This window comes from Virgibacillus natechei (genome assembly GCF_026013645.1).
In the GTDB taxonomy this organism is placed as follows: domain Bacteria; phylum Bacillota; class Bacilli; order Bacillales; family Amphibacillaceae; genus Virgibacillus_L; species Virgibacillus_L natechei.
The window spans coordinates 3806318-3863988 of record NZ_CP110224.1; the positions used below are offsets into that span (position 1 = coordinate 3806318).

General features: G+C 38.6%; 59 protein-coding genes and 1 pseudogene (2 of these 60 running past the window's edge). 18 read left to right on the top strand and 42 right to left on the bottom strand.

From position 1 onward, the window contains the following. From OLD84_RS18985 to OLD84_RS19010, 6 genes are all read left to right on the top strand, one after another. Positions 1-67 carry the end of a TRAP transporter permease gene (locus tag OLD84_RS18985; RefSeq protein WP_209464388.1) on the top strand. Its footprint begins 1901 nt before the window's first position, so only the last 67 of its 1968 coding nucleotides appear in the window; the start codon falls outside the window, past its left edge; its stop codon occupies positions 65-67. A 348-nt stretch (positions 68-415) separates the two neighbouring features. Beyond that, entirely contained in the window at positions 416-625 is a 210-nt protein-coding gene (locus tag OLD84_RS18990) for a helix-turn-helix transcriptional regulator (protein ID WP_209464387.1), read from the top strand. Continuing rightward, positions 625-1104 (top strand): hypothetical protein, encoded by a 480-nt coding sequence (locus OLD84_RS18995; RefSeq protein ID WP_209464386.1) that lies wholly within the window; start codon positions 625-627, stop codon positions 1102-1104. The genes OLD84_RS18990 and OLD84_RS18995 overlap by 1 nt, the downstream gene beginning before the upstream one ends. A 156-nt stretch (positions 1105-1260) precedes the next feature. Then, positions 1261-2082 carry an AraC family transcriptional regulator gene (locus OLD84_RS19000; RefSeq protein WP_209464385.1) on the top strand — a complete coding sequence of 274 codons (822 nt, stop codon included), beginning with the start codon at positions 1261-1263 and terminating at the stop codon, positions 2080-2082. A 266-nt stretch (positions 2083-2348) separates the two neighbouring features. Then, a complete protein-coding gene (locus OLD84_RS19005; protein ID WP_209464384.1) occupies positions 2349-2906 on the top strand; it encodes a PadR family transcriptional regulator in 558 nt (185 codons plus the stop codon). A gap of 2 nt (positions 2907-2908) precedes the next feature. Then, positions 2909-3421, top strand: a complete 513-nt coding sequence (locus OLD84_RS19010) for a DUF4188 domain-containing protein (protein ID WP_209464383.1) — start codon at positions 2909-2911, stop codon at positions 3419-3421. A 25-nt stretch (positions 3422-3446) separates the two neighbouring features. Here the strand turns inward: OLD84_RS19010 and dacB are convergent, their stop codons facing one another. Further along, positions 3447-4976 (bottom strand): D-alanyl-D-alanine carboxypeptidase/D-alanyl-D-alanine endopeptidase, encoded by a 1530-nt coding sequence (dacB, locus tag OLD84_RS19015; RefSeq protein WP_390337019.1) that lies wholly within the window; start codon positions 4974-4976, stop codon positions 3447-3449. A 187-nt stretch (positions 4977-5163) separates the two neighbouring features. On the opposite strand from dacB, the gene OLD84_RS19020 reads away from it, so the two are divergent. Continuing rightward, positions 5164-5523 carry a Lin0512 family protein gene (locus OLD84_RS19020; RefSeq protein ID WP_209464381.1) on the top strand — a complete coding sequence of 120 codons (360 nt, stop codon included), beginning with the start codon at positions 5164-5166 and terminating at the stop codon, positions 5521-5523. 99 nt (positions 5524-5622) lie between these two features. Here the strand turns inward: OLD84_RS19020 and OLD84_RS19025 are convergent, their stop codons facing one another. Then, complete coding sequence (locus OLD84_RS19025; protein WP_209464380.1) at positions 5623-6792, bottom strand: TraB/GumN family protein; 1170 nt, start codon at positions 6790-6792, stop codon at positions 5623-5625. A gap of 181 nt (positions 6793-6973) precedes the next feature. Here OLD84_RS19025 and OLD84_RS19030 point away from each other — a divergent pair, with 181 nt between their 5' ends. Beyond that, positions 6974-7513: a GNAT family N-acetyltransferase gene (locus OLD84_RS19030; protein WP_209464379.1), complete on the top strand. Its 540-nt coding sequence runs from the start codon at positions 6974-6976 to the stop codon at positions 7511-7513. A gap of 79 nt (positions 7514-7592) precedes the next feature. Further along, a complete protein-coding gene (locus tag OLD84_RS19035; RefSeq protein ID WP_209464378.1) occupies positions 7593-8180 on the top strand; it encodes a histidine phosphatase family protein in 588 nt (195 codons plus the stop codon). On the opposite strand, the gene OLD84_RS19040 is transcribed toward OLD84_RS19035, so the two are convergent. Then, complete coding sequence (locus OLD84_RS19040) at positions 8173-8511, bottom strand: YqzG/YhdC family protein (RefSeq protein ID WP_209464377.1); 339 nt, start codon at positions 8509-8511, stop codon at positions 8173-8175. The two genes, OLD84_RS19035 and OLD84_RS19040, sit on opposite strands and share 8 nt — an antisense overlap. Positions 8512-9095: 584 nt before the next feature. Here OLD84_RS19040 and OLD84_RS19045 point away from each other — a divergent pair. Then, positions 9096-9530: a VOC family protein gene (locus tag OLD84_RS19045; RefSeq protein ID WP_245301671.1), complete on the top strand. Its 435-nt coding sequence runs from the start codon at positions 9096-9098 to the stop codon at positions 9528-9530. A gap of 227 nt (positions 9531-9757) precedes the next feature. On the opposite strand, the gene OLD84_RS19050 is transcribed toward OLD84_RS19045, so the two are convergent. After that, positions 9758-10519, bottom strand: a complete 762-nt coding sequence (locus OLD84_RS19050; protein ID WP_209464376.1) for an SDR family oxidoreductase — start codon at positions 10517-10519, stop codon at positions 9758-9760. A gap of 208 nt (positions 10520-10727) precedes the next feature. Here OLD84_RS19050 and OLD84_RS19055 point away from each other — a divergent pair, with 208 nt between their 5' ends. Then, positions 10728-11330: a TetR-like C-terminal domain-containing protein gene (locus tag OLD84_RS19055; protein WP_209464375.1), complete on the top strand. Its 603-nt coding sequence runs from the start codon at positions 10728-10730 to the stop codon at positions 11328-11330. 240 nt (positions 11331-11570) lie between these two features. Here the strand turns inward: OLD84_RS19055 and OLD84_RS19060 are convergent, their stop codons facing one another. Genes OLD84_RS19060 through OLD84_RS19090 form a run of 7 tightly spaced genes read right to left on the bottom strand, consistent with a single transcriptional unit; the run spans position 11571 to position 17320 of the window. After that, the gene (locus OLD84_RS19060; RefSeq protein ID WP_209464374.1) at positions 11571-11927 is read right to left on the bottom strand and encodes a Na+/H+ antiporter subunit G; all 357 of its coding nucleotides are present in this window, start codon (positions 11925-11927) and stop codon (positions 11571-11573) included. Beyond that, positions 11905-12189 carry a Na(+)/H(+) antiporter subunit F1 gene (locus tag OLD84_RS19065; protein ID WP_209464373.1) on the bottom strand — a complete coding sequence of 95 codons (285 nt, stop codon included), beginning with the start codon at positions 12187-12189 and terminating at the stop codon, positions 11905-11907. The genes OLD84_RS19060 and OLD84_RS19065 overlap by 23 nt, the downstream gene beginning before the upstream one ends. Further along, positions 12189-12665: a Na+/H+ antiporter subunit E gene (locus OLD84_RS19070; RefSeq protein ID WP_209464372.1), complete on the bottom strand. Its 477-nt coding sequence runs from the start codon at positions 12663-12665 to the stop codon at positions 12189-12191. The genes OLD84_RS19065 and OLD84_RS19070 overlap by 1 nt, the downstream gene beginning before the upstream one ends. Before the next feature lie 18 nt (positions 12666-12683). Then, positions 12684-14165 carry a Na+/H+ antiporter subunit D gene (locus OLD84_RS19075; RefSeq protein ID WP_209464371.1) on the bottom strand — a complete coding sequence of 494 codons (1482 nt, stop codon included), beginning with the start codon at positions 14163-14165 and terminating at the stop codon, positions 12684-12686. Continuing rightward, a complete protein-coding gene (locus OLD84_RS19080; RefSeq protein ID WP_209464370.1) occupies positions 14158-14496 on the bottom strand; it encodes a Na(+)/H(+) antiporter subunit C in 339 nt (112 codons plus the stop codon). The genes OLD84_RS19075 and OLD84_RS19080 overlap by 8 nt, the downstream gene beginning before the upstream one ends. Positions 14497-14499: 3 nt before the next feature. Next, positions 14500-14922 carry a Na(+)/H(+) antiporter subunit B gene (locus OLD84_RS19085; RefSeq protein ID WP_209464369.1) on the bottom strand — a complete coding sequence of 141 codons (423 nt, stop codon included), beginning with the start codon at positions 14920-14922 and terminating at the stop codon, positions 14500-14502. Continuing rightward, entirely contained in the window at positions 14912-17320 is a 2409-nt protein-coding gene (locus tag OLD84_RS19090; protein WP_209464418.1) for a Na+/H+ antiporter subunit A, read from the bottom strand. Before OLD84_RS19090 ends, OLD84_RS19085 begins: the two co-directional genes overlap by 11 nt. Positions 17321-18059: 739 nt before the next feature. On the opposite strand from OLD84_RS19090, the gene OLD84_RS19095 reads away from it, so the two are divergent. Next, positions 18060-18734: an adenine nucleotide alpha hydrolase family protein gene (locus tag OLD84_RS19095; RefSeq protein WP_209464368.1), complete on the top strand. Its 675-nt coding sequence runs from the start codon at positions 18060-18062 to the stop codon at positions 18732-18734. Between the two features lie 608 nt (positions 18735-19342). Here OLD84_RS19095 and tnpB read toward each other — a convergent pair. Continuing rightward, positions 19343-20518: an IS200/IS605 family element RNA-guided endonuclease TnpB gene (gene tnpB / locus OLD84_RS19100; RefSeq protein WP_264917247.1), complete on the bottom strand. Its 1176-nt coding sequence runs from the start codon at positions 20516-20518 to the stop codon at positions 19343-19345. Between the two features lie 628 nt (positions 20519-21146). On the opposite strand from tnpB, the gene OLD84_RS19105 reads away from it, so the two are divergent. Then, complete coding sequence (locus OLD84_RS19105) at positions 21147-21521, top strand: DoxX family protein (protein ID WP_209464366.1); 375 nt, start codon at positions 21147-21149, stop codon at positions 21519-21521. Between the two features lie 271 nt (positions 21522-21792). On the opposite strand, the gene OLD84_RS19110 is transcribed toward OLD84_RS19105, so the two are convergent. The 6 genes from OLD84_RS19110 to yycF all read right to left on the bottom strand — a co-directional run bounded on the left by OLD84_RS19110 (position 21793) and on the right by yycF (position 28680). Then, the gene (locus OLD84_RS19110) at positions 21793-23022 is read right to left on the bottom strand and encodes a S1C family serine protease (protein ID WP_209464365.1); all 1230 of its coding nucleotides are present in this window, start codon (positions 23020-23022) and stop codon (positions 21793-21795) included. Between the two features lie 85 nt (positions 23023-23107). Continuing rightward, positions 23108-23893 carry an MBL fold metallo-hydrolase gene (locus tag OLD84_RS19115; RefSeq protein WP_209464364.1) on the bottom strand — a complete coding sequence of 262 codons (786 nt, stop codon included), beginning with the start codon at positions 23891-23893 and terminating at the stop codon, positions 23108-23110. Between the two features lie 3 nt (positions 23894-23896). Next, complete coding sequence (locus tag OLD84_RS19120; RefSeq protein ID WP_209464363.1) at positions 23897-24826, bottom strand: two-component system regulatory protein YycI; 930 nt, start codon at positions 24824-24826, stop codon at positions 23897-23899. A 2-nt stretch (positions 24827-24828) separates the two neighbouring features. Continuing rightward, the gene (locus OLD84_RS19125) at positions 24829-26166 is read right to left on the bottom strand and encodes a YycH family regulatory protein (RefSeq protein WP_264917248.1); all 1338 of its coding nucleotides are present in this window, start codon (positions 26164-26166) and stop codon (positions 24829-24831) included. Beyond that, the gene (gene walK, locus OLD84_RS19130) at positions 26141-27973 is read right to left on the bottom strand and encodes a cell wall metabolism sensor histidine kinase WalK (protein ID WP_209464361.1); all 1833 of its coding nucleotides are present in this window, start codon (positions 27971-27973) and stop codon (positions 26141-26143) included. The genes OLD84_RS19125 and walK overlap by 26 nt, the downstream gene beginning before the upstream one ends. 5 nt (positions 27974-27978) lie before the next feature. Then, positions 27979-28680 carry a response regulator YycF gene (gene yycF, locus OLD84_RS19135; RefSeq protein ID WP_209464360.1) on the bottom strand — a complete coding sequence of 234 codons (702 nt, stop codon included), beginning with the start codon at positions 28678-28680 and terminating at the stop codon, positions 27979-27981. 314 nt (positions 28681-28994) lie between these two features. On the opposite strand from yycF, the gene tnpA reads away from it, so the two are divergent. Next, on the top strand, positions 28995-29426 hold the full coding sequence (gene tnpA / locus OLD84_RS19140; RefSeq protein ID WP_209464359.1) for an IS200/IS605 family transposase: 432 nt from the start codon (positions 28995-28997) through the stop codon (positions 29424-29426). A 1439-nt stretch (positions 29427-30865) separates the two neighbouring features. Here tnpA and OLD84_RS19145 read toward each other — a convergent pair. Together OLD84_RS19145 and OLD84_RS19150 are read right to left on the bottom strand one after the other, a co-directional pair. Beyond that, positions 30866-32155 (bottom strand): adenylosuccinate synthase, encoded by a 1290-nt coding sequence (locus OLD84_RS19145; RefSeq protein ID WP_209464098.1) that lies wholly within the window; start codon positions 32153-32155, stop codon positions 30866-30868. Positions 32156-32458: 303 nt separating this feature from the next. After that, complete coding sequence (locus OLD84_RS19150; RefSeq protein ID WP_209464099.1) at positions 32459-32608, bottom strand: hypothetical protein; 150 nt, start codon at positions 32606-32608, stop codon at positions 32459-32461. Between the two features lie 224 nt (positions 32609-32832). On the opposite strand from OLD84_RS19150, the gene cdaS reads away from it, so the two are divergent. Together cdaS and OLD84_RS19160 are read left to right on the top strand one after the other, a co-directional pair. Continuing rightward, on the top strand, positions 32833-33450 hold the full coding sequence (gene cdaS / locus OLD84_RS19155; RefSeq protein ID WP_209464100.1) for a sporulation-specific diadenylate cyclase CdaS: 618 nt from the start codon (positions 32833-32835) through the stop codon (positions 33448-33450). A gap of 92 nt (positions 33451-33542) precedes the next feature. After that, on the top strand, positions 33543-34211 hold the full coding sequence (locus OLD84_RS19160; protein WP_209464101.1) for a hypothetical protein: 669 nt from the start codon (positions 33543-33545) through the stop codon (positions 34209-34211). Between the two features lie 266 nt (positions 34212-34477). On the opposite strand, the gene OLD84_RS19165 is transcribed toward OLD84_RS19160, so the two are convergent. From OLD84_RS19165 to OLD84_RS19190, 6 genes and pseudogenes are all read right to left on the bottom strand, one after another. Beyond that, a complete protein-coding gene (locus OLD84_RS19165) occupies positions 34478-34648 on the bottom strand; it encodes a hypothetical protein (RefSeq protein WP_209464102.1) in 171 nt (56 codons plus the stop codon). Positions 34649-34652: 4 nt separating this feature from the next. Continuing rightward, positions 34653-34970: pseudogene (locus tag OLD84_RS19170) on the bottom strand (MFS transporter); the annotation flags it as partial. 142 nt (positions 34971-35112) lie between these two features. Continuing rightward, positions 35113-36480, bottom strand: a complete 1368-nt coding sequence (gene dnaB, locus OLD84_RS19175; RefSeq protein ID WP_209464103.1) for a replicative DNA helicase — start codon at positions 36478-36480, stop codon at positions 35113-35115. 807 nt (positions 36481-37287) lie between these two features. After that, a complete protein-coding gene (gene rplI, locus OLD84_RS19180; RefSeq protein WP_209464104.1) occupies positions 37288-37734 on the bottom strand; it encodes a 50S ribosomal protein L9 in 447 nt (148 codons plus the stop codon). Then, positions 37731-39707 (bottom strand): DHH family phosphoesterase, encoded by a 1977-nt coding sequence (locus OLD84_RS19185; RefSeq protein ID WP_209464105.1) that lies wholly within the window; start codon positions 39705-39707, stop codon positions 37731-37733. Before OLD84_RS19185 ends, rplI begins: the two co-directional genes overlap by 4 nt. Positions 39708-39738: 31 nt before the next feature. Continuing rightward, positions 39739-40701 carry a YybS family protein gene (locus OLD84_RS19190; RefSeq protein ID WP_209464106.1) on the bottom strand — a complete coding sequence of 321 codons (963 nt, stop codon included), beginning with the start codon at positions 40699-40701 and terminating at the stop codon, positions 39739-39741. A 327-nt stretch (positions 40702-41028) separates the two neighbouring features. Between OLD84_RS19190 and OLD84_RS19195 the strand changes: the two genes are divergently transcribed. Continuing rightward, positions 41029-41526, top strand: a complete 498-nt coding sequence (locus OLD84_RS19195) for a DUF1189 family protein (protein ID WP_245301648.1) — start codon at positions 41029-41031, stop codon at positions 41524-41526. 181 nt (positions 41527-41707) lie between these two features. Here OLD84_RS19195 and rpsR read toward each other — a convergent pair whose 3' ends face one another. The 7 genes from rpsR to OLD84_RS19230 form a co-directional block, all read right to left on the bottom strand. After that, a complete protein-coding gene (gene rpsR, locus OLD84_RS19200) occupies positions 41708-41941 on the bottom strand; it encodes a 30S ribosomal protein S18 (RefSeq protein WP_209464107.1) in 234 nt (77 codons plus the stop codon). A gap of 25 nt (positions 41942-41966) precedes the next feature. After that, on the bottom strand, positions 41967-42443 hold the full coding sequence (gene ssb / locus OLD84_RS19205) for a single-stranded DNA-binding protein (protein ID WP_209464108.1): 477 nt from the start codon (positions 42441-42443) through the stop codon (positions 41967-41969). 15 nt (positions 42444-42458) lie between these two features. After that, complete coding sequence (gene rpsF, locus OLD84_RS19210) at positions 42459-42749, bottom strand: 30S ribosomal protein S6 (protein ID WP_209464109.1); 291 nt, start codon at positions 42747-42749, stop codon at positions 42459-42461. A 220-nt stretch (positions 42750-42969) separates the two neighbouring features. Continuing rightward, positions 42970-44070, bottom strand: a complete 1101-nt coding sequence (ychF, locus tag OLD84_RS19215; RefSeq protein WP_209464110.1) for a redox-regulated ATPase YchF — start codon at positions 44068-44070, stop codon at positions 42970-42972. Positions 44071-44281: 211 nt separating this feature from the next. Further along, positions 44282-44479, bottom strand: a complete 198-nt coding sequence (locus OLD84_RS19220) for a DUF951 domain-containing protein (protein ID WP_209464111.1) — start codon at positions 44477-44479, stop codon at positions 44282-44284. Between the two features lie 34 nt (positions 44480-44513). Next, the gene (locus OLD84_RS19225) at positions 44514-45416 is read right to left on the bottom strand and encodes a mechanosensitive ion channel family protein (protein ID WP_209464112.1); all 903 of its coding nucleotides are present in this window, start codon (positions 45414-45416) and stop codon (positions 44514-44516) included. Between the two features lie 27 nt (positions 45417-45443). Next, positions 45444-46460, bottom strand: a complete 1017-nt coding sequence (locus OLD84_RS19230; protein ID WP_209464113.1) for a YkvI family membrane protein — start codon at positions 46458-46460, stop codon at positions 45444-45446. Between the two features lie 87 nt (positions 46461-46547). Between OLD84_RS19230 and yyaC the strand changes: the two genes are divergently transcribed. After that, the gene (gene yyaC, locus OLD84_RS19235) at positions 46548-47165 is read left to right on the top strand and encodes a spore protease YyaC (RefSeq protein ID WP_209464114.1); all 618 of its coding nucleotides are present in this window, start codon (positions 46548-46550) and stop codon (positions 47163-47165) included. A gap of 59 nt (positions 47166-47224) precedes the next feature. On the opposite strand, the gene OLD84_RS19240 is transcribed toward yyaC, so the two are convergent. From OLD84_RS19240 to OLD84_RS19280, 9 genes are all read right to left on the bottom strand, one after another. Further along, on the bottom strand, positions 47225-47863 hold the full coding sequence (locus tag OLD84_RS19240; RefSeq protein ID WP_209464115.1) for a transporter: 639 nt from the start codon (positions 47861-47863) through the stop codon (positions 47225-47227). Between the two features lie 35 nt (positions 47864-47898). Next, a complete protein-coding gene (locus OLD84_RS19245; RefSeq protein WP_209464116.1) occupies positions 47899-48603 on the bottom strand; it encodes a DUF554 domain-containing protein in 705 nt (234 codons plus the stop codon). A 723-nt stretch (positions 48604-49326) separates the two neighbouring features. After that, entirely contained in the window at positions 49327-50166 is an 840-nt protein-coding gene (locus tag OLD84_RS19250; protein WP_209464117.1) for a ParB/RepB/Spo0J family partition protein, read from the bottom strand. Continuing rightward, positions 50147-50920 (bottom strand): ParA family protein, encoded by a 774-nt coding sequence (locus OLD84_RS19255; protein ID WP_209464118.1) that lies wholly within the window; start codon positions 50918-50920, stop codon positions 50147-50149. The genes OLD84_RS19250 and OLD84_RS19255 overlap by 20 nt, the downstream gene beginning before the upstream one ends. Before the next feature lie 716 nt (positions 50921-51636). Further along, the gene (gene noc, locus OLD84_RS19260) at positions 51637-52500 is read right to left on the bottom strand and encodes a nucleoid occlusion protein (RefSeq protein ID WP_209464161.1); all 864 of its coding nucleotides are present in this window, start codon (positions 52498-52500) and stop codon (positions 51637-51639) included. A gap of 676 nt (positions 52501-53176) precedes the next feature. Then, the gene (gene rsmG / locus OLD84_RS19265; RefSeq protein WP_209464119.1) at positions 53177-53893 is read right to left on the bottom strand and encodes a 16S rRNA (guanine(527)-N(7))-methyltransferase RsmG; all 717 of its coding nucleotides are present in this window, start codon (positions 53891-53893) and stop codon (positions 53177-53179) included. 21 nt (positions 53894-53914) lie between these two features. Beyond that, on the bottom strand, positions 53915-55801 hold the full coding sequence (gene mnmG, locus OLD84_RS19270) for a tRNA uridine-5-carboxymethylaminomethyl(34) synthesis enzyme MnmG (RefSeq protein ID WP_209464120.1): 1887 nt from the start codon (positions 55799-55801) through the stop codon (positions 53915-53917). Between the two features lie 49 nt (positions 55802-55850). Further along, a complete protein-coding gene (mnmE, locus tag OLD84_RS19275; RefSeq protein ID WP_209464121.1) occupies positions 55851-57227 on the bottom strand; it encodes a tRNA uridine-5-carboxymethylaminomethyl(34) synthesis GTPase MnmE in 1377 nt (458 codons plus the stop codon). A 258-nt stretch (positions 57228-57485) separates the two neighbouring features. Beyond that, positions 57486-57671: the 3' portion of a YozQ family protein gene (locus tag OLD84_RS19280; protein ID WP_264917249.1), read on the bottom strand. The gene runs 51 nt beyond the window's last position; 186 of the gene's 237 nt are visible here — the last part of the coding sequence; its start codon lies off the right edge, out of view; it ends in the stop codon at positions 57486-57488.

Genomic DNA, 57671 nt, shown 5'->3' on the forward strand with positions numbered 1-57671 from the left:
CATCTTTACCGTGCAGTTCATCAAGAAAAAACGACATAGCACGGCTGAAATAACAACCGCGTCTTAGTATGAAAGTTGCATTTCATGTCTGTTTGACTTTCCATGTCGAAGGGTCCCAGTCATGATGGGGGTCCTTTGAGACCGTTCATGGTGGAAATACCTGAATTTCAAATGATGCGCGTCAGCTATATCATATAGAACATGTTGAAATTATCAAGTGTGGTAGAAAAATAATAGCGGAATAAGAGAAATGGAGCTCTTCTCACTTTTGTGTGGAAGAGCTTTGTTTTATTTAGTAGTTAAGAAATCAAATGAAAGCAATAATAACCTAACATAATGTTAACTTGACTTAACATTATGTTAGATTTATCATATACATAAATTAACTTAAAATAAAGAAAAGAAGGAGATTAATGTGCAACTATCCAACCGAATAAGAGAATTACGTGCTCGTTTTCAATGGACACAGCAAGATCTTGCGTCAAGAGTGGGGGTAACTAGACAAACGATTGCTGCATTAGAAAAGGGGGACTACATTCCTTCTCTGCTCTTAGCAATGAATATTTGTATTGAATTTCAACTGACTGTTGAAGAGGTATTTCATTTGAAAAGGGAGGAACAATAATGAAATTAAAAGGAATTTATTTATTCAATATAACGGTTTTAGCCTTGTTTGGATGGGCAATGGTAGCATTTTATGATACAGCAGCGCAAATTAAATCCACGATTGATAATCCCAATATAGATGGTTTTGCATTATCGTTGAATGTACTACCTCTTATCCTTTTGTTAATAGTTGGCATACCAGCTGGGGTTGTATTAACCCGAAAACAACGAAAGGAAAAAAAGGGATGGAAGGCAGCCATACTTTTGCCAGCAGAATTGAAAGAGAATGATGAACGAGAAAAAGCGCTGACTTCAAAGGCGTGTCGAGATACTTATATTTCAACGATGATTGCATTTCCATTTCTTGCTGCACTTATGCTATTTCAGCCGTTTGTTTCTAGTTATTTTGCTGCCTATCCTATCGTTATTTTAATGCTTTTCCCAATTATTCAAGTAACAGTGTTTTACTTGTCACTAAGAAAGAATTACGCCGATTGATGAGCTTTTACATGAAACGAACAATTTAACCGTGAATGATGTTGATACTTCACGGGAGTTCTTAGAAAACATACACACCCTACAAACCTGAACAGATTTTATCGGATCATTGAATGGTTATCTTGTTATTCTTAAAAGGGAAGGGAGGTTATTCAAATGGATGTGCTTGAAAATATGAACACAGCAGTAAGCTATATCGAAAACCATTTGGATGAAGAGATCAATTACAAAGAGGTTGCAAAGATCGCATGTTTTTCTGAACATCATTTTAAACGAATGTTCTCGTTCATAGCAGGTATATCTTTAACAGGATATGTTCGTAGAAGGCGTTTGACCTTAGCGGCTTTTGATTTAAAAGAAAGCAACATGAGAGTAATTGATGTAGCTGTTAAATATGGTTACAATTCAGCTGATTCATTTTCAAGAGCATTTCAAGCGCTACACGAAGTAACTCCTAGTTCAGCCAAAAATGCTGACGTTCCATTAAAAGCTTATCCAAGGATGACCTTCCACATTGCAATTAAGGGAGATGTTGAAATGAATTACAAATTTGTCGAAAAAGAAGCCTTTACCGTGGTCGGGAAAAAAGAAACGGTCCCTGGTGGATCCGAATTCAATCCGAAAATGTGGGAGCGCCTCGAAGCGATCGAGGAAATAGTTAAGGCATACGATAATACCTACTTTCCGGGCACATTACATGTTTCATTGACAAAAGAGAATGGAGACGTCGATTACTATATTGCTACAGCGACTACCAAGGAATGTCCTGAAGAACTGGAGAAATTGGAGATCCCATCCCTTACGTGGGCGGTATTTAAAGCAACGGGAGAAATGCCAGATGCATTATTAACGACATGGGAGCGCGTGTATACCGAGTGGTTCCCTACCTCTGGTTATGAATTAGCTGAAGCTCCTGAATTTGTTAGAGGCGACGATACAAAAACAGAAATTTGGGTTCCTGTTAAGAAAAAGAAGTAGGTAGAGCGGGGCTCTTTGTGATTTTGTGATCCCTCTTTTGCTTATTTAGCAATCTGGACTCATTTGTGCAAAATCATAAGCCTAATTCCTCGCTAAATGACGGAGGGATTAGGCTTTTTTGATCTTTTGAAATGCTTTCGTTACCCACTGGTAAATGCATTGAACAGACTAGCCGTTATTTTAATCACATCACCACTTTACATTTCTCGTTTTTCCTGTATCATATATCATAAAGATACATATCATATTGATAGGGTGTGTTCATTATGAAACAAACCAACAACACGAAATTCGCCATATTAGGATTACTCACGACAGGCTGCCATACAGGCTATGCGATAAAACAAATGATTGACCAAAGCCTGAATCACTTTTGGAAAATCAGCTATGGGCAAATTTATCCCACGTTAAAACAGCTTGTTGCTGATGGATTGGCTACTGTCCAAGATACATCTCAAGAAGGTAAGCCAGATAAGAAAGAATATTTTCTTACCGAAAAGGGGGAGATGGAGCTGCGGACATGGCTTCAGGCTCCAATAAACGCAATAGCTACGGAGAAGAATGAAGTGTTATTAAAGCTTTTTTTCAGTCGGCACCAAAGCAATCAATCAACCATCATTCAACTCGAACAATATAGACAGAAACTGCATGAGCATTATCATACGTACGATGCAATCGAGAAGATGATAACTACTGAGTTGTTCAATAAGGAAGATGCAGCGTTTTGGCTTTTCACCCTGGATTATGGAAAACGAACCACAGCAGCCGCTATGGAGTGGTGTGCGGATACGGTTCAACAAATACAAAATTGGGAGGAGGAATAGGAATGGGAAAAACCGTATATGAAGGCCGGTATACGACGGAGAATGATCAGGACATCGTTGTATTTCTCATTGGAATGCGGGTGAACAAACGGCGTGCGATAGGCAAATGGCTACCCGTTTTTACCGCGATGCCCGGAATGATCAGAGAGCTTTACGAGAATAAGGATGAACTTGGTTTTCTATCCATGGAAAGTTTTTTTGGACTCCGTACAACCGTCATGATCCAATATTGGCGTTCAGATGAGGATCTGCTTGCTTACGCGAAAGGCCAAAAGCATTTAAAGGCATGGAAAAATTTCAATCAAAAAGTGGGAAACACGGACGCAGTCGGTATCTACCATGAAACCTACATCGTGCCTCAGGGAAATTATGAATCCATCTACGGGAATATGCCGCTTCACGGACTTGGCAAAGCAGCAAAACGTATACCAGTTACAGCGGAAAACCTTTCTGCTAAAAAAAGATTAACGTCTGTTCAATATGAAGCCGCACAAACAAAGCCTAAGTCACTATAAAAGTAACTTAGGCCTTGTTTTTGTTTTACTCATCAAATTCATGCCCAATCAGCACAGTCGCAATCGCGTCTTCAATCTCCTTTACTGAAGGTCCGATGTAATTATTAATCATAATAGAGAATATCAACTCTTCACCGTCTGCGGCTGTAACATAGCCCGATAATGCCGATACCCCGTTCAGATCGCCTGTCTTAGCTGCAACTTTTCCTTTCGTCGGATCTTCTGTCATCCGGTAGCGCAACGTCCCGCCAACAAGGCGTTCTGATTCTCCTGCTACTGGCAAGGAGTCTTTAAATTTTGGGAACCAGCTTTTGTCCTGGATCGTATAAAGCAGTTGTGAAAGTTCATTTGCAGGGATCAAGTTCTTATGGGACATCCCTGATCCGTCACGCACCATGATCGTATTATCATCCATACCCAATTCCGCTACCGCTTCTTCAATCACATCAAGCCCTTTATCCCAGCTTCCTTCATCATGTACAACTTTCCCCATTTCTTTCGTTAACGTTTCACCATGGCCGTTATTGCTTAATTTCATAAAAGGAATGAGCAGTTCTTCTAACGTCATGGAGTTTTTAGCTGTTAAAAGGGTTGCATCCTCTGGTGTACGAGCCATTTTAAATTCGGAATCTGCCGTAATGTCTATACTGTTTTCTTCTAACCTATTTTTAAAAACATCCAATACATACCCTGTAGGCTCCCATACCGATGACCATGCCTTCGTCTCTACGCCATTCAAAGGAATTTCTCCTTCAACAATGATGTTATTCGATCCATGCTCCCGTTCAATGGTAATATCCTTTTCTTGTGTCTCAGCAACCATTTCGGTGTTATTTACAATCGTGACGTAATCTGTTTTCGGCGTAATACTTACTTCCGCCTGTTCGCCCATTTGCGCGGTAGGGACTACTTCCACAATGACCGTTCCCGCGTCATAATCTTCATCTGGAGAAAGGGTAAGTGCCGACACTTGGGCACCCGTGTGGAAAGGTTGGTCGGACCAATTTAAATCTTGAGAAAGTCGAATGTCGTCGTACCAGCTATCATCCGCAATCACGTTTCCATCTATTTCATGGATACCTTGATCCTTTAAATCCTTAGCAAATTGATCGAGATCCGTTTTTAATAGAGTAGGATCACCTTTTCCTCTCACATACAGGTTACCTGCCAGGACATCTCCTTTTTGTTCTCCATCCGTTAATACGTCCGTAGAAAATTGATAATCCGCTCCAAGTGTTTCCAGCGCTGCAACTCCTGTTAGCAACTTCATATTGGAAGCGGGACGCAGTCGTATGTCACCATCAGCTGAATAGAGCACGTCACCAGTGTTCGCGTCACGAATACTCACGCCAGTTACCGCTCCGTCCAGCTTTTCGTCATCCAGAATCGTATCTATCTTTTCATGTAATGTTGCATCTTCACGAAAGACCTCTTCTACTTCTTCCTGTTCGTCTGTTGCCACGATAAATAAATCATCCTCCTGGTCAATAAATAATAGCAACGCAACCACTGCAATAAGGAAAAATAATAGCCATTTCTTCATGTTCCTTCTCATGGTCATAAGCTCCCCCAAACTTTTAATATTGCTGTTCTCTAATAAAAAAGTTATGATTTCCCAATAAATAGCTCGTTCAATCTATTCGTGTTTCATTATGTGTTTTGTATATTTCACTCCAGGGTACCACTATCTATAGATGGTTATGTTAGAAAACTAGATACCATACTTAAAAGGAGTGTTCACGATGAAGCAGGTTTTATTTATTCAAACTGGTACAGGCATTGACGTACATGGACAGGATATTACAAAAGCATCGATACGTGCGGTGGAGAATGCTATTTGGTATAACTCCATGCCTGGAATTGAGAAAAGCCTTCCTGATCAGAACCTTAAGAATATGAAAGTTACGATTAAACTTGCTATACCCCTTGACCGCGACAAGCTGGACACAGAAAAAATAAAAGAATCTGTCCCATATGGAACGGTTGGGGTCGAATTAACAGAAGGCGGAATGGCGACATCAAGCGGAATTATTTTGGAAGATAAACAGGATGACAATGACTTGATGTATATCGTAAATGCTGCCGTTGAAGTCGGGTATTAGGAAATAAGTATTATAAAGCCTCTCTATTAAAGAGAGGCTTTATTCATTATATTACGTAAAAACACGGATCATTCATTTTAAATGGCTGTTCAAAAAAAATCAGCCTATATTTTCGATAAATAGGCGAATAACATCAGCGCCACCTATCAAGGTTCCTAATGAACTTCCAAGATTAGTTAAGACAACCAACAGAAGGATGCGCGTAACCTTGTTACTCCAAAACCCTTTAACACTAAAAACATCCTCAGAAAGGCTCTCAAAATCTGCTACATTTGGTCGTCGAATCATGGTTTGAACAATACCTGCAAAAAAACCAGCAGCAAGTAGCGGATTTAAGGAGGTTATGGGAGCCGCAACAAATGCTGTGATAACGGCCAATGGATGTCCCAGCGCAATAATTGCCCCAATTGCTGAGAAGGATCCATTCCATAGTGCCCAACTAATTGTCTGTTGAACACCAGCAGACGGGTTTGCATAAAAGGTGTATGCAATAATCGATAGTATCAGGATTGGAATGGCCCAGCCAATAATTTTTGGTACTTTCGATTTAGCTGGAATTTCGGATAACCGTTTTAAATCATGGTCTTTGTTGATTTCCTCTTTTATGCCGGGAACATGTGCAGCACCCAAGATAGCAACTACCTTTTCTCCTGGAGCTTCTTTGATTTTTTGCGATAAATATTGATCCCTTTCATCGATGAGAGGAGTCTTTAACTTTGGAAAACTTGCCGTAAACTCCTTAAGCATTGCGTTTAATGTATCTTGTGACTTCATATTTTCCATTTCTTCTTCGGATATGGTTTCTTTGCTGAAAATACCTGCAATCACTTGCATAAGAAGCATAGCTTTTCCTTTTAGGCCAATATTACGCCACACACGAGAAAAGGTTGTTTGAATATTTCTGTCAGCTAGTACAAGTTCTGCATTTGCTTCTTCCGCTGATTCAATACCCTGAATCATTTCCTGGCCCGGTTTAATATTAAATTGTTTCGCTATTCGATTTTGAAAAGAAGATATGGCAAGATTCATTAAAAGTAAAGTCGCTTTCTTTTCTTTAACAACCTTAAATATATCCATATCCCTCCATTTATTCCCGTCCTTTATCGAATTATACCTTCCTTCATCTAACTCTACACAAACAGAGTCCGGATTTTCCGCTTCAATAACTTCCTTTACCTGTTCTGCACTGTTTCTGGAAACATGCGCCGTACCAATTAAAATAAATTCTTTATCATCTATATGTATACGCGTAATATTTTCTTCAGACATAAACTACCTTCCTTTTCAGAGCATCTCATTCTATAATAAACTAGATAAGCGTGCCTGTCACTTCCCGCTTTTTGTCGAATGGGAGAATTTTATAGTCAACGACCGTTTCCGTAAATGTTATATTTTCGTCTTTTCAGATTGTTTTTGTGTTAATATATTAGAAAAAGGTGGGTGGGAGTTTATGTGGTTTATTGAAGTAGATGACGATATATACTTGAGGTTATTTGAGGTTGGGGATGCAGAAGCATTATTCCAGCAGACGAATAATTCAAGAGACTATTTACGTGAGTGGCTTTCTTGGGTGGATGGAACGAAAACGGTGGATGACTCCCGAGCTTTTATTGAACATACATTACGTTTGCACGAAGCGGAAAACGGACGAACTGGTGGTATATTTTATCAAGGTAAGCTTGTGGGTGCAGCTGGCTTTAATAGTTTTGATTGGCCGAATAGAATAGGGTATATCGGTTATTGGCTCACACAAGATGCACAAGGACACGGCATTATGACGCGCACCTGCCGCGAGCTGACGAATTATGCCTTCCATGTACTGAAGCTGAACAAAGTTGAGATTCGAGCTGGCTATGAAAATAAGCGTAGCTGGGCGGTCCCTGAAAGACTTGGCTTTACAAAGGAAGGACAGATCAGGCAGGCCGAGTGGATATATGATCATTACGTAGATCATTTGGTTTATGGGAAGTTGGCACATGAGTGGGATTAGCATCCTACTAAAGAGATCTTAATGCGAATGCCGCTTGGGTAAGACTATTATAAGGCACCATCAATGGGGGGGTATTACAATGACAACGATCTGCTTAATCAGACACGGCGAAACAGATTGGAATGCTATAGGAAAGCTACAGGGAAGTACGAATATCCCTTTAAATAATAAGGGTATCCAGCAAGCGGAGGAATGTGGGGCTTTTTTGATCCCCTCCGATTATGACGTGCTTATCGCAAGTCCATTAAAACGAGCAAAACGTACTGCTGAAATTATTAATTCTTATTTAAATCTTCCGCTTGTTGAGATGGAAGACTTTGTTGAACGATCGTTCGGTGATGCGGAAGGAATGACTGTGGAAGAGAGACAAACTTTATATCCAAACAGGGAATTCCCAAATAAAGAAGAAAGACAGCTATTTAATAATAGGGTCATGGCAGGAATTGATAAATTAGCACAAACCTATTCAGATCAGCGAATATTACTTGTTGCACATGGTGCTGTAATCAATGCTATTTTATCTACTATATCTAAAGGTGAAATAGGCTCTAGAAAAACAACATTAAAGAATGCCTGCATTAGCAATATCAATTTTCACAAGGAACAGTGGAGTGTGAAAAATTATAATAAGATCGACCATCTAACGAATTACCAACATATTAAGTAGGGGTTTCTTCAAATGTAATGGAAAGTACTTCTTCCGTTTCTGAATTAAATTCTATCGTTATATAAACACCAAATTCTCTACTTTCTTCTTGTAACCACAACTTGAATTCTTGAATCGTCGTATTATCACCTGACTGGCTCCCTACGTGCAAATAATCAACGATTTGAGCGTTTGGATAGTTCTCTTTCGTTTCCTGCATCGCAAGTTGTCCCCATTTTGCATATGGCGGATCTCCATCTTCCGCATTAGCGGTTTCTTGCATATGTAGTGATAATGATTGTAAGGAAATAACGAATAAGGCAATGACGAGAGCTTTGTAAAATCGTTTCATATACTGATTATTCTCCTTTATAAATAGGATCTATTCGTAAATGAGTAAAGACATGGATTATGAAACAGGTATCTGTGTCTTTTTTCTATACACTACCTAACCGTGTAACGTCCTATTTAGGCCAATTTAAATGTTCATGGCCTGATAAAATTCCTTGTTCCATTAATATACTGCCTCACTTCAGACGAAACATAACTATTTTGCCACGAAAGTACCCATCTATGCATCAAAACCTCTTAGAAAACTTGGCATTCGTCAGTCCTTAAAATTAGCTATATAATAGAAAAGGAGAACAATTTATGTACCCTTGCTATTATGCATTCCAATATGTGTGATAATTGCTCTGCGATATAGTGTGACATTTCTACTTATAATTACTAAAATCGATGAATTCCACAAAAACCAGGAATCACTATGTTAAAATAGATGGATATTGTGAAGGAGTATGCTTAAACTATAACAGCAGAATACTTGAATAAGAAAACAATATTTACCGTGTTGAGTTTTGGTATACTTTAATTGATAATCTGAGAAAATGGTGAGGAAAAAAATATTTATTAATTTGAAAAAGGTGTGTGTTCATAATGACTGGAGTAGAAATTGATATGATTGTTACAGACAGCAGGAAAGCATTAGAATTATACGAAAAAATATTTGATGTTGAGCGTGTGGAGGTTACAGATTTCTCCAAAGGTGAAAATGAAGTCATTTTTAGCCTATACGGGGTGCGTTTTCACATGCTGGATGAAAATCCGGAATTTGATTTGATGGCACCAAAACCTGATAACCCTCAAACAATTTGGTTTAACATTATGGTCCCTGACATCAACGGAACTTTTTCCAAGGCAATGAATGCAGGCTGTACTGAGCTTCAACCGGTGACTGAACTGACTGATTTCGGCGTGTCAAATGCCATGTTCAACGATCCTTTCGGCTATCAATGGATGCTGCATCAAATACATAAAGAAGTGAGTTTTGAAGAACGCATGCGACTGTTTGAGGAAAAAAAGGAGAATTAATAATTGGTGTATTATTAGACTAAATAACATCTTCCGAGAACCGTTTACCTAGGTAAAGGCTTTAATTTCATCTTCAATTATCACGCGATTGCTTAATAAAATAGTAACTTTTCATATTTTAAAAGCTCAGATTAAATCTGAGCTTTTTTGCTTGCTAATTACCCTAAACTGAACCCGTTAAATTTATGTTCTTTTTATTCATAAACCGATTGAACACGAAAGTTTATTTAAAACGCAGCAGTCCAACCTGCATCTGCCGTAATAACGGTACCATTCACAAAGCTGGATTCATCCGACGCTAAGAATAGCGCAACATTCGCAATTTCTTCTGCCTTTCCTGCTCTCGGCATTACAGATTGTGCTACCTGCGCACGGCTAGCACCAAATTCGTTAATATTTTTCATTGATGCACCAATATTTGTTTCCACTCCACCTGGCGCAATTGCATTACAACGGATACCTTTGTTTGCATACATAAAGCCTGTATTCTTCGTAAACCCTACAACAGCATGTTTTGATGCACCATAAGTAGCACCTGCATGTGCACCGTTTAATCCTCCAGTAGAGGCAGTGTTAATAATTACACCCTTTTCTTTCTCCAAGAATATAGGCAATGCTTTACGTGTCGCCCGCATTACTGACGTTGTATTGATAGCGAAGATTCTTTCCCACTTTTCATCCTCAATATCGCCAGCAGGTTCCATGCCATCCATGATGCCTGCATTATTAACCAAGATGTCTAGTGTTCCGTATTCCTTAACAGCTGTATCAACCATATCTTCTATATCTTTTAATTCTGCAACATTTGTTTTTACAGCTTTAGCTGTCTCTCCGCTGGAATTAATTTCAGAAGCTACTGCATCAGCACCTTCGAAGTTAATATCAGAAACAACTACCTTTGCACCTTCTTTTGCATACAATTCTGCAATTGATTTACCCATTCCTGAAGCTCCACCTGTCACAATTGCAACTTTTCCTTCAAGTCTCATAAGAATTTCTCCTTTTATTGGGAATTTATAAACCTAGTTCTTAGAAGAATCAACTGATAGAAGCGAATTATCAATTGTTCATAATAAGCATAATGTACTATAATTGTGATAGCAATAATCAAAAATCTCATATAATGTTTACTAATAGACATTACTAGATTAAATCATTGAATAACTGACGTAGTAAACAAATAGGTGGTAATATGTTATGAAAGTAGACCGACGAATTAATAGATCAAAAAAAGCATTAAAAGATGCATTGATTTTACTTTTGGGAAAAAAAGATCTTGCCAATATTAGAATTAAAGAACTTGTTACGATTGCAGATTTAAACAGAGGAACTTATTATAAACACTATTATTACAAAGAGGAAATACTAGATGAGATTATTAATGAGGTTATCGACAACTTGATAACATCCTATCGAGACCCTTATTTAAATACGAATGAATTCAAAATAAATGACCTAACTGCTTCATCTGTCAAAATTTTTGAACACGTTGATGCGTATGCCAATTTTTACACAGCCATCATTAACTCACATGCATTACCAGGATTTCAGACTAAAATATGTGACGTATTCAAAACTCTTATTACGCATGATCTTTCAGATGAAAATTCTGGTGTGGATGTAAATACTGACTTACGTGCAAGTTATTATGCCTATGCACTATTCGGAATCATAATAGAATGGGTAAATGGTGATTATCAATATACACCCAAATATATGGCCGAACAATTGATTAAAATAATAGATGATAGGCCAAGTAACGTAATCTACAAAACAACCCATAAAGATGCTACAGATTAAAGATTTCACAATACAAGCTTGCCCTGCTTGGCTACTAACTCTCCCTCTCACGCTCCTAATACGCATGTTCGTTTCATTATTTCCAGGGAAATATCGACAAACTAATTTGCGTTTCGAGTAATTTCAGCTTGCTCCTATCCTTCATCAATATGCCTAACCATTTTGATATCCATCTCCGATAAAGTAAAACTTCATTCAACAGGGTCTCTTTCCCGGTTGAATGAAGTTTTACTTTACTAGCTATTCATTTTGACGTAATATACCTTCCAGTTCATCCTCTGTTGCTGTATCTGCCATCTTTACATTAGATCGATAAGCAGCTCTACAAATAAGATGTCCTGATACAGGAGCTGTGATAAAGACAAACAATATTCCAAGTAAAAGTCTCACACTTACAAGGGATTGAGTTATCCATAAGTAAAAAAATGCTCCAACAAGTGTTAACAACACGGCCAGCGCTGCACTTTTAGTAGCTGCATGTGAACGAGTGTATACATCAGGAAATCGAATGAGACCTATCGCACTAATCACACTTATAATGGCACCAAGTAATATTAAAAGTGCTGACAGAAACTCAAGAATCTCGCTTACGTTCAATAATAACACCTCTCTCCATGTATTTCCCAAAAGCGATCGTGCTTATAAATGCCAGAATACCAAAGATCAGTATAACATCAAGAAACACGTTCGTATTAAGTAATATGGACACGATAGCTATAACGGAAATAAGGGTGATACCTATCATATCCAAACCGAAGATTCGATCAGCTAATGAGGGGCCAAGAATGATTCGTATAAGTGTAATCGCTATTGTCAAACCAAACAGAACGAGAGAAGTAACAAGCATTAATTCAATCATTATCGAGTCACCTCCATTATGGCTTTTTCAAATTTAGTTAAAGATTGTATTAATTTTTCACGTAATTCCTCAATATCCATTGCATGAATGTAGAAAGCGTTCCCTTCAGGAGTTACTTCCATTACACAAGAGCCCGGTGTCAGTGTCAGCAATAATGCTAGCGCTGGAACTTCCCAATCGCCCTCAAGCTCTGTTTCATAATAAAATATCCCAGGCTTAAGTGTGATTTTTGGTTTTAAAGTATGTTTGATAACATAGAAACTGGATGATAATAACTCCGTAATAAAAATCAAGGTTAACCTTAGTATGGAATAGAATCGACGTAAGTAAAATTGTCTTCCAAAGAACCGGTGCAATATAAAAACAACAACAATCCCAACCAGATATCCCGACATAAACGAAGAGAAACTCAGCTCATCCGTAACTACCATCCAAAAAAAGGAAATAAATAAATTTAACAGAAATTGACCAGCCATTCACAACCTCCTCTTTTCTTATTCATTATTCATAACAGCATCAATATAAATTTCAGGATTTAATAAGGTTTCAACTGCATCATTTACATATAGAGCAATTGATTCTGCACCCAAACCAAGTCCAATTGTTGCAACGGTAAATAGAACGCACGGTATGATTAACCCTTTTGTCAGTGGGACCTCATCCTCTTTACTTATAATGGTTTCACCCCAAAACGCATTTATGAAAATACGAAGTAGAGAATAGATGACAAAAATACTTGATAGAAATGCCAAAGTCAGTAAGATATATGAACCAGCTTCAACGGTACCTTGCCCTACCAAAAGCTTACCTATAAAACCACTTAATGGTGGAATACCAGCTAAAGATAACAGAGCAATGAAGAACATCCATCCTAATAATGGATAATTTCGGATAAGCCCACTCATATTTCCTATTTTACTCGTTCCAGTTAATGCAATCATTGTTCCACCAAGCAAGAAGAGTAATCCTTTTGCAATCATATCGTGGATTAAATAATAAATGGACCCTTCGATCGCTGCCGGGGTAGCAACAGCTAGTCCTACCAAGATAAAACCTACGGCTATTACAACATTGTACGAAATAATTTTTCGAATATCATTATATGCTATGGCACCAATACTTCCCCCAATAAGCGTTAACCCTGCCATAATCCCGATCAATGTATGTGTAATGGACGGTTCATGGTAAAACAAGAGTGTAAACATTCGAAATAATGCATAAATTCCTACTTTCGTCAGCAAAGCTCCGAACAACGCAGCAATTGCGGTGGGCGGCGCACTATAGGATCCAGGAAGCCAGAAATACAAGAGTAACCCTGCTTTTAAACTGAAAACAACGAGGAATAAAACACTAATAACGGTTAAAGTAGGTGTTTGTCCAGACTCCGCAATACGAGCTGACATATGCGCCAGATTTAATGTACCGAGCATTCCATATAGATAGCCAATCGCTATAAGGAAGAACCATGAGGACAATACATTAATCGCTACGTATTTGAGGGACTCTCTTAACTGTACCTTTGTTCCACCAATTGAAATAAGTGCATAAGAAGCCAAAAGCATTATTTCAAAACATACAAATAGATTAAACAAATCGCCCGTTAAAAAGGAGCCATTAACGCCAGCTACCAGAAGGTTAACAAACGGATAAAAAAACATGTTTTCACGTGCTCTATCAATCGAATTAAAGGCATAGAGCAAACAAATTGCAGTCACAATACTTGTAGTTAGTACTAGAAGTACTGAAAAAGAATCCCCAACAAAAAGAATTCCATAAGGTGGCAACCAACCTCCGAAATCAAGTCGCATGACTCCCTCAGACTGAATTGTATTTAGAATATATAAACTAATCCCTGTATTTACAACCATTACAGCAAAACTCATCCATCGCTGCGTTCGTATGAATGGACGTAAGAACATAAGAATAATTCCAATAATAACAGGGATAATCATAGGTAAAACAAGAATATTATTCATCTTCAAAACCTCTCATGTCGCTCAGATTATCCGTACCAACTTCCTGGTATGCACGATATGCTATAACTAGGAAAATGGCAGTTACAGCAAAACTAATTACAATAGCTGTTAATATCAGCGCCTGTGGAAGGGCATCTGTGTACGTTGCCGCCTCTTCTCCAAGCAGCGGTGCACTACCTATTTTTAACCCACCCATCGTCATTAACAGCAAGTGAGCTGCATGGGAAAGAATAGCCGTTCCCAAAATGACTCGTATCAAATTCCTTGAAAGGATTAAATAAGTAGCCACCGTTACCAGAACACCTGCTAGGACGATTATTAACGTTTCCATAAATTACACATCCTCACTAATACTTAAAATTATCGTACCAACGACTCCCACAACAGCTAAAGCAACACCAGCTTCAAAGATCATCATTGTAGCAAGCTCTGTTTCGCCCAAAATAGGAAGATCAAAATAAGAGAATGCTTGTGTTAAAAATGGGGCATCAAAAAACAAAGCACCCAGACCTGATCCAACAGCAAGTAAAGTACCTAAGGCAGCAACCTTTTTAAAATCAACGGGAATTCCTTTTTTCACACTTTCAATATCAAATGAAAGAAAAAGCAAAACCAAGGCGGAAGCAAGGACTAGCCCACCGATAAAGCCACCACCAGGTTCGTTATGACCCGAAAAGAATAAATAGATCCCAAGTGTTAATATAATAAACACGACAACTTTCGCAACGGCTTGCAAGATAACATCATTAATTTTCACTGTTAGGCCCTCCTTTTTTAGCTTTAAGTTTGATTAAACTGTATACACCAATACCAGCTATTAGGAGCACAACAACTTCTAACATTGTATCAAGAGCCCGGAAATCACCAAGAATCGCATTAACAATATTTCTTCCGCCAGCTAGCTCATAAGCATCTTCGAAAAATCCTGATATGGTCTCAAATAATTTGTTATGTTGAACAGATAGAGCCACCAGCACAAATGTTAGCCCAACAGAAATCGAGATAAGTAAATTCACAGTTTTTGTCTTTACCCCATTGGATTCCTTTTTCCATTCTGGCAAGAAATAAAAACATAGTAAAAACAATACGGTTGTTATCGTTTCTACAACAATCTGGGTAAGCGCAAGATCCGGTGCCCGAAACAAGACAAATAATACAGAAATCGAATAGCCAAGAACTCCATTTAATACAATCGCAGTTAAACGTGATTTAGCAAACAAAATTGCAATCCCTGCAACCATCATAACAACGACCATAATCCATTCATATATACTGATTGGGACATCATTAGACATATCAAACGAAAAGGCTCCTGTATAGAATAATGTGATTCCAATTATCCCAACAAAGAAAATGTATATATATAAAAAGTAATCACGAAGAACTCCTGTCATATACGTTTTCGTAATAGCAGTAGAACTGCTCTCTATTTGTGTAAGCGAATAATCGTACAACGTGTTAAATGTCCATTTATCAGGGAACAATTTAAAGATGCCCTTCCAATATCGAAGAAGCAGATAAAGGATAACACCTGTTATGACAACTCCAATTGTCATCCATAACTCTGTATTAAAGCCATGCCATGCTGTGATATTCTGTCCTAAATCAACGGTTGTTCCAAACCCTGGGTACACACTTCCCATAGCTGGGTTCAATAAGTAATACCCTATTACATTTGGGAAGAAGAAAATAAGCACAACAAGAACAGCAAGAATACCAGGTGAAATCATCATACCGATTGGTGGTTCAGCAGCTTCATGTTCCAATTTCTCCTCCTGATAGGGGCCGAAAAACGTCTTAAATACAATGATCAAGCTATATATAAATGTAAAAACACTTGCTATCCATGCAACTACAGGGAAAAGGACTCCCAGACTATTTAGTGAAAAAATATCAAGCTGGCTTATGTTTATAACAGCAGTAAAGAACATTTCTTTACTTAAGAAGCCGTTAAAAAGTGGTAACCCAGCCATCGAAAAGCTACCAATTAAAGCGATCGTAAATGTCACTGGCATAAAGGCCATTAATCCACCAAGTTTCCGTATATCCCTTGTCCCAACTTCATGGTCAATAATACCGATGACCATAAACAGCGCACCTTTAAATGTTGAATGATTTACAAGATGGAACAAGGCTGCAAAGGTTGCTTGCGTATAGAAGACGGAATCCGCGCTATAGCCGTAGTATAGTGCAGCTGACCCCATACCAAACAGACTCATAATCAACCCAAGCTGACTAATCGTTGAATACGCAAGCAGTGCCTTAAGGTCTGTTTGCCGAATTGCATTAAAAGAGCCCCAAATCATTGTTACCATACCTACTCCTGTAACAAGCCAGAACCAGATTTCTCCACCACCAAAGATCGGTGTGAAGCGAGCTACTAAGTAAATACCAGCCTTAACCATTGTTGCGGAATGGAGATAAGCACTAACCGGAGTCGGCGCTTCCATCGCATCCGGGAGCCAAATATGGAAAGGAAATTGTGCAGATTTCGTAAACGCGCCAAGCAGGATAAGGATCATCGCTGGAATAAACAGCTCGTGAGCAGGCAGTTCGCTAACCAACGGAAGGATCTCCTGTATACTAAACGTTCCTGTCATTACGTAAAGCATAATAAAGCCTACGAGCATAGCTATTCCGCCACCAACCGTAATTAGAAACGATTTTTGCGCACCATATCTAGACTGCTTTCGATGAAACCAAAAAGCGATTAAAAGAAAGGACGAAATACTCGTCAATTCCCAGAATAAATATAAAACCATTAGATTATCAGAAAATACGACACCTAACATACCGCCCATAAATATTAGTAAATACATATAAAAAGAATGTAAATCTTCATCTAAATCAAAATAATAGATAGAGTAAAGTATGACCAATGCACCAATACCAGTAATTAATAATCCAAATATCATACTTAATCCATCAAGATATGTGGTAAAATTGATTCCAATAGAAGGAATCCATTCAACTATGTTTATATATGTCTCCCCGTTTGCTATAGAAGGAACATAACGAATAAGATAAATAAACAATAATAAGGAAACTGCAAATACAAACCAACCGATGTGGATTCGGGTTAATTTTTTATATATAAATGGGATTATTGCAGCAACTAAAAAGGGGATCATAATTGCTAAGTTTAAAGTCAAAATTTAAACCTCCTGTTTATTCTTCTCTTACAGTTCTAAGTATAGGAAACGATGACAGATGAAAATACTCCCATTTGGGTACAACTTTGTTCAGTGAGGATGTTCGGGCGCACATAACCATACTACGACGCGCGGGAATTGCTAGTGCAGACGTTTTCACAAGGTTTTTCGGTGGGGTGAGCCATTTACGCACAGTCCCACGACATTACAACATGCCGTATTTAAGTCAGACCCGCCCATTAAACGGTGATAAACCAAATCCATCTCTAAATCATATAGTTTAGTATGGGGGATTGTTAACATACTACAGGGTGATTTTTTTATTCTTAGGTTTACTCGACGATAAACAATAGTAGAAAGTTTATCTTAATTAAAGTACAACTAACTCAATCGAGGTGTTCCACCTTGCATGTTTTTGAGGAAAAACACAGCAGTACAATCGGAATTAAGGGTAAGGAGGGTAATTTTCATCCTGTCATTTTATTACTATGAAAATTGGGATATACTACGAAAGAGAATATTATTTAGCACATTTTATCCTAATTTTTAATTATACACGAAACAAAATATGTCTGCACTTCAGACGTTTAGGGATTTTTAAAATTTTTTCCAAATAAGACTGGAAATATTTCATTTATTAGATTATGCTATATTGAAATAATACTCCTTATGGGGTAGAATAGATACGTTTTGAAAGAAACATTAACTAAATTATAATTATGAAAAAGAGGTGGACGCTGCCATGAAAAAAATAAAAGGTCGGATGGATGAAAGCATACTCGTTTGTGTATATTATGGTCCCAATGGTGAACGCTTAATCCGCCGCGGTTATAAATTGGCGAATATGCTTGATTGCCCATTATATATATTGACTGTCGATCGGTTACCATATGATGAATTTAATGAGGAAAAATCTGCCTATGTGGACCATTGGAAAGAACTTGCGGAAGAACTGGACGCGGAAGAGTTTCTTCTTCGTGACAATGAAAAACGATCATCAATCAGAGCCATTAAAGAAGTTGCCCATAAGCATAATATTACACAAGTAATTATTGGAGAGCCTCCACAGAATAGATGGGAAGAAATAACGAAGGGGTCATTCGTTAATGCCCTTCTCCGTGAATTAACGTTTATTGATGTTCACATTGTATCTGTTGACCGTACTATTAAAAGTAGTAGTGAAGATGCCATCTATGAAAAAGGCGTTCGTGGATTTTTACAAGAAAGTGGTGATTCCTACCGAATAGTTTTCACACGGTCCATGCACAACCAGTATGAAGGTATTTTCTATAAAGATATAGGGACTGATTTTAATAACGGCATTTTCAAATTTATTCATGAGGGGAAAACATGTCAAGTTCATATAACAGAGGACAAAGTAACCCAAAAAATAAAACAGCCACCAAACTTAAAATAAGATCACTGAACGACTTCGGAATAATTCGACTATCAATATATTAATCCTACCCGACCTTATAATATTTGTATAAGATCGGGTAGTTTTTAATTTTTTCATAAATATTGGGACTGCGCTTACTCGTCCCATCGAAAAACAATCGTTGCTTTTAGATCTTCGTAGTTGATATAAAGACGACGAAGTGATAATTCTTTTGCAAACGTCGATGAGAGCAGGGGATTCGCTACGGAAACACATTTCGCTTTCCGCGGGCGGCTGGTGAGCCCTCTCATGCTACCGCATTTCGGGGTCTCACCGAGGCCTTTCCTCCCGCTGGAGTCTTCATGTGTTTCCTCCGCTAGGTGTTGTGGTTACTGCCGCTAAATTGCATTAGTAATCAATATTGGAAACATCGAGTCCACCTCACCAGCTCGGGTGAGCGAAGGGCGGTGACTCCTGCGGGGAACAAAGGTTTTCGGTGGGACGAGTAATCGCTGCAGTACCAATCTTTTAGAAAACAGCCTAGTAGCTTTACTGATTAAACTGTATTGAACTACCCTCCACTTAATTTCTCCTGAAATTTGAAGTGGGGGATTCCTAAGAACACCGGCGTAACCGCCAGTTTTTTATTAGGCTATCCCTGTCGTTCCGACAGTTAAGAGACGAATGGCTTCGTTTCTAAGATTTAATCCTGCGTTACTATCTCTTTGGTGATGACTTCCGCAAGAAGCGCAAGTCCATTCACGCAAAGCGAGATGTTTAACGTCTTTATTTTTATGGCCACATCCAGAACAGAGCTGGCTGCTTGCAAAGTTTTTGCCAACAACAACGACCTTTTTGCCGTACCACGCTGCTTTGTATTCACACATCGTTCTGAATTGGCCCCAGGAGGCTTCACTTATAGCTTTGGAAAGGTTTCCATTTTTAAGCATATTGCTTACAGACAAGTCTTCCAAACCAATCACATCGTGGTTTTTGACGAGGGAGGTTGAAATCTTATCCAGATAATCCTTTCGACTATTGGCTATCGCTTCATGAATACGTGCAACTTTGATTCGTTGTTTGTTCCAATTAGAACTGCCCACGGTACGCCTTGATAGAATGCGCTGTGCCTTCACTAATTTTCCTTCCAATGTACGGAGCCATTTCGGGTTACGGAATACGCTCCCATCTGAAAGTGTTGCAAAATCTTTTAACCCCAAATCAACGCCGACAACCGAATCGGTTTTAGCAAATGCTTGAACTTCCGTTTCTGTTAGGATGGATACAAAATATTTCCCACTTGGATTACGTCGGATGGTGGCATTTATGATACGCCCCTCCACTTCACGGCTCTTTGCAAAACGGATAAGACCCAATTTTGGTAATTTGATGTGTTTACCTAACACATCAATATTGCCATTTGTTTGCTTTGTACTATAGGACTGGACCTTGTTCTTTTTGCTTTTAAAAAGCGGTTTTTGGTTTTGTTTCCTGTAGTAGCGCTGGTAGGAATCAGCTAAGTTTTCAACGGACTTTTGAAGCGAAATACTATCTACCTCTTTAAGGAAAGGATAGTATTCTTTGAGCTGGCGAACCGTCTTCACCGATTCGTATTTATTGAAATATTGACCTTTCCAGTTGTTGATTGGTAGCTGCCCGTTTAGTCTCATTTCTTCCGTTATGTACCAATAGGCATCCTTCTCTTTCTGTTTACCAAGAAAGAAGTTGAAAACAAATCGGGAACAACCGATTGTTTTATTAATAAGCTCTACTTGTTTTTTATTTGGAAAGATACGAAACTTAAAAGCTTTTTGAACCAGCATCCTATCCACCTCATCCGTATATATGTTCCTATTATATCATAGGGAGGCTCCTTTTGCTATCGCCAACCGAAATTCATCTCCCCCTTACCGCTGGCCTATAGTCCTTCATGCGCTTGAAGAGGGAGTCTTCTTTCGGGAAAAGATAAAAACTATAATTTTCAGACATATCAACAGTCTATCCACAGATTGTGGATGGATTTATCATTCATTTTGGATTTCAATACAAAAGATAAAGTAAAACTTCATTCAATAGGGGTTTTACTGCCCATTAATCTGCGATAATTTCCATTCAATCAGGGTGGGAAACATCTCTTTCACGCATCTGCACCTGCACCCTGTGTATATGAACCAACATTTCAGCAACTTATCATAACTTCATTCTTCCCAATCCCGTCCTTATAACTATAATTTGACCGCAATTTTAAAGTCAACAGTCTGTACATCATCACAAATACTGGACCATCTTTTGCAAGCTCATTCAGAACTTTTGAATCGGCTTTTTAAACATACGCGGTTATTCACTTTAAACTCATTGCCACCAAAATTTAGTTTTTATAAAAGGTTGTCAAGGTTGTCCTTGTCTCTGCATATATATGTAACTAACCATTACACTGGAGGTGATATCCTCATGGAATTAAATATGAATAAATGGATTTGTTATGCGGTTGGTTATGTTTTTATAACATCAGGTATTTTAAAATTGCTTGTCAGTGATTTTGCAAACCTATTTATCAACCTAGGTCTCCCATTTCCCGAAATAACCTTATATGTCGTCGCAATAACGGAAGTGGCTTGCGGTATGCTCATTGCCGGGAGAATGTATTTAAAATACGCACTCGCTCCGCTTATCCTAGTCATGCTTGGTGCTCTTTATTTAACGAAGATTCCAGTCTTATTAAATGATGGGTTTTTATCATTTGCCTTTGATGCGAGACTTGATATAGTCATGCTCATTTTATTATTACTTATATGGCAGCACACTCGTGGAAAAGTTGTGGCTTAAATAAGGATTACGGATAACTTTGTTAATAACAAGTGGATAACTGAGTTTACCTGTTAAAAACTCTTAGTTATCCACATTTTTATGCACATATGCACAAATGTTCGGAGTTATTTTGTGTTAAATTTTATATTTAATACTATATCTTGATTTTATCTACAGGGTTATGCACAGCCTGTGCATAACCTTCACGTTCCTCCTACCCGAAAGATAACTTCCCTATCTGCAAAAAAAGGCTATCTTCTCTTGAGCTTGAGAAGATAGCCTCCTACATTTATTGGGAACCTAGTTCTATTGTCGTTTCAGACCGTTGACCATCACGATAATACGTAACAACTACCTCGTCACCTATTTCTTTCTCATGATATAAAATCTTGCGCAGATCAATCATATCCATAACTGGCTCGCCATCAAGTTCTGTAATAACATCCAGTCGTTCCATGCCTGCTTGATCGGCTGGTGATGCTGATTCAAGACTCCAAACATAGACACCACCTTCTACCTCTTCTGGAAGGGTTAACGTTGCATCCCATTCAGACCTTGGTACTTCCTCAAGTGAATATATTTCAACACCTAAATAGGGGCGGACGACTTCACCTGTTTCTTCTAGCTCTTGAATAGTCGGCATAGCTGTTTCCACAGGAATTGCAAATCCAATTCCTTCTACCGCCGCTTCATTTATCTTCATCGAATTAATACCAATAAGCTGTCCATAGATATTAATCAGCGCTCCACCACTGTTACCCGGATTAATCGCTGCGTCCGTCTGAATAACTTCTGCTTGCCAATCAGCACGTCCATCTTGATTAAAATCCTGTGGAATCGTTCGTTGTGTTCCGCTGATTACCCCTGTGGTAACAGAACTAGAAAACATCATACCTAATGGGTTACCAATTGCTATCGCTGGTTCGCCGACTTTGACATTATCCGACGAACCAACTTCAATCACAGCTTGAACCTCCGAACCATCCATCCTTAAGACGGCTAAGTCGGAAAATAAATCCCCGCCAATTATTTCTGCCTCAATATGTGTTTCATCTGATAAAACGACTTCTACGGTATCAGCACCTGCAACAACGTGTTGATTGGTAACAACAAAGGCTGTTCCACCTTCATTTTTATAAATCACACCAGATCCTGTGCCCGCCTCATTTTCCGCTTCTTGCTGCCAATAATCCGTTCCACCTTGAAGATTGATGACTCCTACAACTGCTGGCGTTACTTCTTCAACAACATCCGTTATTTGGGTGGAGACATCCACATTTACACTTCTGTTTTCAATATTGTAATCTGCATCTGCGTTATCATATGTTTGGATAGTTGCTTCATCGCTTTCATCTTGTGTTGCCCTTTGATCAGGTAGTATAGATGAACCCGTAAAAGCCGGCATTCCTATAACCACTAATAAAATACCGATAATAACACCTAACATAGCTGGCACTAACCAACCACGTCTTTTCTTTCGATGTGGATTTGGCGGATAATTCTTATTGTAATATCCCATATATCTATCCCCCTATTATCTAATTGTATTTATTTGTTTTGTTATAGTATTACCTGAATTTCCAAAAAGATAAACAAAAATTTAATTATACGACATCATATAAAGCTGTTGGAGCGTTCGGATCTGTATCACATAAATCAATTTTAATACCACGCTCTTGCAGTAGACTATCTACGGACATCCTCGCAAGGTCTTTCATGTTATTATCTTGGCTTAAATGTGCTAAATAAATTCGTTTTGTTTCATTTCCTATAATATCTGCTAGTGCATATCCAGCATCTTCATTCGATACATGACCCGAATCACCTAGAATACGGCGTTTTACATTCCACGGATACCGCCCCATACGGAGCATACCTACATCATGATTGGCTTCAAATATATATGCATTTGCACCTTCTACTGTTTTTTTAATGTGCTCTGACACATAGCCTACATCTGTTACCAATGCTACTTTTTTCCCGTCATGACGAAATGTGAAAAACATCGGTTCTGCTGCATCATGCGAAACACCGAAGGATTCGATATCCATATCGCTAAATGTTTTCGTTTCTCCCATACCAAAATGAAACTTCTGATCCAATGAAAGCTTGCCAATCGAACCTTCCATCGCTTTCCATGTTTTTTCGTTAGCATAAATTGGCAGGTTATACTTTCGGGCAATAATACCTAATCCTTTAATATGATCCGTATGCTCGTGGGTTACTAAAATACCGGTTAGATTCGATGGGTCTACTTGAATTCCATTGAACAACTGATCGATTTTCTTTCCACTTAACCCAGCATCAACGAGTATTCTTTCTTTTTTTGATTCAATATAAAAAGCATTTCCAGTGCTCCCGGACGCTAATACACTAAAGCGAATTGTCATTTTTTAGTTCACTCCGTTATCTTCATCAAGCATTGGTTCCATTCTTTCTAATACATCATTCTTTAGCTCACTGTCGTCATCCATTGTCTCGATATTTGCAACAATGGATTCGATCGGTTCATCTAAAAAGTCCGTATATCGATTATTTAACACCGTTCCTTCAATCGCATTAACGAAATATTCCTGTTCATCATTACTAGTATCCAATGTAATTTTATACGTGGGTGCGAATACTTGTTCATTATTTTCTAAAGGTACTCTTGTATAAAATCCAATATCCATGGACATTACGGCTTCATTTGGATATAGTTCATTGTTTACATACAGTGCTTCAACTGCTCTAATCGGCTGGATTAATGTTCTACTATCCCCTTGAGACTCAGCATCTTCAAGAATTGTTTGTGTGTAGAATTCCATATTATTTTCTTCATCTAAGAAAACAAGGACAATACCACTGCGATTATAATAGACGGAACGTTCATTTTTTTCCTGGAAAAAAACGAGTACATTCATTTCATTATTCCATTCACCAAACACATATTCCTCTAAGTAGAGAATATTATCCTCTAAAATTGTGAGTATATCGTCGCCTGATGCGTCATCTGGAATAGAAATAGACTCTTCAAACTGTGAAACAATGATACTGTCATTAATCACTTCCGTGTTTTGATCGTCAAAATCAGCTATTTGCTCACGTTCCTGCTGACTAAACTCTTTTTGTTCAGCTGAAATATAGGATTCTTCTGTAACATCTATATGAATATCATCGATTGTAATATTTTCAGATTCAAGCTGGTCTTCAATTGAGGATTCCTGCTCCTCCAATACACCTAAGTCTGCTTGTTCCTGCTTATTAAGGAATTCTATTAACAAATAGATATTGAGAATAAAGAAGCAGAGGATAAACAAGGTTTTTATTTTACTCCATTGCATCCTCAACCGCCCCCTTCATCTGGTCCAATATCTGTTACATTAATTTCTCTCCAGTTATCGTTATACTTCAGATACCATCCAGGTTCAAGCGCAACATAATCACCGTTATAGACCAAACGATAACCAGGTTTTACATCCTGAATATTTTCCACATCATAATCTGTTCTGAATTTATTATTTATATAATAAAGAACATCATTACCTGAGGGTAGTTCATGTGATTGACTGCTTAGCGTATTATTTAAATTAAAAATAGGACGATGATATTGCGCCAATTCCTGATCATTCCATTCCTGCTCTATTTTCGACAAACCTAAAAAATTAAACACCGGATATCCATTATGATACTTACGGTATAAAACTCTATTGGTAGCAGCGGTTTCTAAATCCATAAGTTTGTATTCTTCTGTCCAGCCATTATGATCATTAATTTGTGAGATACTTCTCTCCAGCAAATCTATTGGCACTTCATCGTTAGGAGTCGACGATTGTGGGTTAATGTATTCCATAGTTCCTCGCTCTTCATAAATGCTCATCCCTCGCTGTGCATCGGAATAATAGACTTCTTCTGTACTTGCAACGGATTCATTTGATTGACTAACTAATGAAGGGTCTGGAAATAAAGCATTTACCATGTCATTTGGATTAATAACATCAGCAGCTAAGGAATACTGCTGCATACTAACACCCTCTTGCGGAATATAAATAGGTGACTCTCCTTCGTCAAAGTGTACATATTCCGTTAATCCCTCACGCACCGTAACGGTATCCCATAATTGCTCATATCGATCTGAATCATTGATAACGGCAGTAGCTTGTTCGTTTTCATCAATCGACGGAATTTCGACATTTATAGATGATGTTAGATCATCAAACGTTAAATACATACGATCAAACGACCAAGTTGGGAGTATCTCTGCATCATCATCACTCAAGGTAAAAAGATCATTCAATAATTCGACAGGTAACGCACTCGGAAATATAATCTCTACTTCGTAATTATTCTGCGATCTTGCATTTGATTCCCTAACTTCTAAGTTCGTAAATGACCATGATTGCATGTCCTGATAGAAGGCTTGTCGGTCACTCGGATCCGTGAAACCAAAATGATGATCATTGGTATGGATTATGATGGAACTTGGCTCAACAATCGTTGCTTTTGTTTCTTCCCTGCTACCACCTATATCCGCTTCATTGATATGTGAAGAGATATCTAGCGTTTCATAATTAGGTTGGTAGGTCCATAAACCGAACGTCAATAACAGACTTACTCCGATTAAAATAAATAATGTAAATGTCTTCACTGTTTCAAGTTTAATAGTAACCCCTCCGCTTCTCATTCATAAGCGGTAATGTAAAGAGAATAGTCGTCCCTTTACCTTCTTTGCTCTTTGCCCATATTCTACCGTGCTGTGCTTCGATTATTTCTTTGGAAATGGCTAATCCCAGACCTGTTCCACCAAGGTTCCTCGTTCTTGCTTTATCTGCCCTGTAAAAGCGTTCAAATATTTTCTCCAGTTTATCATAAGCAATTCCTAGTCCCTGATCCTGTACACTCACAAGCAGGTGATGTCTCTGCTTTTCTACTTTTAATCGAATGACTCCACCCTCTGGTGAATATTTGATTGCATTAGATATAACATTATCGAGTACCTGTGTCATTTTATCCTTATCCAGCCAAACCTCTAACGCACTTTTTGGCAATTGCCTTTGCAAAATAACATGTTCTGGCTTATTCATATCAAACCGGTCAATTACCTCGTGAAAATAACGGACGAAATCTGTGCGTTCCATTTGCAGGGCATGATCCTTTGTGTCCATTTTGGAAAGTTGCAGCAGATCATTTACCATGCGAATCATCCGTTCTGTTTCATTTTGCGTTACACTTAAGAATTTAGGTGCAATTTCTTTGTCTTGCCATGCACCATCCGTCAAGGCTTCCATATAGCTTTTCATCGTTGTAAGTGGTGTGCGTAATTCATGTGACACGTTCGATACGAATTCCCGTCGCTCTTGATCGATTCTTTCTTGTTCTGTTACATCCGTAATAACAGTAATAAACCCTGTCACTTCATCCTCATCATCAAAAACAGTAGAAAATTCAGCTCGAATTAAGAAATATTGTTCTTCATCACTAAAATCAATAATCATGGATCCATTATCTTGTAACTGGGATATATCTACAATTTTATCCTCTAATGGGATGACATCAAGCAAGTATGCACCTATAATATCTTCGGGATTACGACCAATTAGCCTGCCAGCTGTCTCATTCATTAACGTTACCGCCCCGGTTCCGTCTGTTGATATAACACCATCAGACATATTAGACAGCACCGAACTAAGCTTGCGTCTCTCTTCTTCTATTGTTGAATAGGAGTGCTTTAATCGGCTATTTAAGTCATTAAACGTATCCGCCAATTGACCAATCTCATCTTTACTATATACATTTACTTTTTGGGTGAAATCTCCCTTAGCCATCGTTTGTGCCTGGCTTCTCATTTCTGAAATTGGTTTTGTAATCGTACGCGCTACTAATATTCCAATAAATGCTGAAACGACAATAGCCAGAATCGAACCTCGTAAAAAGATTTCATTGATATTTTGCAGCTGGTCATAAACACCTTCCAGTGACGCTTCTAAATAGATCACACCAGCCACATTATCCTCATCGTCAAATAGAGGTACTGCTTGAACATATACCCGGTTTCCAGTTTCCCCGTCCACTACTGTGTTTTCCTGCTGTTCATCAAGAAAAAGTGCACTTTGCACCATCTCCCTCGTTGTCTTCTTTCCAACTTCGTCTTGACTGAAAACATCATTCGTTCCCAAAATACGGCTTTGACTATTAATAACTTGTAAGTTTGTAATATCAGCTGTATCAACATCACTTACTATATTTTGAATTTCTTCCAGCAGTGTTGGCCCCTCATCATCATCTTCACGTTCCCTATCAAAAGCCTGTTCCAGGTTATATCCCATTAAATCAACTCGACTATTAACGGAATCCTCGAAACTATTTATCAGCTCATCTTCCAATTCTCTGGTAAAAAATGAACCAATAACTTGGATGGCCACAAGCAATAGTAAAATATAAATGATAATAAATTTTAATTGAATCGAACGAAAAAAACCAACTTTATTCATCACAACTACTCCTGATCAGGATTACGTAAATAATAGCCAACTCCTCGACGCGTAACAATCCACATCGGGGTACTTGGAGTCTCCTCAATTTTCTCACGAAGTCTTCTTACCGTTACATCCACTGTACGTACATCCCCAAAATAATCATAACCCCATACAATTTCAAGTAAGTGTTCGCGTGTCATAACCTGACCAATATGACGTGCTAAGTAATGCAATAATTCGAACTCGCGATGCGTCAACTCAATCTCAACGCCATTTCTTGAAACAACATACGCATCTGGATGAACGATGAGAGATCCGATAACAATATCTTTCGTTGCCCTCACCGTATCATCTGGAACCTCTTGTCTGCGCAGGTTCGCTTTTACTCGTGCAATCAACTCCCGATTACTAAATGGCTTTGTCACATAGTCATCTGCACCAAGCTCCAGACCTAATACTTTATCAATTTCTGTATCCTTCGCTGTCAACATAATAATCGGCATCGATTGTGTCTTACGAATCTCGCGGCATACTTCATTTCCATCTCTATTTGGTAACATAATATCTAATAAAATTAACTCAGGTTTCTCCGATTCAGCAAGCGAAATAGCCTCATCTCCATCATAAGCTAATACGACTTCATATCCTTCTTTTTCTAAATTGAATTTTAATATATCTGCGATTGGCTGTTCATCATCTACAACTAAAATTTTCTGACTCATAATGCCACATCCTTTTTTTGCATTGCTTGTTTCTATTTTATCGTACTTTGGGTTAAATGTCTTGGGTTGTCATTGATTGTTTTACGTTTTAGTTTAAGGTAATGGGTGACTTCCCACTATATTTGAGTATGAGCGAGCGGGAGGGTGGTTCACTCGAGCGAGAGAGGGAGTCACTCGAGCGACAGGAGATTCTACTCGAGCGAGAGAGGGAGTTTTTAACTTACAAATACGTGGTCTAACTCCACCGTCTTTAGACGGTATCCGCTTTTAGCCTTATCCTTAAATGTTCATACTTGAAGTATGAGGTGATTAGTATGGACGGATATCGAAAAAGTGGTCATGCAGTGTATGATATCAAGTATCACGTAATATGGGTAACAAAATATAGATATAAGGTATTGCGGGGGCACATAGCAGTAAGGACAAGGGAATTGATTAGACAGGGTTGTGAAGCAAGAGGAATTACAATTTTGCAAGGAAGTGTCGGTAAAGACCATATTCACTTATTGTTATCCTGCCCGCCAAGTATTGCTCCAAGTAAAGTTTTGCAGTATCTAAAAGGGAGATCATCAAGATTATTACAGGATGAATTTCCAGAACTCAAAAAGCGCTATTGGGGTCAGCATTTGTGGGCAAGAGGATACTTTTGCGCCACAGTTGGAACGGTAACAGATGAGATAATAAGAAATTATATAGCCAATCAATTCAATGAAGGCAAGGACGACATATTCAAGATTGAAGAATGAGTTTAGTCAAATTTTGAATATGCTTTAGCTTAAGGACTTTGAGCAGGACTTCAGCCTGAAAAGCGACTTTAGTCGCCGACATTTATGTCCAAATCCACCTGCTTTAGCAGGTGGTCGTTTAAGCTTGGTGCTCGAACCAGAGGTGGTCTTGCTCGACCTGGGGATGCTGGCGCTCGAACCTGGGATGCTCCCGCGCGAGCGAGCGGGAGGATGGTTGACTCGAGCGGGAGAGCGACTCACTCGAGCGACAGGTGATTCTACTCGAGCGAGAGAGGGAGTTTTTAAGCTTGGTGCTCGAACCAGAGGTGGTCTTGCTCGACCTGGGGATGCTGGCGCTCGAACCTGGGATGCTCCCGCGCGAGCGAGCCGGAGGATGGTTGACTCGAGCGGGAGAGCGACTCACTCGAGCGACAGGAGATTCTACTCGAGCGAGAGAGGGAGTTTTTAAGCTTGGTGCTCGACACAGAGGTGGTCTTGCTCGACCTGGGGATGCTGGCGCTCGAACCTGGGATACTCCCGCGCGAGCGAGCCGGAGGATGGTTGACTCGAGCGGGAGAGCGACTCACTCGAGCGACAGGAGATTCTACTCGAGCGAGAGAGGGAGTTTTTAAGCTTGGTGCTCGAACCAGAGGTGGTCTTGCTCGACCTGGGGATGCTGGCGCTCGAACCTGGGATGCTCCCGCGCGAGCGAGCGGGAGGATGGTTGACTCGAGCGAGAGAGCGACTCACTCGAGCGACAGGAGATTCTACTCGAGCGAGAGAGGGAGTTTTTAAGCTTGGTGCTCGAACCAGAGGTGGTCTTGCTCGACCTGGGGATGCTGGCGCTCGAACCTGGGATGCTCCCGCGCGAGCGAGCGGGAGGGTGGTTGACTCGAGCGGGAGAGCGACTCACTCGAGCGACAGGAGATTCTACTCGAGCGAGAGAGGGAGTTTTTAAGCTTGGTGCTCGAACCAGAGGTGGTCTTGCTCGACCTGGGGATGCTGGCGCTCGAACCTGGGATGCTCCCGCTCGACCTAAAGAGGCTCCCGCTCGATCCGACATGCTCCTCTCCTGGTCCCGCTAAAATTGCTTCTCATCAATGCGAATGTAACGATTTTACTAGTTGGCATTTAGTTAATGAAGGGCCGGTTATAGGGAAAAAGAAAATTCAAGCGTTCCTTCCTGATTTAGGTCGACACTCTCCCGATCCAGTTATAGGTTATAATAATATTAGAAAACTTGGTTGTCACCAAGCCTTTAGGTGACAGCCCTAGTTGCACTTATGCAGTAAGAAAGTTTTTATACTTTTTTAACTGCAAATAAAGAGCCATATGACCGCAGCGGCCGTCCCGTCGAAAACATATAAATTTATTTTCTGATAAATGGAAGAAAAGAGTGGAATTTAAGCTGCTATTTAACCAATAAAAAGAGGCTATCGATGAAGACAGCCTCTTACCAATTAGTCTCTATAAACACTTCGTACAACATTCGTCTGCGAGCGATCTGGCCCGACAGAAAATACAGAAAGCGGAATTTCCGTTAATTGTGAAATACGCTCTAAATAATGGCGCGCATTTTCCGGAAGTTCATGCAGGTTTTTCACATGTGTAATGTCTTCTGTCCAGCCGGGCATTTCCTCATATACCGGCTCACATTCTGCTAAAACGGATAAACTTGCCGGAAACTCATTCATTATTTCACCTTTATAGCGATAAGCCACACAGATTCTCAAATTTTCTATTCCTGTTAAGACATCCAATGAATTTAATGATAAATCCGTAATTCCACTCACGCGACGTGCATGACGAACGACCACACTATCAAACCAGCCGACACGACGAGGTCTTCCTGTTGTTGTTCCGTACTCACGCCCGACTTCCCGAATTTGCTCACCTACTTCATCATCCAGTTCTGTTGGAAAAGGGCCATCACCAACACGGGTTGTATATGCTTTAGACACACCTACAACATGATTGATTTTCGATGGGCCTACACCAGACCCAATTGTCACACCACCTGCAACCGGGTTGGACGATGTAACAAATGGATATGTTCCCTGATCGATATCAAGCATAACACCTTGCGCCCCTTCAAATAAGACGCGACGGCCATCATCTAGTGCATCATTTAAAACAACCGATGTATCATAAACGTACTGTGCCATTTGCTGGCCATATTCATAGTACTCTTCTAAAATATCTTCTACCTTGATCGGGTCTACCTCATATACTTTTTCAAATAAGCGGTTTTTCTCTTTTAAATTCTGCTCCAATTTCGTGCGAAAGGCTTCTTTATCGAGCAGGTCGGCAATTCGAATTCCACTACGTGCGGCTTTATCCATATATGCAGGTCCGATGCCTTTTTTCGTTGTACCGATTTTATTATCGCCCTTTTCATCTTCCTGTAAAATATCCAATTGCAGGTGATAAGGCAAAATCACATGTGCGCGGTTACTGATGCGCAGATTATCGGTCGAAATATTACGTTCATGCAGGTAGGCAACCTCCTCGACAAATGCTTTTGGATCAATCACCATACCATTTCCCAACACACAAATTTTATCATCAAAAAATATGCCAGACGGGATTAAATGCAATTTATACGTTATATCATCAAACTTGATCGTATGCCCAGCGTTGTTTCCCCCTTGATAACGAGCAACAACCTCGGCATTTTGCGATAAAAAGTCCGTAATCTTCCCTTTCCCTTCATCGCCCCACTGCGTTCCAACTACTACTACTGAGGACATCGTGCACCTCCACTAATTTATGTATTATATGATTTTTATTGTTTCCTAGCGTAAGTTTATCAATAATGGAGATGTAAGTCAATTTGAAAAGCGAACGTTGTGTGGATATTAATTTTTATTGTTCGGTAAAGTGCCAGTCTAAAATGGAATTATCTTATCGTTGGATATAAAAAGAACCCGGTTTGAAAAAGGTTAATTAAAATGGATTCTTAGCCAATAGATTCTAATTTGGTTTTCATCTTATACATCACGTGATTCCTTCAAAAGATCATCCAGTGTGACGTAATCGCCTTTTTTGATGCATTACCGAGCTTGTTCTATTTCTTTTTTCGTAGTATCATTTATTTCTAATTCATCTTCGTCGAATAAGTGCCGTGAAAAATCCTTCATCCTTGGCAACTTTTCTTTAGGAAATTTGTCAACGATTTGGTGTAATTCTTCACGATCAATCATAACATTTTACCTCCTTTTTATGAACTATACCCATAGGTGGGATAGTTTAATTTAAATATTTTTTTGTTATAACGCCGTAATAATACCTTATAAGTATAAAGCCTCGCAACTTCTTAAATGATATAACTGTCAATTACTTTTATGCTTATTTTCTGGCTTATTGAATAAAACAAGCCTTGCAGCAAAAAATATCTAGAAATACTTTACACGATGAGGTGGAAAAAATGCCTTCAATTGAACCACATTTATCCATGACCGGGCGGTTGAAAGGGAGCTTGCTCAAGTTAACGGAAGAAATCAATCAAATGATTGATACCATTGATATGCAAGAATCCAATGTGTTAAACAAATTTGAACAAATTCATCATTCCTTTCATAATGTTCAAGCCGCTACAGCATCTTATTACCTAAAATTGTATTTATCGCCCTTTATAGCCCAGTATGATGTACTTTCCACAGCCGTCCAGCATTTATCAGAGCGTAATCATGGCGCATTAATTGTCATCCAACGGAAAGATGAATTGGATAGCCTTGTTCATTCTGGTTTACCCCTAAATGCTGACCTATCTTATGCACTGCTGGAATCCATTTTTTACACCGGCAGTCCCTTGCACGATGGAGCAGTCTTAATTTGTAATGATACGATTACTTCTGCTGCAAATGTCCTCCCATTATCAGAACACAAGGTAGAAGGGAAGAAGCTAGGAACCAGGCATCGCGCAGCTCTTGGCCTTTCTGAACAAACGGATGCGCTGGTGCTGGTTGTGTCAGAGGAAACCGGGAGAGCGACTTTTGCATTAGACGGGAAATTATATCCGATACGGACGACTGGGATGGTGTGATTAAGCTGAAATTAAACTTATTGTATCCTTGTTAGTTGATTGACATGCGATCTTACTATGGTATGTTGTGATCAAGGGAAAGGGGTGATCACATGAAGAAACTAACAAGGGTTTATTGCTTTACTATTGCCCTACTATTACTCGTTCTATTTCTTGTTGGATGTGCAGGGAATACGAACGCAGAATCTGAAAAAGAAAATGACAAGACAGAAGAAAACAATTTAATAGACGAGGAGGAAGATGAACCGGAGCCTACCACAGGATCTGAAGAAGCTTCAAGCGACGATGATAATAATACTTCTTCTGACAAATCAACAAACGAAGAGCCTTCAAATAATACATATGAAGATGACAATGCATCTGGAAACGAAGAAGATAACCCATTGTCCGAATATTCTTCTGAGGAAATCGAATACGCTCGAGTTTGGTTGCAGCTTGGAGTTATGAAAGATGTAGATGAATTAAATGTTCGACATATTCCAGCTGGTACAGCCCTTAATTCTGATGATGAAACCAGTGCTAGCTATCCGGAAGATGTGTTCCAGCTAGCAGGTGCTCGCTTAGTAGCTGGCTCAGTAACTTACAGTGGTAATGGAGATGGAACGATTAATGTATACAACGTTCCTTTACGTTGGGATGGAGAGTACCCTGCAGGCGAAGAATTCTACGAAGATATTATTGAAAATACAGAGTTGGAGTACATTGATACAGGTGACGATGAAGAAATCATAGAGCTCATTGATAAAATGAATATTCATTAATCAGAAGTCGTTAAATTGATTTACGCAAAAAATAAGGGGGGATTCAACGTTATATTGAACACCCTTCTATATAGTACATTACCGTCCATGTAGCAATTTTAATACACTCACATTTATAATTTAAGAAAAAGAGACGTTTATTAAACAATTGTGGCCGATTGTAGAAATGAGTGTGCAAAAAATATCATGAACTTGCAGGATACACGGGAGGGACAGAATTGGTATAACCATGTCCACCTCATGCCTCGCATCACTATTTTATACGGTCACGCCGATATTTTTCTATCTTTTCCAGACTCTACCCCGGCAATCACGATAATAATAGCCACAACGCCTAACGCAATGAGAGGTACCAGCCACCCATTCGTTACATCATGAAGTGCACCAGCCGTGACAGGTCCAGCAGCTGCCATTAAATAGCCAAGGGACTGTGCCATGCCTGACATTTCCGATTGCAATTGCTAAGCCAATTAATATCGTCCCTACAAATAGTAGGGTAGCCCCGAAGAATGGACGAACGATAAGTCCGATTGTTAAAAGTATTAAGGAAAAGAAAATAGTCCTTTCCATCCCAATTCCGTTTGCAATTTTCGGTGCGAACGGCGAAAGCAATCCAAAGGCAAGCAATGGAAGTGTCGTAAGCGTTCCTGCTAGTGTATTGCTGATATCTAAGTCATCGCGAATAAATGATAGGAGTGACCCTACTGAAGTCAATGGTGCCCTAAGGTTGGATGCAATTAATATAATTCCAATTAGCAAGCCTCAGCTAGCTACTTTATTTCGTTGGGTATTATTATCTAGTGTTGCTCTCGTTTTCTCCAAGTCTAGTCCTCCATTATGCTAATCAAAGGGTCTGTCCCTCACCACCTTAGCGTAGTGAGAGACAGACCCTTTTAAAAAATTAAACAGGAACCGGCGGAATATCACTTTCTTGATAGCGATGGTCCAGATCCACGAATTTATTATATTCCTTCACAAACGCTAACTCTACTGTTCCGGTCGGGCCGTTACGTTGCTTGGAAATGATGATCTCAATAATATTCTCTTTCTCAGACTCATCGTCATAATAATCATCACGATATAAGAAACCTACGATGTCCGCATCTTGCTCAATACTACCCGATTCTCTTAGATCAGACATCATTGGGCGTTTGTCCTGACGTGATTCGACACCACGGGAAAGCTGTGATAGCGCGATTAAAGGAACATTTAATTCACGGGCTAGACCTTTCAATTCCCTGGAAATCTCCGAGACCTCTTGTTGTCTATTTTCACCAGATTTCCCGCTACCTTGAATAAGTTGCAAGTAATCTATCAAAATCATACCCAAACCGCTTTCCTGCTTTAACCTTCGACATTTAGAACGAATTTCACTTACACGAATTCCTGGAGAATCATCGATGTAAATTCCTGCATTGGAAAGAGATCCCATTGCCATCGTCAATTTACTCCAGTCATCTGATTGCAATTGTCCATTACGTAGACGCTGGGAATCAATGTTACCTTCCGCACAAAGCATACGTTGTACAAGTTGTTCTGCGCCCATTTCCAGACTAAAAATAGCAACATTCTCATCCGTATTTACTGCCACGCTTTGGGCAACATTTAAGGCGAAAGCTGTCTTACCAACAGATGGACGTGCGGCAACGATAATTAGATCATTTCGTTGGAAGCCGGAGGTGATCCGGTCTAAATCGCGAAAACCGGATGAAACACCTGTTATATCAGAAGTGGCATGATGTAGCTGTTCAATCGTATCATATACTTCAATTAGCACATCTTTAATTGTTTTAAAGGATCCCGCTTGTTGACGACTCGATACTTCCAGAATATTTTTCTCTGCTTCGTTCAATACAGCTTCTACATCATCTTCTCTTTCAAACCCAGATGTAACAACATCCGTGGCTGCACGAATCATACGGCGAAGTAATGCTTTCTCTTCTACTATTTTACTGTAGTATCCAACATTTGCAGCGGTTGGTACACTGCCAGCAACTTCAGAAAGATATGCGACACCACCAACTTCATCAAGTTGTTTTAAATTTTGTAAATAGGTTGTTACGGTAACAACATCAATTGGTTCCCCTTTATCAGAAAGGTGCATCATTGCTGCAAATATACGCTGATGCCCTGCACGATAAAAGTCTTCAGCAACCAATAGCTCTGAAGCTTGAGGAAATGCTTCTGGTTCTAAAAACACAGCTCCTATGACAGATTGTTCGGCTTCTATATTATGTGGTGGTATACGATTATTCCAAGATTCACTCATAACCCGAAGTCACCTCCCTTATTTGTGTGACATTTTTTCTAATGGCTCTTTTCATAAGTGTTGGGACTGCGGTAACTCGCCCCACCGAAAAGAATTGTTGTTTTGACATAGGATTTATAAAGTACGACGTAACTGCCAGGTGATTTCCGCTGCGTACAGTCGCTTTCCGCGGGCACGGCTTTGCCCTGGCAAAGGGTATGTCGACGTTGTTCGCAAAGAACGGTTTTAGTCGACCTTCCTTAGAGTAGTCCTGTGGGGTCTTCAGACTCGTGCTGGGACTGCGCGTAAATGCTCGCCCCACCGAAAACCATTGTTCCCGCAGGAGTCGACTGTACTCCGCTCCAATCAACCATCATAAAAGTGCATGTCTATGTCTATTATATGATCAAGCAATTTTGATGAAGTTGAAAAGCATCTTACCAGCGGAGGAAATACACGGAGACTCCTGGTCGGCTAAGAATGGTCACGTCCTGTGACCAACGCCGACACTTGAACGTCCTGTTCGGCGCGGGAACAGTGGCCAGAGTGAGACCCCGCAGTGCGTAAAATGATGAAGGCCGACTAAAACCGCCCTTTGCGGGCAACGTCGGCATACCCCTTGCCGGGGCAAGGAGGCTCACGGGTCACCCTAAGGTGCGCGTAGTGTATTTCCGCAGCGGGGTAAAAGTATCATCCTTCATTTCAAGTTACGTCGCCTTTTATATCCACTGCGACGATTCAAAAGCAACAACACCTACGAGAAGACCTTTTTCTCATTAACTATTATTATTTTTCACTATAAATCAATCATGCCATTATCCTTCAAACTTACTTTTCAGTTATATGAACAGTAATAGATCCAGTAACTTCAGGATGTAACTTAACAGGCACAGTAGTATAGCCTAGTTGACGGATTGGTTGATCCAGTTCGATTTTGCGTTTATCGATCTTATGCCCATAATCTTTTAGTAGAGCTTCAGCAATTTGTTTACTTGTAATCGAACCAAATAGACGTCCTTTGTCTCCTGATTTGGCTTTTAACTCTACGTTCAGGTCTGCTAATGTATTTTTTAAATCGATTGCTTCATCTTTCTGCTTTTGTTCCTGCTGAGCATCTTTACGCTGTTTCGCTTCCAAAGCTTTCAAGTTTCCAGGTGTTGCTTCTTGTGCAATTTTATTTTTCAATAAATAGTTGCGTGCATAACCATCCGAAACTTCTTTTACTTCCCCTTTTTTACCTGTACCCTTTGCGTCTTTTAAAAAAATTACTTTCATTCTGATTCTCTCCCTTCCATATACTCATTAATAATATCTTTCAATAGGTTCTCAGCGTCATCGAGGTTCGTATCTTCGATTTGTGTCGCCGCATTTGTTAAGTGGCCACCACCGTTCATTTTTTCCATAATAATCTGCACATTGACCTCACCAAGCGAACGTGCACTTATGCCAATTTTACCATCGTCACGTTCAGAAATGACAAACGATGCCGTTATACCACTCATCGTTAAGAGTGTGTCAGCTGCTTGTGCAATCAATATATGACCATATGTTTTTCCAGGACCAGCTTTAGATATTGCAATAGAATCGCGATAAACTTCTGCTCTTTCTATTAATTTACTTCGTTTCACATAAACATTCAGGTCTTCCTTCATAAACTTCTGTACCAGAATATTATCTGCACCTTTAGAACGTAAATAGGATGCAGCATCAAATGTACGTGATCCTGTACGTAATGAAAAACTCTTTGTATCAATAATAATACCAGCTAACAGTGCAGTAGCCTCCAGTATTTTTAATTTCAGGTTTTTCGGTTGATATTCCAATAGTTCTGTAACCAATTCTGCCGTTGATGATGCATATGGTTCCATATATACCAAGGTTGGATTATCAATAAATTCCTCACCACGGCGGTGATGATCAATAACCACCTTATACTCTGTTTTTTGAAGCAAGGTTTCATTTGCAACCATTGAAGGACGATGTGTATCCACTACAACCACTAAGCTGCGGCCTCCGGTAATTTCTTCGGCTTCTTCTGGATCGATGAAATGATCCCATAAACTATCATCTTTCTTAATTTCATCAATTAAACGGGAAACTCCTGTATCAATATCTTCTGGATCAAATACAATATAGCCATCAACACCGTTTGTTTTAGCAATGTTTAAAATACCTATTGCAGCACCAAGCGAATCCATGTCTGGTGCTTTATGCCCCATAATAATAACATTATCACTTACTTTAACAAGTTCCATCAACGCATGGGAAATAACTCGTGCTCTAACACGGGTACGCTTCTCCATTGGATTCGTCTTACCACCATAAAAACGAACCTTTCCTGCCTCATCTTTAATTGCAACTTGGTCACCACCACGCCCAAGCGCCAAGTCAAGACTAGATTGTGCCAATTCACCCAAAGTAGTAAGTTCTGCATCACCAGAGCCAACTCCAATACTCAATGTGACTGGATTATTTTGTTCCCCATTTACTTCACGAACTTGATCTAAAATATCAAACTTTACTTTTTCTAAGTTTTGTAGTATTTGTTTCGTTCCCACAGCCAAAAACCGTTCTTGTGAGGTTCGTTTCAAATAGAGCCCATTCTCTGTCGACCAGTTATTTAATAGAGAAGTTACTTGTGAATTTAATTGACTTTTTGTTTTGTCATCCATGTTTTGCGTGATTTCCTCATAATTATCTAAGAAAATAATAGCGATAACCGTTTTCTCATTATGATACAACATTTGCAATTTGGATTGCTCTGTTCGGTCAAACAAATATAATAATCGTTCATCTCGTTTTATTCGCGTCTTAAATTCATAATCGTTTATTTCGATCCACATATCATCTTTATTTTCCTTAATCATCGGAATGAGCTTTTCGGAAAAGGTGTTTAGTGAATCGCCGATGACCGTATCTTTTTCTCCACTAAATTTATTCATATATGGATTTACCCATTCAACCGTATAGTCATCATTATATAACACGATACCTAATGGCATTTCAAGTAACGCTTCGTCTCCCACTTTCTTAACGCGATGAGAAAGCACAGATATATATTCTTCTGCTTCATTAATCAATACTTTTTCTTTTCGTATACTATAGAAGATAGAAGCAGCTAGAAATACTGTCATAATGATTCCTAACTCCCATTGGAAGTACCATATGACAACAAGCAAAATAATAGACAGTGAATAAATCACCCATAAATGACTACTAAGTGTTGGTTTCTTTTTTAAATCTGGCATCGTACTCAGCTCCTACTAACTTGAGACCTGTTTATTTTTTACGCTTATCTTCATTTCCTGTCAGCCTATCTCTTAACCGAAAGCCTATATCAATTATACCTAAAATACGCACTAAATAAAGCATTAGCGGAGGGAAAATCACTGCTAATACAACACTAATGATTGGAAGTGCCTTTGACATCTTCTTATGATGGGCGTAAAAGAATATAAATGAGAATCCTTGAAGAGACATCAATAGTCCTGTTAACATGAGCAAATTCTGAGCACCTAGATAAAAGATATTGCCAGAATCTAATTCAATAAATGAAAGAAGTAGCGCAAATAAGTATATCCATATGATCGATACTGGAAATTGCAAGGTGCGAAAAGGCGGAAAGCGCAATTCTTTTCTTTCGATGCGATTAATCATTTTATAACTAGCCCACTGGCTGATAAAGGCCAATAATATTGCAGCTACTGCCAAGCCTACAGGAAATAGGTCCGTTAATAAATTTACTTGTTCCTCCATCATTTCTTGCGCTTCTGTTGCTTGTTCACTACCAACTCCAAATTGCTCTAACAATTCTGTGCTCATTTGCATGGATTGAGCTACAATTAATTCAAATTCTTCTATCCAGTTTATATCAAACAAGACCTGTGTGTATACAAATACAAATAGCAAGCCAATGATAAAACCAAACGTTCCACGTGCCCACGTTTCATATGCAGATACATTTTGGTAAATTGCACTCCCTATCATCAGTCCACCCAGCCCCATAAGAACTGCTATTGGCAACGAAAAAACAGTAGCAAAAAGCGTTGTTAAAAGCATTGCAACTGCCAACATTAATAATGTTGGTTTCCAATCATATCTAGACCCATATATAATAAACGGTACTGGTAACAGGAACATCGCAATGATCGATACAACTGGAACTAAAATGGTGACGAACAACAATACCATAAAAATGGCTGTAAGTAATGCCCCGTCTGTTATTTTTTTTGATTGATTCATCTATTGCACCTCATCTAAAACATTTATAGCATTTGCCTGTATTTACTGAAACTCAGAATAACTCGGTCATTTTCAATTACGTGACATATCTTAGTCGAAATACGTACATGATACTTCACTAATTTAATTTCACTCATTGTAATATGATAACATGATTTATGATAAAATGTATGTCGAAACAAGTTGAGAACATTATTTCCTGGGGAATATTTTGTAATTAAATGGTGACGACATCTTACGTAGAAATCCAATCAGTATTTCCTTATGCAGTAACGCGCTTTTATTTTGCTTTTCTATTATAATGAAAATGAATACTTTACTAGAAGGATGAAAACAATGATTTTCCTGCAAGCATTTATACATAGCATCAAATTACCCAATAAAAAAGCTGTCTTCAAGCTTAATCGAATTGGGATGGATATTACAGTAATCTATATGTTTATACTATTATTACTCGTTTCTATTCCATCATTAATTGAACAATTAACAACAGCAAGTGGGCAGGCCGCTGATTTAAACTTTTTATTTTTACTCATATACTTTTTTATGTTTTATTATTTGCCAATGACGCTTATTGTATTTCTAGTGCTTTCAATAATCGCCTATATTGCTACCCTTTTCGCCAAAAGAATGCAGCGCAAATTACGCTTCTCCATCCTTTGGAAAATGAGTGCCTATACGACCACCATACCATTTATTCTTTATACAGTAATTGCATTAATTTTTCCAGTTCGTGATATGTTTTTACTCGTTTCGCTTATTTATACACTCACATTATTAGTGATGATTATTTTTGTTTATCCGAAGCGCAAAATTCGGTCGTAATTGGTTCGTGAATACTTGTTATGGAAACTTGTTCTGTAGAGGTAGAACTAGGAACGTTGTAAATTCTACATCTTAATTTCAAAACCCTTCTTTTTTATTAATGATTTAATAGGAGTAATTTTTAATCTACATAAAAAACCTCTAAACCCAGCCCAGGCCAGATTCAGAGGTTAAACTACTATTATTCTTCTGCTACAAACGGCAATAATGCCATTGTACGAGCACGTTTTATTGCTTTTGTAAGTTTACGTTGATATTTTGCAGATGTTCCAGTAACACGACGTGGAAGAATTTTTCCGCGTTCGGATACGAAACGTCTTAGCAAGTCAACATCTTTATAGTCAATGTGTGTAATCCCATTTGCTGTGAAGTAACACACTTTACGACGTTTTGGACGTCCGCGACGAGCTGCCATTGATAGCCCTCCTTTAATTTAAATCTTAAAATGGTAAATCATCATCTGATATATCGATAGGCTCTCCATTCGTTTTAAATGGGTCCTCTTGATTTTGGTTCTGATTTTGGTTCTGATTCGGAAACTGATTTCTATTTTGCTGGAATCCTGATGTGTCTTGTCCCCTATCCGGAGATGAGGCACCTTTTGATTCTAGAAATTGCACACTGTCTGCAACGACTTCTGTTACAAATACGGTCTTACCATCTTGTCCTTCAAATGTACGTGATTGAAGACGGCCATCAACACCAATCTGACTACCTTTTTTCATATAGTTGGCAAGGTTTTCAGCCGGTCTGCGCCACACGACACAGTTAATAAAGTCTGCATCACGTTCACCTTGTTGATTGGTAAATGGTCGATTAACTGCAATGGTAAAATTAGCTACTGCTACTCCGTTTGGTGTATAACGTAGATCAGGATCCTTCGTTAACCTGCCAACAAGTACGACACGATTTAACATCAGAACCACTCCTTATTATTGATCATCTTCTCGGATTGTCATATGACGAATAATATCATTAGAGAACTTAGCTAAACGATCAAATTCATTGATTGCTTCTTGATCACTGCTGAAGTTAATGAGTACATAATATCCATCACGATAGTCTTTGATTTCATAAGCAAGACGTTTCTTACCTTTTTCATCAACTTTTTCTATCTCCGCGCCATTATTAGTTAAAACGTTGTTGAAACGCTCCATTAAAGCTGTTTTGGCTTCCTCTTCAATGTCTGGGCGAATGATATACATTATTTCATATTTCCTCATTCGGTACACCTCCTTTTGGTCTAAACGGCTCCATTCAATCGATGGAACAAGGAGTAATCAAATTGTAATTACTCACGATAGTGAATTATACCAAATGTTTTCCAAAATTACAAGTCCCCGAGAGATCCTAAATCAAACGTTAAACAAATTAGTAACCATTTCACCAACATACAAGGTCGTCATGCTTTTTTATCCTGTTGTAATGATGCGTCCTTTACTATTAAACGTTAAAACGGAAGTGAATAACATCGCCATCTTTGACGAAATATTCCTTGCCTTCCAATCGAACATTTCCTTTTTCACGCGCCTGCGCCATTGCACCTGCATCCATTAAATCATCATAGGAAACCGTTTCTGCACGAATGAATCCTCTCTCAAAATCCGTGTGGATAATCCCAGCTGCTTGTGGTGCTTTAATACCTTTACGGAATGTCCATGCACGCACTTCCTGCTCACCTGCCGTGAAATACGTACCCAGGCCTAATAAATGATAAGAAGCTTTAATAAGTTGGTCCAAGCCAGATTCAGGAATGCCCAGCTCCTCTAGATACATTTCCTTTTCCTCTTGATCAAGCTCAGCAATTTCTGATTCAATCTTCGCACAAACGACAATTACTTCTGCACCTTCATTCGCTGCAAATTCTTTTACTCGCTGCACATTTTCGTTCGCGTCTGGATCCGCAATTTCGTCTTCATTCACATTTGCGACATACAATGTTGGTTTGCTTGTTAATAAATGAAGTCCTCTCACAATCTTCCACTGTTCTTCCGTAAACTCCAATGCTCGTGCAGATTTTTCTTCTTCAAGGCCTGTTTTCAACGCATGAAGAATGTCTAGTTCTGCTAATGCATCCTTGTCCTTCTGCCTTGCTAATTTTTCAACACGCTGCATTCGCTTGTTGACCGTTTCCAAGTCAGCTAAAATTAACTCCAGATTAATGATTTCAATATCATCAATTGGATCGACTTGACCAGACACATGCGTAATATTATCATCATGGAAACAACGCACCACTTGGCAAATTGCGTCAACTTGACGAATATGAGACAGAAATTGGTTCCCCAGTCCTTCCCCTTTACTTGCACCTTCGACAATACCTGCAATATCTGTGAATTCAAATGCTGTTGGTACTGTTTTTTTCGGTTTTACTATTTCTGTTAATTTATTTAAGCGATTGTCCGGAACTTCTACAATACCAACATTAGGATCGATCGTAGCAAACGGATAATTTGCTGCTTCTACCCCAGCTTGTGTGATGGCATTAAATAACGTAGATTTCCCTACGTTGGGAAGCCCGACAATTCCTGCTGTCAAAGACATACAACTTTCACTCCTTAAGGATTTCATTCATATGAACGCGTTAGTCAACCTAATTATAGATATAAGAAATTAAAAAGACAAGTATGTAAAAAGCAAAAATAGGTAGCCGAAGTCCACCTATTTTTGCTTTTTACCCTATTATTTTCTGTTTTTCTAGCTATTTTGATCTCCATAATACTGTTTTCATAGCAAAATAATCAATTTTAACCTTTTATTCTTCTGCTTTTTCCAGTACTTTCTTCATCTTCTTTGAAAATTCCCTGCGCGGGATCATCACACTGTGATCACAACCCAGACATTTAATTCTTATATCCATTCCCATCCGAATTATTTTCCAGTGATTTTCCCCGCATGGATGGGGCTTTTTCATTTCTACTACATCATTTAATCCAAATTGTTTATCCGGCATTTGGCTTTCTCCTTTTCATGATTATCTCATTGGATTACTGCTCGCGCTCTCGATTTTGTTCCAAGAACGTTTCCTTATCATCTCGATTATACATCACAACACGTGGTGCTGGAATTTCAATACCTTCTTTATATAATTGATCCTGCACTTCTCTGCGAATATTTCGTTCTCCAGCCCACTGAAAACCAGGTAATGTATCCGCGATAACACGAATAACAAAATGAGATACTTCTAGGTTCTGTACACCAATAATCTCCGGAACCCCAACTATAAAGTCATGTTTTTCTGGTAGTGTAGCTGCTACTTCATTAATAATACGCTCTGCATCTGCTACATTGCTCTCATATGGAATATTAATATCTACGATTGATAAGCCGTTATGAACGGAATAATTGGTAACCTGTGTAACGACTCCATTTGGTAAGACATTCATTTCCCCTGTCCAGCTTAGAACCTGTGTTGTACGAAGTCCGATTTCTTCCACCGTTCCTTCAATACCAGCTATTGCCACATAATCTCCAACAGAGAATTGGTCTTCAAAAATGATAAAGAACCCTGAAATAATATCACGAACTAAGTTCTGTGCGCCAAAACCAATTGCTAGACCAGCAACGCCTGCACCTGCTAATAATGGACCTATTTCGAATCCCAATACATTGTCCAGAATCATGATAAAGGCAATAAAATAAACAACATATGCGACAACACTTTTAATTAGTTTTTTAAGTGTATTTTCCCTGCGTTCCGTAATGCGTATTGGGCCTCTTCCTCTATTTACAAAAAGACGATTAACAACTTTCTTGCTGACTCGCACAATTATTACTGCTAAAAGTAAGATGATGATTATTCTTAAAATACCCGTTCCTACCGTAAGCCAAAGTTCCGGCCCGGTAATATAATCCCATAAGGATATAAATTGTTCATTCATTGTATCCATGTTCCAACCTCCGTTTAATTACATTTACTATTTTTCCATTTTATTCCATATCGGGTATAACAATAATCGAGTAAGTACGTATAAATTCAGTATTCCGTATGCTGGATAAATATAGCTTACTAACGTTGAAAAACCTAATGTTGTTAATGGAATCATTGTAGCTAAGGTCACTACTACAATCAACCATAAAGGCTTTTTAAAGAAATCTTTTATTCTTGTTACGATCCCCAAGATTCCGGATGCAGCGGTAGTAAATATTGCGAACCAGAGAAGCAAGGTCATAACTATAAGTATCTCAAATGGATAATTTTTGAGGATGGCAAATAACGGAATTTCATACAAGAGAATTTCATCCGCTATTTGAATTAAACTATTGTTGTAAATGTACGATATCACCCCTAATATAAGCCCACTACCAATACAAGCAATCCATATTTCCTGTTTGGAACCAATCTTATTGCCAATAGCGCCTAATACTGCAATTAATGGGAGTATATTAAGTGCCGTAAAAGGAAAAGCAGCTGTCCAGTTTCGTTGTTCATGCCAATGAGAAAATAATGCCAATTGCTGATCAAAGGTAAACATTAATAAAATAAATAAAAGCCCACCAAGCAATAACGGCAATATGATTTGATTCATCGCTAACAGACCATTGATATCCTTCAAAAATAAAATGATCAAAGCAATAGCCATCATCACTATACCCCACCAGTAGGATATATTAAACACTTGTCCAGCCGCACCACTTCCAGCGATCATAATAACGGTAGTCGTATACAAATAAAAAAATATCATTACATCATAAACTCCCGTTAATTTACTGCCTACAATTTTTCGTAATACTGGTAGATACTGCGTTGACTTTCGTTCATAGCTAATCTTCAATATCACACCACAAGACGCCGAAAAGAAAATAACAAACAACAGAATAGCCAGTCCACTTTCATGACCAAAAAATTGCCATAACTCCCTTCCTGATGCATACCCCGCTCCAATTGTTGTTCCGATAATTAAAAACATCCATTTAATCCCAGCACTCCACATTCCAGTTCCTCCAATATTTTTAAAATACATGTATAGAACGTTGAAAATATCCGTATACTATACCAATATGATTGTGGAGGAGAAGCTATGAATCTAATAAATCGTTTCAGGCCAAAAAGTGATAGTCTACGAATGCTACATAACGACACGGACCTACTTACAGCAATGGGAGAAAAAATAATTTCATGGCTTCCTGAGTTCCCTCGTGATTACGTTGCTGTCTGCATTGGAACTGATCGTTCTACTGGTGATGCACTGGGACCATTAACGGGAACATTTTTTTCGGAAATGAAACCGAAGCATATAACCATCTATGGAACATTACATGAGCCTGTTCATGCGATGAATCTAGAGAATTATATAAAGCTGATTAACAACAACCATAAAAACCCTTATATTATTGCAATAGATGCATGTCTCGGAAAAAATAACTCTGTAGGGTACCTTATTACTGGAAATGGCCCAATTAAGCCTGGTGCCGCTTTAAACAAGCCTCTTCCACCAATCGGTGATCTTTATATCACTGGCGTGGTTAATGTTAGTGGTTTTATGGAACAAGTGATCTTACAAAACACAAGACTTTCAGTTGTAACAGATATGTCTAAACAAATAGCAAGCCTACTAAATCTAATTGACGAGCGTATGAAGCATAATTACTCCTTGCCATCCGTTATTATAGAAAAAGATAGACAGAAAATGATTTAATACTCCCCTTTTATATATAAAACAACGAGCTTATTAAAAAGCTCGTTGTTTTAGTATGATTACCTTATTTCTTTCACTTCATGAGATACAGACTTCTTCTCTTTTCTTCTTTTAACAAATTCTTCAACCTTATTAAAGAACCATTGTAAAGCTAAACCTTGAATAACAACTCCAATTATCGTTATGCCTGTTAATATCCAAATTGATTTGACATTCTCTATTACAAATAGCTGATGGCCAAAAAATAATAAATGGCTACATACAACGGATACGGCATCAAAAAATGTTACTATAAAATGTTCGAGATTCCATATAAGTAATGATGCAGCCAATAATAATGATAAGAAGACCGATACTGCTATTGTCATGGATTTATAGGTTAGTTTTTCCAAATAGGGAGTCACATAGTATTTTGTAATGGTTTTTAAACGAAATAAATGAAAAAGCCTTACAATTCTTGCCAACTGGAAGAATTGATCCAACGGGATTATAGCTATAAGGTGAAAAGGGTTTTGTTTTATAAACTGCCATTTTTCCTTAGACGTTAATAGCCGGATTGTAAAGTCGCTAAAAAATACAATCCATACAATAAGATTAACCATCGAATTATAGGTGTTTTCCGTCCAGATCGTGATGATGGTAAACATAACAAGAATAATCATCAGACTCTCATACCCTATTTTTATCATTCTTTGCATAATACAGCCCCTCTGTAGCCCTATGAAAAAGTCTTTTACATGAGTTGATAGATATAATAGATTATTCCAACGGTCGCGATCGATGGTAGTAGATTCCCTATTCTAATCTGTGTTATTTTTAATAAATTAAGCCCAATGGCTAAAATCAAAAGGCCCCCTACTGCAGTTAATTCAACAATCATGCCATTCAAAAATGCAGCCGGCAACCATTGATCTATTTGAGTCGCAAGTAAAGCAATCGCTCCTTGATACAGCAATACTGGTATGACAGAAAATATAACACCAAATCCTAATGTTGTTGTTAATACAAGTCCTACAAATCCATCAATCACACCTTTGGTTATTAGTATCTCATGATCACCACGTAGTCCGCTATCGAGCGCTCCAATGACTGACATGGCTCCAATAACAAATATTAGTGAAGCTGTGACAAATCCTTGCGCAATACTGAAATCACTATTTTTTGTTGTGAATTTGCTACCAATCCAAGACCCCAACCGGTTTAACCCTTCTTCCAAGTGGAGCCATTCACCAATTATTGCCCCCGTAAGCAGACTCAACAACACAACAATAATGACTTCTGTTTCAAAAGCCATCTGTAGTCCTATCAATATTACCGCTAGCCCAATTCCATGCATGACTGTTTCTTTATATCTCTCTGGTATCTTAGTGAAAAACAATCCAAGTAAACTACCTATTATAATAAATACTGCATTGACGAGCGTCCCGTACAAAACCATTTTTACATCTCCATAACTTTTCATTTTCGAATGTTAATTCTTGCTTCTTATTTAGAGCTTGTTTCTTTTCATAAACGCTGTTCACAAAATCTATAGAAGACGACGTAGTGACAATTCCTTCGCAAACACTGGTTGAGAGCAAGGATTCGCTACGGAAACACATTTCGCTTTCCGCGGGCGGCTGGTGACCCTCCGACGCACAGGACGTACAAGTGCAGGTGTTGCGACAGGACGTCGCGAACTTAACCTGCCTTGTGCTAGCGCACTGCGGGGTCTCACCGAGGCCTTCCCTCCCGCAGGAGTCTTCATGTGTTACCTCCGCTGGGTGTTCCGGTTACTGCCGCTAAATTGCATTAGTAATCAATATTCAAAACATCCAACCGCCTCACCAGTTCGGGTGAGCGAAGGGGGGTGACTCCTCGAAAATACAAACCAATTTTCTTCGTGCGATGCAATGCTGCGTAGCCTTCCTTGTCCTGCGGGAACAAAGGCTTCGGTGGGACAAGTAAGCGCAGTCCCAATACTTACGAAAAGAGCCTAAAATTTAGAATCAATGATATTACTTATGTAATAAGACCTGAACATCTCATCTTAGAAAACACACTGTTATACTACTTAATGTTGGAAAATGTTTCACGTGAAACATTTTGTGAATTAGAATTTCTTACATTATAACAAAAGACTGACACAAAATCTGCATCAGCCTTAAATGAATTAAAATAGTTACTTGTTTTCTAAAACATCAATAATTCTTTCCAAATCATCGTCGGTATAAAATTCAATTTCAATCTTCCCTTTTCGTTTACCACGATGAATATTAACTGCTGTACCTAAATGATCCCTTAACACCGTTTCTCTTTCCTGTAAAAAAACGTCTTTTTTAGGCTTTTCTTTTTTCTTAGTTGGTTCTTCGTTCAATTGGATAATAAGCTGTTCAACCTGTCTAACATTTAAGTTTTCCTTACGCACTTTATTAACTAATGGAACTAAGTTCTCTTTTTCCTTTAACCCCAATAATGCTCGACCATGACCCATGGAAAGTTCACCATTATTAATGGAAGCAATAACTTGTTCAGGTAAAGATAGCAAACGCACAATATTAGCTATATGCGAGCGACTCTTGCCTAAACGCTTTGATAATTCATCTTGTGTTATTTTTAATTCGTTCATCAGGTTAGCATATGCATGAGCTTCTTCTATTGGCGTTAGATCCTCACGTTGCAGGTTTTCCAATAAACCAAGTTCCATCATTTTCTCATCCGTAAGTTCTTTAACAACTGCTGGAACGCTTTCCAACCCTGCTTCTTTTGCAGCTCTATAACGCCTTTCCCCTACTACAATTTCATAGCCTTTTATACTTTTTCGAACGATTAATGGCTGAATTATTCCATATTCCAAAATAGAATCTTTTAACTCTTCTATTGAATCTGCTTGAAAGGTCTTTCTTGGTTGATAAGGATTTGGTCTACATTCAGCAATAGCAATTTCGTGAATAGTATCCTCTTCTTGCTTCTCAATGTCAGGAAACAGTGCATTAATACCTTTACCCAACCCTTTCGCCATTGGCTATCACTTCCTTTGCTAATTCAAGATATACATCTGCACCTCTTGATTTCGGATCGTACGTTATAATAGGTTGTCCATGACTAGGTGCTTCACCTAAACGCACATTCCTCGGGATGATAGATTTATAGACTTTATCTTGAAAATATTTTTTAACTTCTTCAATTACTTGTATACCTAAATTCGTTCGTGCATCTAACATCGTTAATAATACGCCTTCAATCATTAAATGATTGTTTAAATGCTTTTGTACAAGGCGAATTGTATTCAATAGTTGACTTAGACCTTCAAGTGCGTAATATTCACACTGAACTGGGATAAGTACGGTATCTGAAGATGTTAAAGCATTAATCGTTAGCAAGCCCAATGATGGTGGGCAGTCTATAATAATGTAATCATATGTTTCTTTAAGGCTTTCCAATGATGTTTTTAAACGGATTTCACGTGATATAATCGGTACAAGTTCAATTTCTGCTCCAGAAAGTTGAGTTGTTGCAGGTATGATATCTAAGTTGTTTACACTTGTTGGAACACATACTTCTTTAGCAGGCAAGTCCTCTACTAGAACATTATAGATGCATTGATTTACATCTGCTTTATTAATGCCTACGCCGCTTGTAGCGTTGCCCTGTGGATCAATATCTACAATTAATACTCTATTACCTAAGTGTGCCAGGCACGCACTTAAGTTTACCGATGAAGTCGTCTTCCCTACGCCACCTTTTTGATTTGCTATGGCCATTATTTTACCCATGTTGTCACCTACCTATTAGAAAATATCACAATTTAAATATACGTTTCATAACGACTTTCTATTAATTAAATATGTTGTATATACTATACTATCATTCTTTCTATTCCATCGACTATTATTATTGCACTTAACTCAATTTTATAACTGCCCTTTCGTATACGCAGTTGCTATATTTCACGGTAATCCGAATACATTTTGCACCCTTACGCGATATAATTCGTTCGATATTGGCTAATCTATTGATGTCGAATGTAATCGAACTTCCTTTTTTAAAAATGACTGGTTTCTAAAAGATTGGGACTGGGACTGGGACTGCGCTTACTCGCCCCACCGAAAACCATTGTTCCCACAGGAGTCATCGCCCTTAGCTCACCCGAACTGGTGAGGCGGTTGGTTGTTTTGACTATTGATTACGAATGCTATTTAGCGGCAGTAACCGGAGCGAATCGAAGCACCCATCCATCATTAGAACGAGAGACTTCTCAAAAGAATTGTCATTACGTCGTCTTTTACTATCAACTGCGAAGTTTTATAAACAATAACACTTACGAAAAGAGCCTAGACAATATACTACAAATTTCGCACTGAATTCGCCTATTTTGTTATTTACAAAACACCCATCTTCGTTTCAAAAGATGGGCATTTCTACTATATGGATAAAATAAAACTTCATTCAGTTGGGGATTTTACTACTCGCTAAATTACGATAAGATAGATTATTTATTTTTAGGGATTTTAATTGTTATTTGATAGTAATCATCAAGTTCTTTTTCATCTGATTCTACATCTACCCCAGTATCAGAAACCATCGTTAAGGATTGACGTATTGTATTCATTGCAATTCTTACATCTTTATTAAAACCTTTTAGCTTGTTTCGCTTTTTCTTTTTTTCTATTTCATCGGGATTTTGCAGCTTCATGATTCGTTCTTCTGTTTGTTTTACATTTAAATCATGATCCAAAATTTCTTGTAATACCTTAACTTGTTTTTCTGGATCATTTATTTTAATTAAAGCACGAGCATGACGCTCTGTGATTTCTTTATTTAAAATCGATTGCTGCACCTGTTCTGGAAGTTTAAGTAAACGCAGTTTATTTGCTATGGTAGATTGGTTTTTTCCTAACCTTTGAGCTAATGCTTCTTGTGTTAATGAATGAAGTTCCAATAATTGGTTGTAAGCAGTAGCTTCTTCAATTACGGTTAACTCTTCGCGTTGAAGGTTTTCAATTAAAGCTACAGAAGCCGTTTCAGTTTCAGACATTTCACGAATGATCGCAGAAACATTTTCCCATTCTAGTGTTTGAACAGCGCGCCACCTTCGCTCACCAGCAATAAGCTCATAATTATCGGTTTCCCCCTCCAACTTCCGAACAATAATTGGTTGGATCATTCCATGTGTATGAATCGTCTGAGCTAATTCATTTATTTTTTCATCGTTAAAAATCGATCTTGGTTGATACCGATTGGGTTCAATTTTATTAACAGGGAGTTGCATTACTTCATCTGGATGATAGATTTCTTCTGATTCAGAATCTGCCTTATCCCCTAAACCAAAAACTCGACTAAAAGGACGTACCATCATCAGACACCACCTTTATATTCAACTTATATGTACTTGCCAGTACAACTAGATATATTAGAGGATGTTCAAAAAGTCCAGTAAAAATGACACATCGAAGGGGACCTTCTGCTAACATCGCCCACGTCCTGTGGGCAACGTGAAGTCACCACAACACGCGGGAAGCTCGTTGGCTTGCTTTTCCGTTCCTTGGAAAAGAAATACACTAATGCTCGCGTGCTAGAACGTTTGCTCACGTATTAATTGCAAGGGGAACTTCTACTAAACCGCCCACGTCCTGTGGGCAACGCAGAAGTCACCACATCCTGTGGAAGTCCGCTACTCAAAGCTACGCCGCCTTGAACTTTCGACGCAGAGGACGTGCTAGTGTCGGCGTTACAGGCAATGGTTTTCGGTGGGGCGAGCATTTACACGCAGTCCCAGGACGCCTGTGACTTTAGCCGACTCGGTCCTTTTTATCCTCCTTTTTGAACACGCACTATTAGTTTTTAAAATTGTTTCACGTGGAACAATTTTAAAAAACACTAAAAAATCTATTGCACCTGGTCAACTTGCCATTTTTCGTTCTGCTCCTATTTTACCATAAATAGTTCCATAAAAGTATGTAATAGAAAAATATAATTATAGAACCCCTTCTACTAAAACTTAAAAAAGAGTGAAAAACTGGAAACACCTTTTATCCAATTGGATCTTTATTTGGTGTGCCAGCTTTTCTAGGATACTTTTTAGGAGTTTTCCCTTTTTTATTCACAACAACGATGGACCTTCCGCTTTCCTCTTTAGGCAAAGTAAATGTGCGGTGTTTGGTTGTTTCTCCACCCAATCGTTCAATTGCAGGTTTTGCATCCGCTAATTCCTCCGTTGCTTGAGCACCCTTCATCGCAATAAAGTCACCATTTTTCCTAACTAGAGGTAAGCATAATTCACTTAACACGGACAATTTCGCAACAGCTCTTGCTGTAACAACATCAAATGTCTCTCTAAATGTATTGTTTTTACCGAAATTTTCTGCGCGATCATGATAGAATGCAACATTATGGAGTTCAAGTTCCGCTGCTAAGTGGTTTAGAAAGCCAATTCGTTTCTGTAACGAATCCACGATCGAAACATGTAAATTTGGGAAACAGATGTGAAGTGGGAGGCTTGGGAATCCAGCTCCAGCCCCCACATCACAAATAGAAATATCTCCCGTAAAATCATAATGAAATGCCACCGATATAGAGTCGTAGAAGTGTTTCAAATAAACCTCATCCTCATCGGTAATAGAAGTTAGATTTATTTTTTCATTCCAATCTACTAGCACTTGATAATACATAGCAAATTGATTCATTTGATGATCACTTAGTTCAATTCCTTGTTCAACCAATGCTTCTCTGAATTGTTCTGGATTCATGACATGAAATCTCCTTAAAATTTAATTGGCTACACGAGCAATTGTCCCCTGCTCAATATACACAAGCAATATGGAAACATCTGCGGGATTTACACCAGATATTCTGGATGCCTGCCCTACTGACAATGGACGTACTTCTTTTAATTTTTCTTTTGCTTCTGTTGCAATTCCACTAATATCGTCATAGTCAATATCATGAGGTATTTTTTTGTCTTCCATTTTTAGCATACGTGCAACTTGTTCATTCGCCTTCTTAATATAGCCTTCATATTTAACTTGAATTCCGACCTGTTCTTTTACGACTGCCGGAAGATCAGTGTTAGCATCAATCATCAGCTCGATTAAATCATAAGTTAGTTCTGGTCGTTTTAGTAAATCATAGGCTTTAATAGGCTCTTTCAACGGTGAAGTACCAGCATTTGTCATAACTTCAGTTACATTCTCACTTGGTTTTATCGTTATTTTCCTTAAACGATTCTTCTCTTCTTCGACAAACTTGTTCTTTTGGGCAAATTTGGCGTAACGCTCTTCTGAAATTGTACCAAGTTTGTATCCTGTTTCCGTTAGACGTAAATCAGCATTGTCATGACGTAACAATAAGCGGTATTCGGCGCGAGATGTTAGAAGACGATATGGCTCGTTTGTGCCTTTGGTTACTAAGTCGTCAATTAGTACGCCGATATATGCTTGAGAACGATCTAAAATAACAGGATCCTTGCCAGTTACTTTTGCTGCAGCGTTGATACCTGCCATAATTCCTTGGGCGGCTGCTTCTTCATAACCGGATGTCCCATTAATTTGTCCTGCTGTATAAAGCCCGGTAATTTGCTTCGTTTCAAGCGTTGGCCATAGCTGGGTTGGAACAATTGAGTCATATTCAATTGCATAACCTGCACGCATAATTTCTGCATTTTCTAGTCCAGGAACACTTCTAACCATATCATGTTGAATGGATTCAGGTAATGATGTTGATAATCCTTGCACATAAACCTCTTCTGTATCCCTTCCTTCAGGTTCCAAAAAGACTTGATGACGAGGCTTATCATTAAAGCGTACAATTTTATCTTCAATTGATGGACAGTAACGTGGACCTGTTCCGCGTTTCATGCCTGAGTACATCGCTGAAAGTTCTAAATTATCATCAATCATTTTGTGTGTGAACTCATTGGTATAAGTTAACCAACACGGAATTTGGTCGGTAATAAACTCTGTTGTTTCATATGAAAATGCTTGATGCTTTTCGTCACCTGGCTGGATCTCTGTTTTTGAATAATCAATCGTTCGACTATTTACACGAGGTGGTGTTCCTGTTTTAAATCGTCTAAGTTCAAGACCAAGTTCCTCTAGATGTTCCGATAATTTAACAGATACACGTTGATTATTTGGACCACTTTCATAATCTAAATCACCCATAAGAACTCTTCCTCGATTAAAGGTTCCCGTTGTAATAATAACCGTTTCTGCTGAATATGCTGCTTTTGATTCTGTGATAACACCTTTACAAACGCCGTCTTCCACAATTAATTCATCGACCATTCCTTGGCGAAGTGTTAGGTTTTCTTGATTTTCGATAATGTTTTTCATTTCTTTTATATACAAAGGTTTATCCGCTTGAGCACGTAATGCTTGTACGGCGGGTCCCTTCCCTGTATTTAACATTCGCATTTGTATATGCGTTTTATCAATAACTTTAGCCATTACCCCGCCAAGTGCATCCACTTCACGAACGACGATCCCTTTTGCAGGGCCACCGAGCGATGGATTACAAGGCATAAAGGCAACCATATCTAAATTTAATGTAAGCATTAATGTCTTGGCACCCATTTTTGATGCAGCTACGCCAGCTTCTACACCAGCATGTCCGGAACCAATAACGATTACATCATAATGTCCTGCATCGTATGTCATACTTTTCATCCTTTCATTATTTAAATTCGTTTTATTATCATTCGCTTATTTACTTTCCTAGACAAAATTGCGCAAATAACTGATTGATTAGACCGTCACTAGCAGTATCTCCAATTATTTCTCCTAAAAACTCCCACGTACGAGTCACATCGATTTGGATGATATCAAGTGGCATGTCCTGATCAATTCCTGCCATAGCATCTTCCAGTGCTTGACTGGCCTTCTTAAGCAATTGGATATGCCTTACATTTGATACATACGTTAAATCACCTGTTTCAATTTCCCCAGCAAAGAAAGTCGTCGCAATTGCTGATTCTAATTCATCTACCCCTTCTTCTTTGATTAAAGAAGTAGTCACAAGAGGTCTACCTTCCGCCAATTCTTTTACTTTATCTAAATCAAGCTTATGTTCCAGGTCTGTCTTATTAATGATTACAATATATTCTAGACCCTGGATTGCTTCGAAAAGTTTAACATCTTCATCTGTAATCTCATCATTATAGTTTAACACCATGAGGATAAGATCTGATTCTTTTAAAACCTGTCTGGAACGTTCGACACCGATTTTCTCAACGATATCTTCCGTTTCACGTATTCCTGCTGTATCGACTAAGCGAAGTGGAACTCCACGTACATTCACATACTCTTCAATTACATCACGCGTCGTTCCAGGAACTTCTGTTACAATTGCTTTATTTTCCTGTACAAGGGTATTCATTAAAGAGGATTTCCCAACATTAGGTCGCCCAATGATTGCTGTTCCTAAACCTTCACGTAGAATTTTTCCTTGTTTGGCAACTTCTAAAAGCTCATTAATTTCTTTATGAACTTCTTTTGTTTTTTGACGCATGACTTCATGTGACATTTCTTCCACATCATCATATTCTGGGTAATCAATATTTACCTCAACATGCGCAACCGTTTCTAATAAATCCTGCCTTAAGCGCTTGATTAAACCTGACAATCGCCCGTCCATCTGCTTTAAAGCAACAGACATCGCTTTATCTGTTTTTGCCCGGATTAAATCCATCACTGCTTCCGCTTGAGATAAGTCTATTCTTCCATGCAAAAAAGCACGTTTTGTAAATTCTCCTGGCTCCGCTAATCGTGCTCCCTTACCTAATATAATCTCCAACACTCGGTTAACAGCAACCATACCACCATGGCAATTAATTTCAACAACATCTTCACGTGTAAACGTTTTTGGCGCACGCATGACGGAAACCATTACTTCTTCTGCTACTTCGGATGTTGTTGGATCGATTATTTTTCCATAGTGAATTGTATGTGACGCTACTTCATTTAAATCTTTACCATGAAAAAGGCCTGTCACCATTGATATAGCCTCAGGACCACTCAATCTCACGATAGCAATCGCGCCTTCACCAGTCGGAGTTGATATTGCAGTAATTGTATCTGTCTCCATCACTTTCACCTCAAATTTCTTCTTACTTCTATCTATGATAAATATTGCATTAGTATTTAATGTCACTAACAAAATAGAATACCATAAATTCATTAAAAAATAAACTTATCCACAAGAATAAGTTTTAAGAAACTTTTCCTTAAAAACAAATTCTAAGGTCCATTTGTGTATAGATAAAATAATTCCGGTTATCCACATGTGAATAACCGGAATTATTTTATCTTATGAATTTGAATTAGTTTCCTTTATGATTCAACTTTACTTGTGTCCTTTTCTTGGAATATCTTTGCCCTCATGACTGATTAAACCATCATCTTCATTTGTCTTATCAATTTTCCCATCTATTGTTCCTTCTACATACCCATCAGAAACCTGTTCATGTGTAATTGCCATTCCTTTAGATAGCTCATCATTACGGTCATAATCCGATACATCATAGGTTTT

Coding starts and splice junctions, on each gene's coding strand:
- OLD84_RS18995 (WP_209464386.1), top strand. CDS start 625: ATGAAATTAAAAGGAATTTATTTATTCAATATAACGGTTTTAGCCTTG.
- OLD84_RS19000 (WP_209464385.1), top strand. CDS start 1,261: ATGGATGTGCTTGAAAATATGAACACAGCAGTAAGCTATATCGAAAAC.
- OLD84_RS19005 (WP_209464384.1), top strand. CDS start 2,349: ATGAAACAAACCAACAACACGAAATTCGCCATATTAGGATTACTCACG.
- OLD84_RS19010 (WP_209464383.1), top strand. CDS start 2,909: ATGGGAAAAACCGTATATGAAGGCCGGTATACGACGGAGAATGATCAG.
- dacB (WP_390337019.1), bottom strand. CDS start 4,976: ATGAGAAGGAACATGAAGAAATGGCTATTATTTTTCCTTATTGCAGTG.
- OLD84_RS19020 (WP_209464381.1), top strand. CDS start 5,164: ATGAAGCAGGTTTTATTTATTCAAACTGGTACAGGCATTGACGTACAT.
- OLD84_RS19025 (WP_209464380.1), bottom strand. CDS start 6,792: ATGTCTGAAGAAAATATTACGCGTATACATATAGATGATAAAGAATTT.
- OLD84_RS19030 (WP_209464379.1), top strand. CDS start 6,974: ATGTGGTTTATTGAAGTAGATGACGATATATACTTGAGGTTATTTGAG.
- OLD84_RS19035 (WP_209464378.1), top strand. CDS start 7,593: ATGACAACGATCTGCTTAATCAGACACGGCGAAACAGATTGGAATGCT.
- OLD84_RS19040 (WP_209464377.1), bottom strand. CDS start 8,511: ATGAAACGATTTTACAAAGCTCTCGTCATTGCCTTATTCGTTATTTCC.
- OLD84_RS19045 (WP_245301671.1), top strand. CDS start 9,096: ATGACTGGAGTAGAAATTGATATGATTGTTACAGACAGCAGGAAAGCA.
- OLD84_RS19050 (WP_209464376.1), bottom strand. CDS start 10,519: ATGAGACTTGAAGGAAAAGTTGCAATTGTGACAGGTGGAGCTTCAGGA.
- OLD84_RS19055 (WP_209464375.1), top strand. CDS start 10,728: ATGAAAGTAGACCGACGAATTAATAGATCAAAAAAAGCATTAAAAGAT.
- OLD84_RS19065 (WP_209464373.1), bottom strand. CDS start 12,189: ATGATTGAATTAATGCTTGTTACTTCTCTCGTTCTGTTTGGTTTGACA.
- OLD84_RS19070 (WP_209464372.1), bottom strand. CDS start 12,665: ATGGCTGGTCAATTTCTGTTAAATTTATTTATTTCCTTTTTTTGGATG.
- OLD84_RS19075 (WP_209464371.1), bottom strand. CDS start 14,165: ATGAATAATATTCTTGTTTTACCTATGATTATCCCTGTTATTATTGGA.
- OLD84_RS19080 (WP_209464370.1), bottom strand. CDS start 14,496: ATGGAAACGTTAATAATCGTCCTAGCAGGTGTTCTGGTAACGGTGGCT.
- OLD84_RS19095 (WP_209464368.1), top strand. CDS start 18,060: ATGAAAAAAATAAAAGGTCGGATGGATGAAAGCATACTCGTTTGTGTA.
- tnpB (WP_264917247.1), bottom strand. CDS start 20,518: ATGCTGGTTCAAAAAGCTTTTAAGTTTCGTATCTTTCCAAATAAAAAA.
- OLD84_RS19105 (WP_209464366.1), top strand. CDS start 21,147: ATGGAATTAAATATGAATAAATGGATTTGTTATGCGGTTGGTTATGTT.
- OLD84_RS19110 (WP_209464365.1), bottom strand. CDS start 23,022: ATGGGATATTACAATAAGAATTATCCGCCAAATCCACATCGAAAGAAA.
- OLD84_RS19115 (WP_209464364.1), bottom strand. CDS start 23,893: ATGACAATTCGCTTTAGTGTATTAGCGTCCGGGAGCACTGGAAATGCT.
- OLD84_RS19120 (WP_209464363.1), bottom strand. CDS start 24,826: ATGCAATGGAGTAAAATAAAAACCTTGTTTATCCTCTGCTTCTTTATT.
- OLD84_RS19125 (WP_264917248.1), bottom strand. CDS start 26,166: ATGAGAAGCGGAGGGGTTACTATTAAACTTGAAACAGTGAAGACATTT.
- walK (WP_209464361.1), bottom strand. CDS start 27,973: ATGAATAAAGTTGGTTTTTTTCGTTCGATTCAATTAAAATTTATTATC.
- yycF (WP_209464360.1), bottom strand. CDS start 28,680: ATGAGTCAGAAAATTTTAGTTGTAGATGATGAACAGCCAATCGCAGAT.
- tnpA (WP_209464359.1), top strand. CDS start 28,995: ATGGACGGATATCGAAAAAGTGGTCATGCAGTGTATGATATCAAGTAT.
- OLD84_RS19145 (WP_209464098.1), bottom strand. CDS start 32,155: ATGTCCTCAGTAGTAGTAGTTGGAACGCAGTGGGGCGATGAAGGGAAA.
- OLD84_RS19150 (WP_209464099.1), bottom strand. CDS start 32,608: ATGATTGATCGTGAAGAATTACACCAAATCGTTGACAAATTTCCTAAA.
- cdaS (WP_209464100.1), top strand. CDS start 32,833: ATGCCTTCAATTGAACCACATTTATCCATGACCGGGCGGTTGAAAGGG.
- OLD84_RS19160 (WP_209464101.1), top strand. CDS start 33,543: ATGAAGAAACTAACAAGGGTTTATTGCTTTACTATTGCCCTACTATTA.
- OLD84_RS19165 (WP_209464102.1), bottom strand. CDS start 34,648: ATGGCACAGTCCCTTGGCTATTTAATGGCAGCTGCTGGACCTGTCACG.
- dnaB (WP_209464103.1), bottom strand. CDS start 36,480: ATGAGTGAATCTTGGAATAATCGTATACCACCACATAATATAGAAGCC.
- rplI (WP_209464104.1), bottom strand. CDS start 37,734: ATGAAAGTAATTTTTTTAAAAGACGCAAAGGGTACAGGTAAAAAAGGG.
- OLD84_RS19185 (WP_209464105.1), bottom strand. CDS start 39,707: ATGCCAGATTTAAAAAAGAAACCAACACTTAGTAGTCATTTATGGGTG.
- OLD84_RS19190 (WP_209464106.1), bottom strand. CDS start 40,701: ATGAATCAATCAAAAAAAATAACAGACGGGGCATTACTTACAGCCATT.
- OLD84_RS19195 (WP_245301648.1), top strand. CDS start 41,029: ATGAAAACAATGATTTTCCTGCAAGCATTTATACATAGCATCAAATTA.
- rpsR (WP_209464107.1), bottom strand. CDS start 41,941: ATGGCAGCTCGTCGCGGACGTCCAAAACGTCGTAAAGTGTGTTACTTC.
- ssb (WP_209464108.1), bottom strand. CDS start 42,443: ATGTTAAATCGTGTCGTACTTGTTGGCAGGTTAACGAAGGATCCTGAT.
- rpsF (WP_209464109.1), bottom strand. CDS start 42,749: ATGAGGAAATATGAAATAATGTATATCATTCGCCCAGACATTGAAGAG.
- ychF (WP_209464110.1), bottom strand. CDS start 44,070: ATGTCTTTGACAGCAGGAATTGTCGGGCTTCCCAACGTAGGGAAATCT.
- OLD84_RS19220 (WP_209464111.1), bottom strand. CDS start 44,479: ATGCCGGATAAACAATTTGGATTAAATGATGTAGTAGAAATGAAAAAG.
- OLD84_RS19225 (WP_209464112.1), bottom strand. CDS start 45,416: ATGGATACAATGAATGAACAATTTATATCCTTATGGGATTATATTACC.
- OLD84_RS19230 (WP_209464113.1), bottom strand. CDS start 46,460: ATGTGGAGTGCTGGGATTAAATGGATGTTTTTAATTATCGGAACAACA.
- yyaC (WP_209464114.1), top strand. CDS start 46,548: ATGAATCTAATAAATCGTTTCAGGCCAAAAAGTGATAGTCTACGAATG.
- OLD84_RS19240 (WP_209464115.1), bottom strand. CDS start 47,863: ATGCAAAGAATGATAAAAATAGGGTATGAGAGTCTGATGATTATTCTT.
- OLD84_RS19245 (WP_209464116.1), bottom strand. CDS start 48,603: ATGGTTTTGTACGGGACGCTCGTCAATGCAGTATTTATTATAATAGGT.
- OLD84_RS19250 (WP_209464117.1), bottom strand. CDS start 50,166: ATGGCGAAAGGGTTGGGTAAAGGTATTAATGCACTGTTTCCTGACATT.
- OLD84_RS19255 (WP_209464118.1), bottom strand. CDS start 50,920: ATGGGTAAAATAATGGCCATAGCAAATCAAAAAGGTGGCGTAGGGAAG.
- noc (WP_209464161.1), bottom strand. CDS start 52,500: ATGGTACGTCCTTTTAGTCGAGTTTTTGGTTTAGGGGATAAGGCAGAT.
- rsmG (WP_209464119.1), bottom strand. CDS start 53,893: ATGAATCCAGAACAATTCAGAGAAGCATTGGTTGAACAAGGAATTGAA.
- mnmG (WP_209464120.1), bottom strand. CDS start 55,801: ATGACATACGATGCAGGACATTATGATGTAATCGTTATTGGTTCCGGA.
- mnmE (WP_209464121.1), bottom strand. CDS start 57,227: ATGGAGACAGATACAATTACTGCAATATCAACTCCGACTGGTGAAGGC.